The sequence below is a fragment of the uncultured Winogradskyella sp. genome (genome assembly GCF_947496485.1).
Lineage (GTDB): Bacteria > Bacteroidota > Bacteroidia > Flavobacteriales > Flavobacteriaceae > Winogradskyella.
Window position 1 is genome coordinate 1 of record NZ_CANMCZ010000009.1, and the last position, 56508, is coordinate 56508.

The following is a 56508-nucleotide window of genomic DNA, read 5'->3' on the forward strand; positions in this document are numbered from 1 at the left end:
TAATAAAGAATAGAAATAATAGCGATTTATTCAAATTATTCTTTGTTTTGAATTGGTTTCTCATCTTGTTGCCAACGGTCTCGGCTATGGTTTCGTTGCGCGAAACGTAGCCGTAAGTTTTGTTAAAGGACTAAGATAGCAAAAAGGTGAGGAATTTTCCAGCGGAAAATTCCAGCGCAATGAATTATAGCCATTGTTGGCAGAAGTGTTTTATTTACAGCGTTCTGCATTGCACGCTCTGCTTTTCAGTCCGACGTTGTGGAGCAGGCGAGCGACGCAGATCACAACAGTACAAAATTTGGCTGACAGTAAACAAATCCGACGTTGCGCTTTGCTTATAAATTTTTTAAGCAGCAGAGTAAAAGGTTCAGCTTTTCAGTCCGACGTCAAACGTAGTTTTTAGAAGTCGAGTTTTCCAGTCTTATCTGGCTTAAAAATCTAAAAAAATCTCCGAGAAATAAACTAGGCAAAAATGTAGCGGTTACATTGCTACCAACGTTGTTGTGTATGGTTAGTTGCGTGGTTAAGCAACTAATTTAGTAAACTAATACGTACCAGAGAAAATTCCGAAGGAATTTTCCAAATAAGCACTTGCCAAAGCAATTAATTATACACAGTGTTGCCAGTAGTATTTTATTTACAGACATTTTTTCTTCCAACTTTCACAATTTCTTCAATTCCGAATTTGTCAAATTTCTCAAGTAAATCAGTTGCACTATTTTGTTTTTTAAATTCCAGTTCTTCTTTGTAAAGAGGAATTAAAGTATAAATGTCAATAGTTTTATCGTTTTTAAGTTCGATTTCAGTAAAATCAGCTGATAATTCCATTGATCTAGCTAACATTACTGAATTAAATCCAATTCCTTCTGCAAGTTCATCATCATCTTCGTGTCCAAAAGTATGTCCAAAACCTAACCAAGTTTTATTTGGATGTGGTAACATCATTAATTCCTTCATTATTCTAATTGGCCAATAATTACGTTCGTCGCTAAAAGACTGATTGTTTAAATTCCATTCTTTTGGTAACAAAATCATAACTTCTGCAAATTCAGATGATTCTATGTCTTCAGGAACTTTCATTGGTAAAGCACTCATTCCACAACTCAACAAAATATGATATGGTCTATCTTCTGTTGCTTTGATGAAAAAAATGTCTCTGTGAATTATTTCAGATTCTATTTCATCAAATACAACAATGTCTGCATCTTCATCAAAGAATTGGTCTAAATGACTGTCAATAATTTCAACACTATTAGGTACTTTATTGCTCATATTTTTTTCGACATTTTGGGAATACGCAATTGTTGAAACAAAAATCAGAAAGATAGTTTTATAGTACATTATATTCATTTGATTTCGGTTTCGTATAACCGTCAGTTACGGTTTTATATGTTTTAATTTTCGGTTTGGCACAGACGTTAGCAATTCCCAGTGGATTCGGACGTAGTCGAATCCGCCGTAATTGCGGTTATACATTGTTGTACTGCGTTATTTTTTTTCAAATATTTTATTCAGTTTTCCGTATTCCTCTTTATATAATTCGAGTCCATTAATCATTTTTTGATTTTCTAAATTGTCAATAACAATTTGAGGATCAAATTTGTCATCATTTAGTTTCACACAAATATCCAACGAATTTGGGTTTTTATTTATATCATTTTTAGTCCATATAAATTCAAAATCATATTCAATTTCATTTCGTAAAATTGGCTCAATAATGAAATACGCTATATTATCATCAATAGTTACATCAAGATTGTCAATTCCATCATATTCATAAAGGATTTTCAAAGGAAAGATGAAATGATACTTTTTTTCATTTGGAATGTAATGTGATTTTAATGTCGTATAATCTTGTCTTTCCATTTGAGTGAATTAATGCAGTACAACGGTTTTTTGTATGGTTAGTTGCGTGTTTCAGCAACTAAATTAGCAAATACAAACCAGATAGAAAATCCGCGAGGATTTTCGTAAGTAGGCTAGAACTAGCAATCAATTATACACGGTGTTGAGGTGTCGTACTTTTTGTTCATTTATTCTTTCCGTTATTATTTTACCAAAGTCAGTTCCTAAATTGTCTAATTGTCCAGAATAGTGACAGTAATAAATTGTTCCACTCTTATCTTCTTCTTTGATAGCTAATATTCCATCATCAAATTCCGCTAAATGGAGGTAATTTCCATCGTCAAGACCTGTTGAGTGTATTTCGGATATTCCAAGTATGCAACAACCTTCAAAATCAACTCCTTCTGATTGTTTAATAATATTGAGATATTCTATTGGTAACTTTGAGTCAATTCTCTTAATGTAATTCTCTAAAAATTCAGCTCCAATTGGTTGAAAGACTTGAATTATAGATTCAATATTATTTAGCTTTCCAAGAAGTCCATAAAATTTAGGAATCGATTTTAGTTTTTCTTTTTTGAAAGTGCTTTGAGCAAAACTATTTGGGTCATTATTAATCTTCTTGCTTGTAACGTTTATTGTTGATTTTTTCATAATCGACTTTGGGTTTGGTCTGATTTTCCAGCCCCAAATTCGTCCATCATAATTGTCAAATTCTATATGATATTTGTGGTCATCAACTTTAAATCTTATTGTTGCTAGTTTACTTTCATCTTTTCTTTTGTATCGTATGCTGTCCGAAAGTGGGTTTTCGTTGTCTCCGTAAAGTTCCATTGACATACTTTTTTCCCAATACTGTCTCCATTTTCTTTTTGGTTCAAAATATTCAATTTGAGCTTTTAATTTAGTTTGTGTTTTGGAATCAAAAAGTTCATAAAGTTCAGTAAGAAGATTCTTTTCCAAATTCGTAAATCCCTTATTATTAAATTTCGGTCGTCTTCGATATGAAGCAATAACTAGAGCAAGAAAAATCAGTCCGATTATTCCAATTAAAACCCCTAATATTATCAATATGCTCTTCATTCAGGTATGCACCACAACGTGTTCTTGTATGGTTTCGTTACGTAGAGACTAAGATAGCAAAAAGGCGGTAATCCATTGTTCAGTAGCTAGGAAATTCCGATTAGGACACTAGCGAAGCGAACTGGCGCAGCAATTTTCGTAAGTCGGCAGTGAACTATCAATTAATTATGCATGTTGTTACCACCAGCTATTATTTCAGCGATACTTCAATTCGATTGTTTTCAGGTTCAATTTTAATCCAATTTTTATATTCTCCTTCAGGAATACATTCTATCAAACTCAATCCTTTTTTATAATTCTCAATTGCCTGTTTACCAAACTTTATTTTCATTTCGTAAATTCCTTGTCCACCTTTTCCAATCCAAGCTCGTGTTACAATTGATTTGTTCTGTTCAATATTCTCTTTAGACAAACTTTTTAAGTCATTCGGAAAGCAATCAACACCATCGCACCAAAATCCTTTAGCGTTCACAATGCCTAAATCGTCAAAATCAAGTTTCCATTCCAAATGCGAACAAAATTCGCTGTTAAAAACTGGCTCTTTAAAATTATAGTTAAATGCTCCACATTTTTGACATTCAGTATTTTCAGAGTCTAATTCATCATTATTACAACGATTACATTTTCCGTATTCACTATTTATATGTGCAACAATAGTTTTCGCCTCTTTATGACTAAATCCAAAATCATCAATAATTTTTTTAATAGCAAAGAGTTTTAAATCCTGCTTAACCATTCCCCAAATTTCAAACTTATGTTCTTCTGTTAAATTCAGTTCGTTTATTTCATTTCCGCATTTTTTGCAGTTCAGTCTCATTTGAGTGGTCTAATTGGTGGTAACGGTTTTGTATATGATTTGTTGCGTGGTTGAGCACCTAATTTATCAAATAAAAACCGAACAGAAAATCCGCGAGGATTTTCGTAAGTAGACTAGAACTAGCAATAAATTATATACGGTGTTGGCATTTCGCTGTTTATATTCCGAAAATTAATTATTCAGTTGAATTTTTTTTTTGAAAGGAATCCATTTTAATATAAGTCCTAAACCAATTGCACACAAAGCACCTGATGTTGTTTGGATTATGCTATTTTCAAATAATAAATAAGCAATAATTCCAACGATTATAATTCCAATTCCTATTGTCTGTGATTTATTCATAAAATAAATATTTGTTAGTATAATATATTTTTTAATTCCGATTGAGTGAGCAATTCCGAAACTTGCTAAATTCCAAATTCAGTTTAGTTTTTATTTTTCAAATTCAGTTTCAGATTCCGCAAACTCACTAAGATTCCAATTTAGTAAAGATTAGTTTCAGAATCTTTCTTTTCCTTTTTAAAGGATTCTGTCAAACTTTTTAGTTCAGAAACTTTCTCTTTTTCAGTCAAAATTTTATTTCCATTAATTTTCTCTTTTAGAGAATTATATTTTTTCTTTAGAGATTCGATATGGTCATTTTGTCCAAAAGAATGTAATTTTAATTCTTCCATAATTTTCGTAAGTCGGCAGTGACCAAGCAATTAATTATACACGGTGTTGTGCATAGTTTTTTATCCAAACTCAAACCAAACAGTTTCTGAACCACGTTCAGTTGCTAATTTAAGAAAGCGTTTAAGATTTCTCAAATCTTGTCCAAAATTATTTCCGATATATCCTTTTCCTTTATCTTTTTTAAAATCAGAAAAATAGTATGTAGAGTTTAGTGAATCAAAATCGGTTATAATTAATCTTTGATAAAGGTCATTTACGTTTTCCAGCTTAGAAATTAGATTTACAACCAATAGACTCAATTGTTTAATGTTCCCATTTACTTTTTGCTTTCTTTTTTCAAAGTCAGATTTTAGACGCTCTCTTTCAGTGTTGTTTTTAGCGAATTCTATCATATCCAAAACTTCTTCTTCACTTGGATATTCGGTCATTTTGTAGAAAAGAGATATCTCGGTATTTGTAATTTCACCGATTTGGTCAAGTTCAGGTTTATGTTCAATTACATCTGGTCTGCAAATCAGATTACAAAATTCTCTACTTAAAGAATAGAGATGACTATTTTCAAAGTATTCAAGTGCTATTTCTTCACTGTTATTTACTCTTAAATGTATGTCTAATCCCATTTTTAAATTATGCACAACGTGTTCGTGTATGATTTGTGCGGAATCAGACGTTAGTCAGATTCAGCTGCAAATCAGATGTTGGTTTAAAGATATAATTTTTCAGTGAAGTTCATGAGTAGCATGAATTATACACGTTGTTGTGCAACGTTATTTTGTTATTTCTTTATCAATCAATTCGGTTAATTCATTTATGTAAACTACCAAATCTTTGTGCATTCCTGCTAAAAATCCGTTATTCATTTGAGCAAGTCTTAGTCCATTTTTAAATACTTCGTTGTTGTGTTGCCATTTTGCGTCATCAATCATTTTTTTGTGTATTTCATTCGGTATTTTTTCTGGTGTTAATCTATCAGGAAATCCATATGATGGTTTAGTTAAATCAAAAAAACCAAGTGCCATAACATTATTTACATGTGGGTCATAGAGATACGTTTCGTACTCTCTGCGCATATGATGTTCTCCTGTAGATATTCCAGCGTAAAGTTTTTCAAGTTCCAACAACTTATTCTTTATCGAGTCGTTTTTGATCAGACTAAGATTTCCAGAACTCAGTAATTCTTTAAATGTGTTATTGTTAGGAACATATTGGTTCCAAACAAATACCGTTTCATATATGTCGGTGTAATTTTGAACTTCCTCAACAGTATTGGGTTCATTACCATTTAGAAGAGAGGAACAAGCTTTGGCTTTCTCGAAACGATAGGTAGCAAAATTTTCATTATTCTGAATTTCGCTGACTAAATCAGCTTTGAGGTTTTCCAGATAATTGACTTCTCGGTCTCTACTTTTACTTTTCTCATTGACGTTGTTTATCTGTAGAGCTATCAAAATTCCAATTACAACTAAGACAATTTCGCCAATTGCATAAATTAAGTATTTACTGAATTTATTTTCAGACAGCAATTTGTGACGAATTTTTCTAAAGAATTTTATCATTTCTCAATGGTTGGTCATATACTGTTGCACAACGGTTTTGGCTATGGTTTCGTTACGGAATGGCACGCAGTGTTATTCCGACGTAAACCAAGCCTTTGATACAAGATAGGAATTTTCGGTAGAAAATTCCGCCGTAATGAACTATAGCCGTTGTTGTGTTTAGTTTTTTATACTGTCCAGTTCGATTTTATATTTTTCTATTCGGTTTTTCATTTCATTCTGCAATTTTTGGTCTTTCGGAACATATGTTGTGTCGACTTTTCCGTTTTCATTAGTTTTTATTTCTCTAATGTATTCCAATTCAAAATTCATTCGGCTATGTTCAGGGTTTTTATCTGAGAATTCCACTTTATAAAAATTCCCATTTTCAACATTTTCGGAATTATAAGCCGTCGAAGTTCCAGTATATTTTTTTCCCTTGTAATAGAATTCATATTTGTAATTCCGCTTACTGTATTGCTTATAAATCGGTCTTGAGCCATAAACCATTCCATAAGTCTTGTTTTGATTCCGATTAATGTCTTCTTTACTTTCCATTGCAAGTATAAATCCCCAAAGCAAAAATGGTATTCCAGCAATCCAATAATATTCAGAAATAAATTCTTTAATTTTTATGTATTTCTCGGTTAAATTCAATTCGTATTTTTCTGTTTTTGGTTTTTTGGGAAATTAAACACAACGTGTTTGTATATGGTTTGTTGCGTGGTTTAGCACGTAATTTAGCAAATAAAAACAGAATAGAAAATCCGCGAGGATTTTCGTAAGTAGGCGAGTACCAGCAATGAATTATACACGGTGTTGCCAGTAGTTTTTCATTCCTTTTTGTTCAGTTCAATTGGGTTCGGGCTTTCAGATAATCCGATTAACTTGTCATCATAAAAGTACATTTCTTGGATTTCTCCATTCCACCATTTCAACACAATACTATCTCCTCTTTTTTCATTCATTCCCATTTCAATTATTTTCAGGGAATCCACAGGGTTTGGGTTTAATTCATAAATCCCATATGTGTTTGGGTTTTCGGAAATTCTTAATTGAATATTTCTGTTCTCAATTTTAAAATCATATCTAGTTTGCGAGTAAGGATTATTTTCCAAATAGGAATTCCAGAAAAATGAGAATATCCAATAACAGACTATTGTGTTAACAAAGAATAAAATCGAAAGTCTTTTTTTGATGAAGAAAACAATAATTCCAATCAGAATATTCACTCCAAATATTTCAAGTCTGTGCGATTCAACTCCGACAGACATAAATGGGTCAGGTTTAATATTACTAACCCAATATTTCATAAGTAAAATATCGATTAGCAAAATCAGAATTCCAATTCCGACTAATAATTTCGTTTCTGATTTCGTCATTCTCAAATTACTGGCAATGTTGCTGTGTATGGTTAGTTGCGTGTCTCAGCAACTAATTTAGCAAATAAATCACAGATAGAATATTCCGCAGTTGTATTGATTGGTATTACCGTAAAAAGGAGTAAGACGTTTTAATTTTTCTGTTTCAGGGCCTCTAAAGGAAAAATAGATATACTACCGTTTGTTTAAATTACCGTTTGCGGTATAGATTTTTGGTTTTGAAAAAAATCGTTTCTCTGACAAATCGTATGCACTATCGTATTCTCTTTTGTATGCAAAAGCAAGAATTTCTTTATATGTAAACATAAAAAAACGGTTTAGTGAAAATCTAAACCGTTTGAAATCTGCATTTTATGTTTTGTAGCGAGAACGAGAATTGAACTCGTGACCTCCGGGTTATGAATCCGACGCTCTAACCGACTGAGCTACCTCGCCATAATTGCGGCTGCAAATATAAAAACAAATTCTACGACAACAAACATAACATTCTAAAAAAAATAAATTTAGTTTATAGTTTTGATTTGACCCATAATTGTATATATTGAGCATATAATATAATACACTAATGGACGATAAAGAAAAATATGAAATGGAGTTTGTTATTCAGGCTTCTCCCTCGCTAATATATACCTATATATCAACACCTTCAGGCTTATCAGAGTGGTTTGCAGATAACGTAAATTCTCGTGGTGAGTTATTTACATTTATATGGGATGGCTCAGAAGAACAAGCTAAACTTCTTAGTAAAAAAAGCGGTGAACGCGTAAAATTTAGATGGCTTGCAGATGATGAAGACGGAGCATCTTACTATTTCGAAATTCGTATTCAAGTTGATGAAATTACAAAAGATGTCTCTTTAATGGTTACCGACTTTGCTGAAGATGATGAAATTGAGGAAGGAAAAATGCTATGGACTAATCAAATTGCGAGCCTTAAACAAGTTTTAGGCTCAAGGTAAACGGAACTAACTTATCTATTATATCTTTGTCTCGATTTATTTTAAAACTAAATCGAGATTTTTTTATGGTGAATTTTAATGGAACACTTCTGTCTGAAAGCGATTCTAGTCTTAGTACAGAGAACAGAGGTTATAAATATGGAGATGCACTTTTTGAAACATTAAAAGTGGTTAATGGTAAAATATTCTTTTGGGAAGACCATTATTTTAGACTTATGGCTTCCATGCGTATTTTGCGTATGGAAATTCCTATGAACTTTACTATGGAATTTCTGGAAACAGAAATCTTAAAAACACTTGAAGCTAATGACTTATTGAAATCGTCGGCACGTGTACGTTTGAATATCGATAGAGGGGAAGGTGGTAAATATTTACCTTCAAATGATGCAAAAGTAAATTTTAATATTACTGCTGAATCACATAATAATCCATTTTACACTATTGTTGATCAATTAAATTATAGAGTTGATTTATACAAAGATTATTTTATGGCTCCTGGATTATTATCTGGATTAAAGTCTAATAATAAAGCAATTCAAGTCATAGGTAGTATCTACGCTAAAGAAAATGATTTAGATAACTGTTTAGTTTTAAATACAAACAAAAGTATTATAGAAGCTCTGAACGGCAACTTGTTTTTAGTTAAGGGTGATAAAATAAAAACACCTCCTCTAGAAGATGGTTGTTTAAAAGGTGTTATGAGAAAGCAAATTTTAGAATTATTAGCAAAAGATGTTAACTTGTTAGTAGAGGAAGAATCGATAAGTCCTTTTGAGTTACAGAAAGCTGATGAATTGTTTATTACTAATGTGATAAAGGGAATTGTGCCAATAACAAATTATCGCAAAAAGACTTATAAATCTGATTTTGCTAAAATGGTAGTTTCGAAGCTAAATGCGAAGTTACGATTAACTTAATTATAACTAGGATTCTCAGGTGCATTAGACCAAATACTATAGTCTCCACCTAATTCTATCATTTTTTCTCTCCAGAAAGTAGAGCAGCTTTTTGCTATGATATCGTTATCATGAATATTCTCAGAAACCAACCAGGTATTAGATTGTAGTTCAGTATCTAATTGTTGTTCGTCCCAGCCAGAGTAACCTAGAAAGAAACGAATATCATCTTTAGAGATTTTATTTTCATTGATTAAATCTAATACGACACTAAAATCTCCACCCCAAAAAATACCATTAGAGATTTCTATACTATTTGGAATTAAATCTGGTGACTTATGGATAAAATAAAGATTGTCTTGTTCTACGGGTCCACCATTATAAACAGTAAAGTCAGACTCTGTTCCTTCAATGAGATCTTTGAGATTGTAATCTAAAGGTTTGTTTAAGATAAAACCGACCGATCCTAACGCATTGTGATCCGCTAAAAGAATCACTGCACGATTAAATGATATATCACCGATTATGGATGGTTCAGCAATTAAGAGGTTACCTTTTTCGGGTTTGGTCATAGTTTTATCTCCTTAATGATAACTAAAACTAGAGTATTTTTCCCAAAAAAACAACTTAAAGCCTTTAAAATTAGAGCAAAAAAAAGCCTGCTCATTGAGCAGGCTCTGTATTTTAAACAAAAAATGTCTTAGTTTACAGCACTACTTAAGTCAGAACCTGCCTTAAATTTTACTACATTTTTAGCTTTAATTTTTATAGTCTTACCAGTTTGAGGGTTTCTTCCGTCTCTTGCAGCTCTTCTAGAAACTGACCAAGAACCAAAACCAACTAAAGATACTCTGTTACCTTTTTGTAAAGATCCTTCGATGTCAACTAATAAAGAATCTAATGCTTTTTTTGCAGCTGCTTTTGTAATTCCAGCATTCTCTGCCATCCCATTGATTAAATCTGTTTTGTTCATAAATTTTAATTTTAAATTGTTAAAAATTCGGTTTTTAAATAGTTGTTATTAAAAATCCGTACACAAAATTATTAGGAATATTAAGCTACGCAAGTAATAGCAAGGGAAAAACGACTATTTGTTGATAACTTATAGCATTTGTTAATAAAGACGATGCATTTCATCGGATTTTTATAAAACCAATGATAATAAGGGTTTACAGCAGTTTTGCCGATTTTGAAAAATGAAACCCATTTAAGAGTGATTTTACATCCATTTTTCGCTTTCCAGGAAGTTGCATTTCTTTAATATTTATGTAACCTCCAGTGCAAGCAACTTTTAATTCATCTTTAGTTGATATGAGTTGTCCATTATCAAAATTATGCTTTTCTTCAAGTTTTTCAACTCCATAAATTTTAATGCTTAATAGCTCGTCGTCTTCGTTGTCGAGATAACACCAAGCGGTAGGAAAGGGGTTTAAACCTCTAATCATATTATATATGCTATCAATAGGTTGCGACCAATCAATTTTACAATTATCTCTATTAAGTTTATAAGCGGTTTTTAAATTTTCTGACTTTGGTTGTATTGTGGTAGAAACTTCTCGGGTTTCAATTTGCTGAACAGTTCTAATAACCAGCTCACTACCAATAAGCATTAACTCATCATGAAGTTCGCCAACAGTAGTATCTTTTCCTATTTTGGTTTCCATTTTCGAAATTATTGCACCAGTATCTATTTTCTCATCAATGAAAAAGGTGGTAACACCAGTTTTTGTTTCACCATTAATGATTGCCCAATGAATTGGTGCAGCACCTCTATATTGAGGTAATAAGGATGCATGAAGGTTAAATGTTCCGTATTCTGGCATTTGCCAAACGACCTTTGGTAACATTCTAAAGGCAACAATGATTTGTAAATTAGCATTAAGTGCTTTTAGTTCTTCAATAAATGTTTCAGCTTTTAAATTTTTTGGCTGTAATATCTTTAAATCTTGCTCTAAAGCAAATTGTTTTACGGCTGAGGCTCTCAATTTCTGGCCACGACCAGCTGGTCGATCTGGAGCAGTAATGACTCCAACAACATTATAATTGTGGTTTAAAAGTGCTTTTAATGTGGCTACTGCAAAATCTGGAGTACCCATAAAAACAATTCTTAAGTTGCGATTTGTTGTCATATAATAGTGTAGGTATTTGCGTTTGTTATTTTAATCTTTTTTGTTTCCATCAATTCTGAAAGTGTCAGTAATAACTCGTGTTCAGAACATTTAATTGTATGTAATAGTTGTCGAGATGATAAAGCTTTGACTTTTAAAGTATTTAAAATATCATCAGAAAGACTCGCTTTTGAACTACTATTAATTTCAGATGTTTTTAATTTACAAACTGAACATTTGCCACAGACTTTATTGCCTTTTTCACCAAAGTAAGCAAGTAACTGCTGACTCTTGCAAATCTTATCATTTTGAATATAAGTTAGTACAGATTCAATTTGCTGATGTTTTAGGGTATGTTGTTGCTCTATGGTTTTTGCTATTGGGTTTATGGTTATATCATCCTCACGAGGCTGCAGAAAGGTGATTTCAGAATCTGTATTTGCCATTTGCAGACTGATGACTCCATCCTTTTCTAAACGTTTTAACTGTTCAATGACCAGTTTTTCTGTAAGATTAGATTTCTGAATAATTAAACTAAGATTCACTTTAGTTTCATAATCAAAAATACCACCATAAGTTCTAAGAAGTACTTTAACTAAAATATTGAGATCTAAATGAGTTTCTAAATATTGAAATAGTACAGTATTGGGTGTTATAAACTGAATTTTAGTTCTAAAGTTAAAATGCTGTGTTAAGGTGATAATCGCATTTCTATCAAGTAATAATAATGCATTGTAAGTAATGCTAGCACTTAACTTATAGGCACTACAAAAAGACTTAAAATCGAATTGATGCAAACTATTTTCTCCTTCCCCATATGAGATTTGAAAATAATTGCACAACTTATTATATACAGTTTTTACAAAGTCTACTGAAGGTAGTGTACTTAAAAATTGATTGCGAAGGTGATCTTCATCCACATGCTGTTTTAGAATAATAGCATATGCTAGTTCTCCATTACGACCAGCTCTGCCTGCTTCTTGATAATAACTTTCTAAACTTTCGGGTAAATTGAAATGAATTACGGTTTTTACATTAGCCTTATCAATTCCCATTCCAAAAGCGGTGGTAGCTACTATAATTTGTTTCTGGCCATTAGTCCATTGGTGTAAGCGTTCTTGCTTTTCTTTATTTGTTATACCTCCATGGTAAAAGGTAGAAGAGAATTTTTTCGCAATTAAGTAGTTATTTATATTGATTGTTGCTTTTCTATTTCTCACGTATATTATAGATGAACCTTGATGTGTATTCAATATATGTTCTAATTGAAATAATTTGTCATCTGTATGAATAACACTATAAGCAATATTTGGTCTTGCAAAGGATGCTTTATAAATTTTCGGACTTACAAAATCGAGATTTTCGATAATATCGTCTACGACATTGTGCTTGGCAGTAGCTGTTAAAGCAATACAATTTACGTGAGGATGTATCTGTCTCAAAATACTTATATTTTTGTAAGCTGGCCTAAAATCATTTCCCCATTGACTAATGCAGTGTGCCTCATCAACAGCAATTAAATTGACTGGCATTTGCTGAATACGCTCTTGTACTAAAGGCTGTTGTAAACGCTCAGGAGATAGGTATAGAAACTTATAGTTGCCGTAAATGCAATTATCTAATTGTGTATCTAAATCTTTATAAGATATACCAGAAGTTAATGCAATTGCTTTAATACCTTTCTGTTTAAGGGTGTTAACCTGATCTTTCATTAAAGCAATTAATGGAGAAACCACAATGCAAATACCATCTTGAATTAAAGCAGGGATTTGAAAACAAATCGATTTCCCTCCACCGGTTGGTAATAGTGCAAAAGTATCCTCATGGTTCAAAACCGAGGTGATAATCTCTTCTTGTAGAGGTCTAAAGGATGTATGATTCCAGTGACGTTCTAAAACTTCAATAGGATGCATTACTGCAAATTTAAGGAGTCTAGAACAAAATCTGTCCGAGTTTTTATACTTCCGAAGGGAACATCGATTAAATTATAGCCAAAACGCTTATAAGTATCTAATAAATGATGATGAATTTCTATGGCTTGTTCAAAGTTTTCGTAACGTTCACTATCACTTGTGAAAATTTCCTGCCAAGGAGATAAAACGAAAATATTATCGTATGTGTAGGTTTCGCATGCTTTCACAAAATATTCAGGATAAGTGTCACCAACATAGTCCATGTATGCTAGTATATCTGGCAATCCTCTATCTAAGAAAACAACACTTTCTAATTCTTTTTCAGCATCAAAAAATTGCTGCTTTCTACCATCAAGAAGTTTTTCACTGAACAATAATGGCTCTGTTAAAAATAATTGTTCTATACCTTCTTTTCTAGCTTGCAGTGTTATTTGCCTAGAAATTTCATCATAGCAAAGAAAACCACCTTTTACAAGGTGATTGATGATTGACGTTTTTCCGGTTCCTGGTCCACCAGTAATGACGATTTTCTTTGGATTCAAATTGGCAATATTTTTGCTATAAAAATAAAAGATAAAAATGTAAAGTTAAACGTATCTTTGCAACTGAAAAATTTTACCATGAATAGTTCTAAAAAAACAGACGAGTTTTACGAAAAACTAAAGTCACAATTATACGACACAGCGCTTTGGCCAGCAGAATATTTATATAAATTTATTGTACTTTCCAACGGTACAGGGATAAAGGATATTGAAGATCTTTTTAACGATTTAGGTGCAGTTATTACGACTAATGAATCTAAAAAAGGAAAGTATACAAGTGTTTCTATAAACGTTAGGATGAAAAATCCTGAAGCTGTTATAGCTAAATACAAGGAGGTAGCCGAAAATGTTGAAGGTGTAATTTCTCTGTAAAATTTATTATACCCTTCGTATTTTTTTGTACTTTGCAACAAAACCTAAAGACTACAGGTTTTATTATTATTTACTACACACTTTACAATTTTGATTGACGATTTAGAATATAACACAGAACGCGAGCATTTAATAATTCCAGAATACGGACGTCATCTGCAGAAGATGATTAATTATGCTAAGTCTCGCGAGACCAAAGAAGAACGAAATAAAGTCTCAAAGGCGATTATCTCAGTAATGGGTAACTTACAGCCACATTTAAGAGATGTGCCAGATTTTCAGCACAAATTATGGGATCAGTTATTTATTATGGCTGATTTTGATTTAGATGTTGACTCTCCTTTCGGTATGCCTTCAAAAGAAGAAATAGAAGCAAGACCAGAACCTTTAAAATATCCACAAAATCATCCAAAATATCGTTTCTATGGAAATAATATAAAAACGATGATTGATGTTGCCGTAAGTTGGGAAGAAGGTGAACTTAAAGAAGCTTTAACGTATACAATTGCTAACCACATGAAAAAGTGTTTCCTTAACTGGAACAAAGACACTGTAGAAGATGATGTGATTTTTGATCATTTGTTTGAGCTTTCAGGAGGCAAAATTAACTTAAAGAATAGTGATGAAGATTTAAGTGATTCTTCTAGCTTAATGCGCACTAAATCTAAGTATGGAGGAAAAGGTAGCTCGAATAAAAAGAATTCTTCAAACAAGAAAAAATATTCCAATAACAGAAAACGTTACTAATCACGAATGAGTACATTTAAAATTGAAGGCGGCCACCAACTTAAAGGTAAAATTCAGCCTCAAGGAGCAAAAAATGAAGCTTTACAAATCCTATGTGCAGTACTTTTAACTGCTGAAGAGGTTAAGATAAATAACATACCAGATATTATTGATGTAAATAAACTGATTGCTTTATTAAAAAAGTTAGGAGTAAAAATTAAGAAAGTTGGTAAAGGCTCTTTTACATTTAAGTCAGACGAAATCAACTTAAAATACTTAGAATCGGCTGAATTTAAAGAAGATGGAAAAGGGTTGAGAGGTTCTATAATGATAGTTGGTCCTTTGCTTGGGCGTTTTGGAAAAGGTTATATTCCGAAACCAGGTGGCGACAAAATAGGACGTCGTCGTTTAGATACGCATTTTGAAGGTTTTATAAACCTTGGTGCTAAATTTCGTTATAACAGAGATGACTTATTTTATGGTGTAGAAGCGAAAAAACTAAAAGGCGCATACATGCTTTTAGATGAAGCCTCTGTAACAGGAACGGCAAATATCGTAATGGCTGCTGTTTTAGCAGAAGGTACAACAACAATATATAATGCAGCTTGCGAACCTTACTTACAGCAATTATGTAAGATGTTGAATCGTATGGGAGCAAAAATCTCTGGCGTAGGTTCTAATCTCTTAAAGATAGAGGGTGTAAAAGAACTTGGTGGAACAGAACACAGAATGTTACCAGATATGATCGAGATAGGTAGTTGGATAGGGCTAGCGGCTATGACTAAAAGTGAGCTAACAATTACTAACGTAAGTTGGGATGATTTGGGTGTAATACCAAGTGTGTTTAGAAAAATAGGTATAAATATTGAACGTCAAGGCGATGATATTCATATACCAGCACATATCAATGGTTACGAAGTCCAAAATTATATTGATGGCTCTATTTTAACAATTGCTGATGCACCTTGGCCAGGTTTTACTCCAGATTTATTGAGTATAATCCTAACGGTTTTAACACAAGCTCGTGGAAGTGCTGTAGTACATCAAAAAATGTTTGAGAGTCGCTTATTTTTCGTTGATAAATTAATAGATATGGGAGCAAAGATTATTCTTTGTGATCCTCATAGAGCTACGATTATAGGCCATGATTTTAAATCAACACTAAAAGCGACTACAATGACTTCGCCAGATATTAGAGCAGGTGTCTCATTGTTAATCGCTGCATTATCTGCAAAAGGGACTTCAATAATTCATAATATTGAGCAAATTGATAGAGGTTATGAAAATATTGATGAGCGCTTGAGAGCTATAGGTGCTAAGATTGAACGTGTAGCAGGAAATTAGAATTTAATAGATCTAAATATAAAAAGCTTCAAGAACTCACTTGAAGCTTTTTAGTTTCTTAAAAAAATACTATTCCATAGAATATAAAAACTGCTCACTTACAATTTTACCGTCTTTGACTTCAAATACTGCAAGTTCTTCCATTTGTTGTCTTCCTCTGTCTTTAAAAGTGACGTCAAAATCCATTTTCGTAGTAAAGTAATTTCCCGCCACAACAGGCTCACTGATAGAGCTGCTATGAAATTCAGTAACATTATCTAACCATTCTTTGTTTTTATTCCATACCTCTTGTTTGCCAGTTATTTTTTCTCCAGGCATTCCTGGCATTTCATTACTAGTTACGTTGTCTGCGTATAATTCGTTGATGCAATCTAAGTTTTCACCTTTATTACACATTTCTTGCCATTTTTTGGCAACATCCCAAGTGTTCATATTGTTTTTGGTTTTTAATTAGTACTCTAAATTTAACCAAAAGTCTATTGATAAATCTTAAAATAATGTTATGATTAAGTTACTGGCAAACGAAAAAAAGCTCTGATGACTAGTCAGAGCTTAAAAATTGTTTACAGAAATGGTTATTTCGATAATGACGTTACACGTCATTTGCTTTAACGTAATTTATTAGATATTATTTTATTTATATGTTAAAAATTTATATTTTTTATAATAATTATGTTAATTGATGGCAGATTTGTAAGTTTTTAAACAACGTTCCCTAGCCTCCTTATGATCAACTATCGGCTTTGGATAGGTGAGTTCTTGATAATCTGGAACCCACTTATTAATGTATTCATGATTTTTATCAAACTTCTTAATCTGAGAGGTTGGATTGAAAATTCTAAAATAAGGTGAGGCATCTACACCAGAACCAGCAACCCATTGCCAATTACCGACATTACTAGCCATTTCATAATCGTGCAGTTTTTCTGCAAAATAAGCTTCTCCCCAACGCCAATCAATTAATAAGTGTTTGCAAAGAAAACTACCAACCAACATTCGTACACGATTGTGCATAAAACCTGTTTTATTGAGTTGTCTCATACCAGCATCAACTAATGGGTAACCAGTTTTACCTTCGCACCATTTTTTGAATTCGACTTCATTATTTCTCCATTCTATTCTGTCATATTTTGCTTTAAAAGCTTTGTCTTTGGTATGTGGATAATGCCAAAGTATTTGCATAAAAAACTCACGCCAAATCAGTTCTTGCCAAAAGATTTCATTCTTTTCTGCAATTGCTTTTTTCATCATTTTCCGTATACTAACAGTTCCAAAACGTAAATGGGTACCTAATCTAGAGGTTGTGTCTTTTGCAGGATAATTTCTGGTGTCTTCGTATTGTTGAATTAAAGTTGGTGTTACTTCATATTCCGAGATGTTTTGTTGAGATGTTTCAAATCCAATATCAGATAGACTTAAATTTGGCAGTCTTGAATGTTCAACCAGATTGTTTAAATACGAATTAGTATAGAAAATCTCTAAATCAATAGTCTTAAATTTTTCTTTCCAAGTTCGCATATAAGGAGTATAAACTTTATATGGATCGCCATCTTTTTTTACCACCTCATCTTTTTCGAAAATGACTTGATCTTTGAAAGTTTTAAATTCTATATTATTTTTTTCTAAGAGTTTCCTAATCTCTTCATCACGTTCATTAGCATAAGGCTCATAATCGTGATTGGTGTATACTGTATCAATTTTGAACTCCTTTAATAACTCTTCATAAATTTCTTTTGGTTTACCATGATACATCGCAATACTACTGTCGTATTCGCTTTGTAAAGTTTGTCTCATGGTTTGGAGTGTCTGGTGTATAAAAGTGACGCGCGCATCGTTTTTAGGAAGTTTATCTAAGATTTCTGAATCAAAAATAAAAATTGGTAATACAGGATTTTCACCTCTCAGCGCTTCGTAAAAACCGATATTATCATCTAGTCTTAGGTCTCGTCTAAACCAAAAAATGTTAACCTTATAATTCATAGATTAGTATTTGCCAAAAAGTTCCTCTAATTTTTTTGTTCTATAGCTAAAAATTTCTTCAAGTTTTGGCTTTACTAATATAGGGTGAACCAGTTGTCCTAAAATTCCCATTGGTACTTTATAATCGATAATATCTTCCATTTCAACACCACCATCAATAGCTTTTATGAAATGTTTGTGATGCCATAATGCATAAGGTCCAAAACGTTGTTCGTCTACAAAATATTCTTTGTCTTTTACATGGGTAATTTCTGTTACCCATTTTGTTTTTATACCCAAAACTGGAGTTACGATATATTGTATAATTTGCCCAGAAAACATTGGTCTGTCTGCACCAGATAAAATACTAAAACCCATATAATCTGGCGTTATGGTTTTTAAGTTTTTTGGACTTGATAAGAATTCCCAAGCTTCCTCAACTGATATAGGTAAATTTTGTTTCTTGTGAAGTGTGTATATTTTCATTTCGTTTCTTTTGACGGCTAAATGTATTCTGTGAACTAGTTATTAAACGCTATATATCCGTTTAGTGAGGTTGCAATACATAACCATATAATATAAGGGAGAAGGAGGTATTTCATCTTGCTCAATTTTTCATCCCCAAAGCTTATAAAGAAATATAATATAACTAAGGTTAACGCTATAATGGTAAAAAGCGCAATATTTACTAAGTTCTGATTAAAAAAAATATAATTCCAACTTACATTTAAAAATAAAGCAATACTGTAAATGATAATAATAAATTTTGATGTTCTATAAGTAAACAGATAAGTTAAATAGATTGAAAAGCATATCATTATAAGTGTCCAAGCTACACCAAAAACCCAGCCTGGTGGTGTCCATGGAGCTTGATTGAGACTTGTGTACCAAACAGAAGTTGGTCCATCATTCATTAAATAACTACCTATAGCTAAACCTCCAAAATTGATAACAAGGAATAATATTAGAAGATAGATTTTTTTCAAAATTCTATTGTTTTAAAACCTCAATCTGTTCTATAATTTTTTGTGCTTCAGCGTATTTTTTATCACTTTCAGATCTATTTGTTGTTGAAAGTCTGTGCCAGTCTGCCATCAGCTTTTCATACTGTTTCTGAAGTTTGTCCAATTCTGAGGTTTTCTTAAATAATCCAAACATATATAATTATTTTAAATATTGAGTAATACGAGAATTAGTAGGTTTTGTGATAGAGTAGTAGTAGTCCAAAAACTCACCATTTTCATCTATTATATACTTCTGAAAGTTCCATTTAATCGTAGAGTTTTGTTTTCCATTGATTGCTTTTTTTGTCAACCACTTATATAGCGGGTGTTGCTGATCACCTTTAACATTTATCTTCTCTGTAACTAAAAAAGATACGCCATAGTTTCTCTCACAAAATTCTTGTATTTCCTCCGATTTACCTGGTTCTTGCCTGCCGAACTGATTACACGGTACACCAATTACAGCCAAATTGTTTTGATATATTTCATGCAGTTTTTGCAGCTCCCTGTATTGAGGTGTAAATCCACATTTTGATGCTACATTGACAAATAAAATTTTCTTTCCTTTAAAATTAGATAAATCTATTGGTTGTCCTTGAAGGTTGTTTATTTCTATATCATATATAGACTGTGTGGCTTTTTGAGTTACATTATTATCTGTTGTTGTAATTGTGCCAACAAAGGCTTTTAATGGATTCATATCATTATAGTTTAAAACTTACAATACCACAATCCATCTGAAAAACTTGACCGGAGAGTGATGCTGCTTTTTCTGAAAGTAAAAATGCTGCCATATCAGCTACTTCTTGCGGTTGTAAGTATTTTTTTAGTGGGTGACGATCACTCATATTCTCAATCATGCGTTCATTTCTCAATAGCTTTGATGCCAATTCGGTGTCAGTTACTGTCGGTGCAATTGCATTGACACGTACTGTAGGCGCTAACTCTGCGCCTAACGACTTCGTTAAGCCTTCTACTGCAGATTTTGATGCTGCCACGCTTGCATGAAATGGCATTCCTAACTTAGCTGCCACTGTGCTGAATAATACAATAGATGGTTTACTACCATTTTTTAAAGCTGGCAAGTATTTTTGTACCGCTTTTACCGCCCCTAAAACGTTAATCTCAAAATCATTTTTGAAATCATCAATGCTCAATCTATTTATGGGTTTTAAATTGATGCTTCCAGGACAATACACGAGTCCATCTGCGGATTCTATGTCTGGTAATTCATCATTTAAGACATCACAATCATAATGTTTTAAATTGCTCGGTATTTCTTCTGGTGCTGTTCTACTGATGTTTACCACTTCATCATAAGAAGAAAGCAAAGACCTGACAATTGCATTGCCAATACCTTTGCTTCCACCAATCACTATTAATCTGCTCATTTGGTTACAATGCTGTTAAAGGGCGACCCTTTAAACGTTTTTCAATTTTTTGTTTTATAACTGTTAAGCGTTTCATGATTTCCATGATGCTTTGATCTTTATTTTGTTTGTAAATTTCGTTGAGACCTAAAATCAAAGATTTTGCTTCTCTCGACATCTTTACGCGGTCACTAGTAGATAGTGACTTTCTTTTTTGTTGCTCAAACTCTAGAGCTCTGTTGATTAAATCCATAACAATTTATTTAGTTATTAATATAATTTTGTAGTTCTGAAATTTTCTCTGGTGTATTAAATTCACCACCGTAATATGTGGTTACTGTTGCAGAGGTATCATCTTTAACACCTCTAGAAGACACACACAAATGCTTAGCATCTATGATTACAGCAACGTCTTCTGTTTCTAAAACAGTTTTAAGTTCGTTGGCAATTTGATTTGTTAAACGCTCTTGTACCTGTGGTCGTTTAGCGTAATATTGAACTATTCGGTTTAATTTCGAAAGTCCTATAACTTTTCCTGACGATTTGTAAGCAATGTGAGCTTTGCCAATGATCGGCACAAAGTGATGCTCGCAGTTAGAATAAAATGTAATATTTTTTTCAACTAGCATCTGATTGTACTGATACTTATTATCGAATAATGCCACTTTAGGTTTATTCTTAGGATCTAGTCCTGAGAAAATTTCTTCTATGTACATTTTGGCTACACGATCTGGTGTGCCTTGTAATGAATCGTCAGTTAAATCTAAACCTAATACATCCATTATTTCTGAAAATAAGATAGATATTCGTTGTTTTTTTTCATCATTAGACATATCAAAAGCATTTGGCTTCATTGGTGTATCTAGACTTGTGAATAAATGGTCATCACCAATATCTTCATTACTAAATCCATTTAGCTGATGTCCATTTTTTTGGGAAATTGTTTCTGTTTTCATAGAATCTTTTTAATGTGCTGGCTTTAAGTACTCCAAACTTAAATCAAAGCACGTGTTAACGTTTTGAAATAGAGTTATTTGTTATTGTTCTTTGTCTAGAGCATTTAAATCTGCCTTCGTCAAACGTTCTTTTTTTACTGTGTTTTGTAGCTCTTCCTTGCACTCGTGCTCTCCATAATCTGAAGCTACTAGGTTTTAATTCTTTTCGCATTAAATTAATAACCTCTTGTTCTTTTAATCCAAATTGAAATGTAATAGCATCAAATGGTGTTCTGTCTTCCCATGCCATTTCAATAACACGATCAATGTCTCTCATTTCTAAATTCATATGTCCTGAGGCATGGCGTATTGCATGTCATATTTTACCTTTTCATCTAGTAATTTATTAAAGAACTTTTTATTCTCTTTAAAAGTTTTACTGTTTCTGAATTGTATATATTTTCCTTGAGCATGAATACTAGAACCATTAGTTTTATAGACTACCAATTGATAATAAGGTATGACCCAAGTAAAGTTTTTTAAACCTTTATTAATCATGATCAAAATCCCTTTTGGTCTCAATTCAATATTGGCATAATTTATATCAGATACCAAATTCATCATGGATTTCATATTAGGACTAACATCGTCAATTATCATACGCTTTGAGCCCACTCCTCCTAATTTCAATTTCTGTACCAAACTAAACTGATGACCAACAATGTCAGCTATAATTTGTTTGTGTTCAGGATTGTTATGTGTTGTATTTAGTATCATTACATAGTAAATGTACAAAATGTTTAACGTTTATAATTAAAACTTAAACAAAATTAACACAGAATTAAGAATGTAAGGAATTAGCTTTAAAATTCAGAAGACTATTCGTTCTTGAGCATTCGGTTTCTATCACTTAGTGTATGTCGTTCAAGTATTCTAAAACTTTCACGAACAACATCTGTATCTTTTTTCATGTTCCAAAGAATATCACTTGCACGCTTACGATTTTCTTTAATATCTACAATAGGAAAAGGATAATCGTCTCCAAGTTTAAAACTGTAGAAGTTTTGTTCCATATCTGTCATTAAGTAGGGCTCATGAATAAATGCTGTATCTAAAGTTGCAAGCTCAGGTACCCATTTCTTTATAAAAACTGCATCAGGATCATGTTTTAGACTATTAGTGGTTGGATTGTAAATTCTAAGATTATTAATCCCTGTTTCACCAGCTTGCATCTGTAATTGTGGAAAATGTATTCCAGGTTCAAAATCCAGGAATTGTTGCGATAGATGCGTCGTAGCTGATTGCCATGGTTGCCAGAGTATATGTGTGAAAAATGATGCTAACATAGCACGCATTCTAAAATTTACATAGCCAGTTTCAATAAGACAGCGCATACTTGCGTCCAATAAAGGAAATCCGGTTTGCCCTGTTTTCCATGCTTCTATATAGTCTTCAGATATACTTTTCTTTAATTTATGATAGCCCTTATTTACACTGGCATTTTCCATAGTATGTTCCATTTCAAACTTTTGAATGAAATGAGCTTGCCATCGTAATCTTGATATGAAGGCACCAATATGTCTTTTGTTTTCTGTGTTATTTTTTAATGCTTGACCTTTCTGAAATACTTGTCTAATAGATAAATTTCCCCAAGCGATATATGGCGAAATCCTACTGCAACTACTTCTTGAAGCTTCTGGTTTAGAAATATTGATCATGTAGTCTTCATGTCTGCTTTCAAAAAATGAATTAGCATATTTCCAACCTATAGTACTGCCGCCTTTTTGAAATTTTGTTTTAGATTCTGTGTCTAAAACAGTAACTGTAAATACGTTTTCTAAAGTTTCAATTTCAGTAGTACTTAATAACTGCTTCTCTTTTGGTTGAAATGTTTCAAGCTCTTGATTCATGTAAGCTTCCCAATTTTCGAACCAATTATCTCTGTTTACTAAACCGCGTTCAACACCATTATTTTTTGATTCTTCCCAGTCTATAAAGTTATTTCTGCAGTAACGCGTAAATTCTTTGTCTCTGTTGTAAGTAACTAATAATCCGGTTTCAGCATGAGAATAAATAGTACCAATTTTGTAGAATTCTTGAAGATGATTAAAAGCATTAGTAATATCGCTAGTAACTGTTAATACTTTTGAATTGTATTCTGAAAGCTGTCTATTTAAATCTCTTATCGACTCTTTTATAAAATTAAAATGACGCTCACTATAATGCTCATCATTTAAAATGATATTTTCAAAAACATATATTAATAACGTTCGCTCTACTGATTTTAAAGCATTAGAAATAGCTTCATTATCCTGAAGTCTTAAATCTCGCTTTAGCCAAACTACATTGATATGTTCTTTTGCTGACATTATAATTGCTCTAAAAAAGTTTTTGCGTTCTCAAAGTGCTTTTCCTTTGGTTCTTGTTTCATTTTATCGAATGTTCTTATAAGCATTCCTAACCGTGGATTACTTAAAAAGAACTCTCTATGCTTATCCATAAATGTCCAGAATAATCCATCCCAAATAGGCTGCCAACTTCCTTTAGAATAATTACTCATTTTCATAATATAGTTGCTGCTACTTATATAAGGCTTGGTTGACATTAAGCCACCATCGGCATATAAACTCATGCCATATACATTAGGTACCATAACCCAATCATAGGAATCAATAAATAATTCCATAAACCATTTGTAGACATCGTCTGGATCAAATTCGCACAGTACCATGAAGTTTCCTAAAATCATCAAACGTTCTATATGATGGGCATAACCTGTTTTTAAGACTTTCTTTATGACATCATCAATTGGTTTAATTCCTGTTGAACCATCGTAAAATGACTTAGGGATTTTTCTATTGAATTTCCAAAAATTCTTATTGCGTTCTTCGGTACCCTTCACTTCGTATATACCACGTATAAATTCTCGCCATCCTAATATTTGGCGAACAAAACCTTCTGTTGAATTTAATGGAATATCATTTTCTTTTGCATATGCTATAGCCTGGGATATAACGTACTTTGGTTCTAATAGTCCGACATTTATTAAAGGCGATAGTAGGCTGTGATTTAAAAAATGCTCTTCTTTTACGATAGCGTCTTCATAGACTCCAAACTCATGAAATCGAATTTCTAAGAATTGTTGGAACCACGCTTCCGAAGTTTTATAATCTATAGGGTAGATGGTGAAGTCACTTAACTCTCCATAATGATTCGCAAAATGTGCATTGACATAGCTTTCGGCTTCTTTATGATAATCAGTAGTGTCTGGAAATTGAATACTAGGAGGAATTTTCTCTTTTGGATATTTTTTTCTGTTGTCAGAATCGTAAGTCCATTTTCCACCCTCTGGTTCACCTGAAACCATTAAAACATCTCTATCTTTTCGTTGTTGTTTGTAAAATGAAGTTTGAAAGAATTTCTTTTTTGTTGGTTTAAAAAAGGTTGATAAATCTTCTTTTGAATTTATGAATAATGAATTTTCATACCACTCTATTTCTATGGATTCTGTAGTTGAATCAATATGCTTTTGAAGCCAATTGTCGGTTGGGTCTGTAATATGAAGTTTTTCAATGCCGTCTTCAATAAGTTTTGGAATAAGCTTACGCACATCACTCAGGTTATTAGTAGCGTCAACATATTTTATGGTCTTACCTTTCTTTTTCAAGTAATCTTGATATGCTTTCATTGTAGCACGATGAAAAGCAATTTTTTGTTTGTGGAATTTATAATGTTTAAAAAACAAAAATTCCTCAACTAAATAAATATCACAATCTTGTTTAAGAATTAGTGAATTCTTAAATAGTTGATGTGGGAATATTAAGACTGCTTCTTTCATTTTAAAATAGGCTAGGTTGTAACCAAAGTTTTCTAAACTTTCCATTTGTATCGTATCGTTCTGCTTGAAGTTGAACGTTAAACTTTCTGTCTCTTGGGTCATTACCAACTCCTGCAACATACATCCAATTACCATAATTACTATGAACATCATAATCGATAAGTAAAGACTCGAAATAAGCAGCTCCGATTCGCCAATCTAGTTCTAATTCTTTAGCGAAATATGAGGCCACATTTTGTCGTCCCCTATTACTCATCCAACCTGTTTCTTTTAGCTCTATCATATTAGCGTTTACGAAGTCTAAAGACGTTTCTCCACTCATCCATTTTTCAATTTTTGTTTTGGTTGAGTCCCAATCATAATTCTTTTTTAAAATACCTTCTAGCTTAAAAATCTGATTGCCATGCTTTAAAGAGACATACTTGAAGTAATCTCTCCAAATCAACTCGAAAATCAACCAATAGGTCGATTGATTTTTATAATGTAGTTCTTCAAATTTTTTAACTTTCCAATAAATGGTTCTTGCTGAGATTGATCCATTTGCTAACCAAGGAGAAAATTTTGAACTATAATCTTTACCAACTAAACCGTTTCTTGTTTTTTTGTAAAATCCTAACTTTTTGGTGTTGAAAAAATAATTTTGAAGTCGCTTTATCGCATTGGTTTCACCACCCTTAAACGGGAAAGCGGAATGTGGATGTGTTTTAAAGTCTTTAAATCCTAATATTTCGAGCGAAGGAATTTTAGTGTTATTATCAATTCTATTGTCCTCAGAAAACTTTATTATGTTTAACTCTGGACGAATTTCAACATATTTTTCAAGCTTTTTTCTAAAGACCGTAAACACGTGTGGCGTTTTAGAAATCTCGAAATTTATATCGTCAGGATGGAATAAAAATTGATTGTGAATATGATGCCATTTTACATGTTTGGTTTTCGATTTTACCAAACTTTCCGAGTCCACTTCTTCTTGTGTCCATTCCTTTTGAAGATATATGTCAGTTATTTTATTTTCATCACAAATTTTAGGAATAACAATTTCAGGACAATCATTAAAAACTAATAAATAAACATTGAGATTATTCAGTTGTTTTTTTAAATTATGAATAGTTTCAATTAAGAATTTAGCCCTATATTTTTCTGTTTTTTTAAACCCAAATTTATCAAGAGAGAAGAGGCGTGGGTCAAAACAATAAACGCCAATAAGTTGGTCGCAGTTTTTTTGAGCTTCAAATAAAACTGCGTTGTCAATAGTTCTTAAATCATTTCTAAACCAAACTAGATTTATATTATTTTTTGTCTTCTGCATCTTTCACTACAATATTTTACATTGTCCCAATCTTTTTTCCATTTTTTTCGCCATGAGAATGGTCGGTTGCAGACAAGACAAATTTTTGTTGGAAGGTTTTTCTTTTTTACGGTTTTCATTTTTTAACCAAAGCGTTTATCATTCCACTGAACACAAAGGCATGAAAAGGTAAAACCATATACCAATATAATCTGCCCCAAACCCCTTTAGGTCTGAAAACGGCACGCTGGTATAATTGATCCTTTACAATTTTGAATTCTAACCATGCTTCTCCTGGTAAACGCATTTCAGCAAACAATAAAAGTCGTTTTTCGTCTTTGCTTGCATATAAAACACGCCAAAAATCTAAAGCGTCTCCAGCTTCTAGATGCGTCTCGCTTGTTCGACCGCGTCTTAATCCAACACCTCCAAAAAGTTTATCCATATAGCCTCTAAGTTTCCATAATCCATTGAAACTGTACCAGCCATTTCTTCCACCAATACTCCAGATTTTATTTAAGGTATGAGTCTCATCGATTACCTTTCGGTGTCTTACATCTTTGAAACAACCATATTGAGGTAACTCTATATGCTTAGATAATTGGTCTTTAAATCGTCCACTACTTACTGCATCTTTCCAACTTGATATTACAGCATTTTGCTCTATTCTTTGAAACGCTAAATTCACAGCTGTTTTATAATCCATTGGTTTCACACCAATTATCTCGTTTATGTTGCTCGATTTACCAATGACTTCGACTTTCATACTATCTACTAGGGCTGAAGCTAATTGAAACGATGTAGAAGTAACGAAATACAACCAATATGAAGATAGTTTTGGTGACAATACAGGAAGCGTAACGATATAACGTTTAAACCCTCTTACTTCAGCAAATTGAAGTAGCATTTCTTTATAGGTTAAGACTTCAGGACCAAAAATATCATAGGCGTTGTTATATAATTCTTCTTTACCTAATCCACCTGACAAAAATGTAAGTACATCTCTTATTCCCAAAGGTTGCGTCTTAGTATTTAGCCACCTTGGTGTAATCATAAAAGGTAGCTTCTCTACAATGTCTCGTATAATTTCAAAGGATGCACTTCCACTGCCGACAATGATTCCAGCTCTAAATGTGGTTAAAGCATAGATATCGGATTTTAGTGTGTTTTCTACCTGTAATCTCGATTTTAAATGTTTGGATAGTGATTCATCGTTTACAATACCACTTAAATATATGACTTGTTTACAATTGGTTGCTGAAACAAGATTCTTAAAATTTTGTGCACACTGTCGCTCTAAGTCTTCAAAATCATCTGAATCTGTCGACATAGAATGAATTAAATAATAGGCAGCATCAATATTCTTTGGAATTTTGTTTGGCTCGGGATCTAAGAAATCGACTTTAATAAAAGTGCAAAGTGGATTATCTTCAATTTCATCAGGAATACGATTTAAATCACGTACACAGCAAACCAGCTCATGCTTATCTTCGAGCAGTTGAAGTGCTAGTCTTCTGGCTATATAGCCTGTTGTGCCTGTGATTAATATTCGCATTAGTCATTGTTTTTTTCAAACTGTGGTTTTGGCCTTTGATATTCTAAACGGGTTTTTAATTGAGGTACTGCATAGCCATCTAAACCATTTATTGTTGCTACTTTTCCTTTAGACAGATTAATGAAGCCATCTTTTTCTAATAGCTCATCAGGAACATACAATTTATCAATTTTTCCAATTAGTAAAATCGTATTATTAACTTTAATAGGATATTCTTCAACGTAACTCATTGCTAATTGAATTGGACAACCCTTTACAAAAGGTGCTAAGAAACCATCTTTATAATCTTCATTTAATTTTGTGGCATCAAATTCTGAAATATGTTCGGCATACTTGGCGGAAGTGTGATGCGCATCGTCTAATATTTCATCATGAATATGATTAATGGTGTATTTCCCTGTTGATTTTATATTATGATATGTATTGCGCATCACGGTAGTTGGTCTTAAAAAAAAACCTAATAAAGCAGGATTTGAGCCCAGATGGGTGATAGAACTAAACACAGCGACATTACTTATACCATCATGACTTTTAGTACCAATTAAGTTTGCAGACTTATAACCTGAACAACTATTAATTAAGTTGATTCTGTACAAATGATGCATTTGGTCTAAATCATCGCTACTAAATTCTGTCATCTATAGATTTGTAAAATTGTTGATTTTTACATGCTCAGCTTTTAAATCGAACATTAAATTATACAATCCAAAGAACGTTCTATTTATATAAATGAAATGTTTTGAACCTCGATTCCCATTCATGTTTCTAAGTTCTGTGCTTTTAGAATAGCGTTGTCCCATCTCTGTTATTTGATTGAAAAATTCTGGATTCGAAAAATCAAATTCTTCAACATGGAATGGTTTTGTGAATAAACTTAAAAGCTCATGAAACATGCCACTAAAAAATTCAATCTCTTCTTTAGAATCATCTTTACGTAGAATTTCTAATTCGTACAGTTTTTCTGAAAAAGTTTTCGAATTGTTGATACAATCCTCTTCAGCCAATTCAAAATATGGTTTATAGAATTCTTCAGGAATTGACTTCATACAGCCAAAATCTAATGCAATTAAATCACCTTCTTTAGAAATTAAAAAATTCCCAGGATGCGGATCTGCATGTACTTTTTTCAATTTGTGTATTTGGAACATATAGAAATCCCATAAAGCTTGTCCTAAACGATTAGATACTTCTTGGTCAGTGTTATGTGCTACAAATTCCGAAAGATGTTCACCTTTCATATAATCCATAGTGATAATGCGCTCTGATGAAAACTCTTCGTAATATTTTGGAAACCTTAGATTTGGGATGTGCTTACAGGCTTCAACAACCGCTTTGCTTTGCTCTATTTCTAGGATATAATTTGTTTCTTCTGTAAGTTTATTTTCAACTTCTTTGAAATATTTATCCGAATCTTTTCCTTTAATATTGAACATTTTAATAGCTATGGGCTTAACCAATGCTAAATCAGAAGCAATACTTTCCGCAACTCCAGGATATTGGATTTTCACAGCAAATTTATTCCCATCCTTTTCTGCAATATGGACTTGGCCAATACTGGCAGCATTTACTGAAGTTGCGTTGAAAGTATCAAAAATATCTTCGGGATGTTTCCCAAAATATTTTTTAAATGTTTTTATAACTAAAGGCGGAGACAAAGGCGGAACAGAAAATTGCGATAACGAAAATTTCTCTACATATGCCTGTGGCAATATGCTCTTTTCCATACTTAACATTTGTGCGACTTTAAGAGCACTACCTTTTAATTTTTTTAAGCTGTCGTAAATGTCTTCTGCATTATTTTGATTGAGGCGTTCTTTGGCATCTTCCTTAGAGTTCAGCATTTTATCACCATAATACTTCAAGTAGTTAACACCTACTTTTGCACCTGTAGTTACTAATTTACTAGCTCTAGAAATTTTTGTAATTGGTATGCTATCTATGGTGTTCATTTATGCTTTTTTTATTTAAGTATTAATTAGAGTGGATTTTTTCTTTATACAAGAATTTGCCAAAATCTATTAGACTTTTCAAAGGTGTTGTATCTATTAAATCAAAACTTGCTTGAACTGATTTTTCTATAAAAATATCTGTCTTTTCAAAAGAGGTTGAGGTATCGTCTATCCAAAATTTAATAGTAACTAATAACTGAAACCAAGCAGACTCTTTAACTCCTCTATTCTTAATCTTTACAAGTTTTTCTTGCTTAAGATCTACAGTTTTGATGTCTAATAACTCAATATAATTTGTAAAACTTTTCTTTAGATGAGATAATGTTTTTAGAGACTTCAGTTGATTTTTTTCCGAACCTAAAGCATGGATAACGTAGCTTCTATTTGCTGTTAGTACCTCAAAAAAAGTAAAATAGAAACTCAATAGTTTATTGCGAGCATCAAAAGATTGATAGTCATCGCTTTTATGAAGCACTTCTAAAGTATTATCGAAAAACACCTTAAAAATCGATTGCTCAAGTAATTCAAAAGAATTAAAAAACTCATAGAACTTTTGCTCTTCAAAATTATTGTCTTTTGCAAATGCATATACCGATTTTGGTTTGTGATTATGAGTTAAAACATAATCCATATAATATGAAATGATATCAGCCTGTCTTATATTTTTCTTTTTTGCCATTGTAATTGATTTACAGGACAAATATAAGAATTGTTTAACTATATGTAATTATAGTTAAACAAACTTTAACACCAAATTCAGAAATACTTCCTTTTTACAATTCGTTTTGGGGTAAATAGTATTTTTTGCGAAGCCAAAAAGCCACTCTAACTAAGAGAATTAGTGCAGGTACTTCAACCAAAGGGCCTATAACACCAGCAAATGCTTGTCCAGAATTTAAACCAAAAACTGCTATGGCTACAGCAATTGCCAACTCAAAGTTATTGCCAGCTGCGGTAAAAGCTATAGCTGCATTTTTATCATAAGTTGCGCCCATGGCCTTGCTAACAAAGAAGCCAATAACAAACATTATAGCAAAATAAATTAATAGTGGAACAGCTATGATGAGGACATCCATTGGTATTTCCACGATAAGTTCACCTTTTAAAGAAAACATAACAACAATTGTAAACAATAGAGCAATTAAGGTTAAAGGCGATATCATGGGAATAAACTTTTTTGTGTACCAGTCTTCACCTTTTAGTTTTACCAAAATTAAACGCGATAAAATGCCAAGTAAGAAAGGTATACCTAAATAAATAGCAACACTTTCTGCAATAGTAGCAATTGATATATCTACAATAGCTCCTTCAAATCCAAAATAGGGTGGAAGCACGGTAATAAACAAATAAGCATAAAAACTATAAGCAAATACCTGAAAAATACTATTTAAAGCTACAAGTCCTGCTCCATATTCGCTACTACCTTCCGCTAAATCGTTCCAAACTAAAACCATTGCAATACAACGTGCTAAACCAATGAGAATTAGACCAACCATATATTCTGGGTAATCTTGTAGAAAGGTTATTGCTAAAATGAACATTAAAACAGGACCAATAATCCAGTTTAAAACTAAAGATATAGACAAGATTTTGGTGTCCTTAAAAACCTTAGGTAACAATGCATAATTGACTTTTGCTAATGGTGGATACATCATTAAAATTAAGCCAATAGCAATAGGAATATTAGTTGTGCCACTACTATATGAATCTAAGAATTTTGGAAAGGAAGGTATAAAATAGCCAATGCCAACTCCAATAGCCATGGCTATAAATATCCATAAAGTGAGGTAACTGTCTAAAAAACTGAGCTTCTTCTTAACTTTTGTCATTACAATTATTTATTAAGACTAGAAAAAACATACTTTAATTCAGTAGCAATTTGTAGGCTACGTTCTTTGTATTTCTCTGCTTGTTGCGGAGTATTATCAAAAGCTTTTGGATCTTCAAAAGTCACTGGAATTCGTTGTTCTGCACCAGCAATAAATGGACAACCTTTATCTGCGCTAGAGCAGGTCATGATGGCTGCGAAATTCGACGCTGGATTAAATTCGGCATCAAAAGTTTTTGAAAAACCAATAATGGGATGATCAGTTTCTGAATACTTTATAGCGTAAACAGGATTAGATTCAGTTGATAATTTCTTAATTTTAAATCCAGAGTTTTCTAAAGCTTCAGCTGCAGATGGAAACAGGGCAGTTGCTTCGGTTCCGCCAGAATAACAAAACACATTTTTTATGCTAAAATAACTAGCCATTGTCTGTGCCCAAACCTGAGATAAATGGCTTCTTCGCGAATTGTGGGTACAAATAAAATTGAGATTTATGATTTGATCTTGCTCTGTTTTTTCTTTAACAAAATCGATTAAGGGTTCAAGAATAGTTTTGCGTTCGTCTGAAATTAAATTGATATCTAAATCTTTGATTTGAGATACTATTTGAGGATATATCATAAATTTACTTTGTTTTATTAAGGTTAACAACAACCAGAGTCTGGTGTGCAGCAAGATGCATTTTGAAGTTCCGAAAGTTTAACTCTAGGTTTTTCTTGTGGTACACCACAATTATCTTTGGCTAAACAATCGGTTTGTTTTATTGTTAGTAGAAAGTTGGTGCCATCAAAATCTAACCCAAACTTGCCAATGGTATCACTTTGATATTCCACTTCAATCTCTAAATCTCCGATGTTTAGTACCTTTTCAGATAATTCGATAATGCTTAGTAGTTTTTCAGGATGTAGCCTGTGATCATAATCATTTGCTTCCCAAAGTTGAAAATTAGCAACTTCTTCTTGTCTTATCGTTCCGCCACAATCGATAAAGTGTTTTGAGATTTTCCCAACTTCTGTAACATGGAAGTGATTAGGCACTAAAGTTCCATTTGGTAATTGAAACGCTATGGTTTTTAACTGATTTAATTTTGTTTTAATTTCTGAAAGTTTCATATGTTTTTATTTTTTAACAACATGTTATTTTTATTCGATTACTACTCCATAGTTGTTTTCCGACTTCGAAATTTAATAGGAGATGAATCAGTCCCAATATAATTCCACCAGGCAATATATTTATAGCAATTAGCTGAACGGTTTCAAAATTGCTACGTATCATAAAATCAGTAGAGTAGAAGATACCATTGTTTGTTATTTCTATTCTTGCTGCAACTATTAAAATGATGGCAGCAAAATGAAAACTATTGGCAAAGATATGTAGGATGTATTCCCATTGAGGTAAACCATTCATAAAGCTTCTGCTTTCTTTTTCTGAATAGGCGTCTATTCCCAAGACTATAAGGTCGGATAATACAAGTACAAGACCTATCCAGAATCCAATAATACTTGTGTCTACGAATAATAAATAGACTATAATAGGAAATAATAATGCTCTTACTGTATGAGTTTTGTGCTCAAACAAGCTTTCGTCTCTATTAAAAAGTTCGTATTTCCATAAGTGTAAATATGCACCATCGTAAGTTGCCAATATCATAAAGACCATAAGGCAGATTATTGATAAGAAGAATAAAATTTCCATAGTTTTATTTTATTTGTAGTTATAGTTATTCTTTTTCTAGCAACAGTTCATATTTATATCCTGATCTAGAAATTCCGATATTACTATTTTCATTTTAGTCCAGTTGACTTCATCAATACAATAGCAAACACTAGTACCTTCAATATTTCCTTTTATGAGACCTATGTTTTTTAGTTCTTTTAGATGTTGAGAAATTGTGGGTTGAGCTAAACCAATTTTGTCCACTAGATCACCACAAATACAAGAATTTGTCTTAAATAAATATTGAAGTATCGCAACTCTTGCAGGATGTCCAAACACTTTTGCAATGTTAGAAATCTCATTTTGTTGATCTGTAAATATTTCACTCTTAGTTAATCCCATTGCTTATATATCATTATATTGCAATATTACGATTAATAGTTGAATTCAGCTTATTATTTTCTCATAAATTTCTGTTTTCTTCTTTTAAGGATTCCTTAACATATATGACTTTTGTTAAATTGTAACTTTACGACACTTTAAAAACAATCACTAACACCATACAAAATGAAGAAATTAGTACTTTTTGCGTTCGCGTTAACATTAATGTTTTCTGTAAATGCCCAATTAGAAACACCACAACCTAGTCCATTTAGTAAAGTGGAGCAGAAGGTAGGTTTAACAGATGTTACTATCGAATATTCTCGACCTGGAGTAAAAGGAAGAAAGATATTTGGTGAATTAGAACCATATGGAACGGTTTGGAGAACTGGAGCAAATGCTAACACGACAATAGAATTTAGTGACGACATTGTTATTGCTAATGATACTCTAAAAGCAGGTAAATATGCAATGTTTACCAAGTTAGAAGAGAAAACTTGGGAAGTAATGTTCTATACAGATACCAATAATTGGGGAACGCCTAGAGAGTGGGATGACAGCAAAGTTGCGGCGTCTATAAAAGTTGATGTGATGGAAATTCCATTTAGTGTAGAGACTTTTACTATAGACATTAATAACATTACTAATAATGGTGGAACTATTGACATGATATGGGAAAAAAGTTATGTAGCGATTCCATTTTCTGTTCCTACCGATGCTAAAGTATCTGCAGATATTGATAAAATGATGGCTGGTCCTGGCGCTAATGATTATTACTCTGCAGCTGTATATTATTTATCGGCAAATAAAGAATTAGATAAAGCCATGAAATGGATTGATAAGGCTGTTGAGATGACTAAAGAGCAACCGCGTTTTTGGTATTTAAGACAACAATCCTTAATCCATGCTGCTAATGGTGACAAGAAAGGTGCTATTGCTGCTGCAAAGAAATCTTTGGAAGGTGCTAAGAAAGCTAAAAATAATGGTTATATAAAAATGAATGAAGATTCTTTAAAAGAATGGGGAGCTATGTAAATTATAGAAGAGATTCTAAATAATAGAAATTAGATAAAGCGCAACTCATTGAGTTGCGCTTTCTTGTTATAAATTGAAATCTAGTTGTGAGTAGAGCACCTCAACCTGTCTATTGGTTTTAATTTTACTTTGAGAGATTGCTCAATACTAATTATTGTTTTTTGGTGATCGTGAATGTTAAGCATTTGCAACGTCTTGCTGCCTAGGAATAACATTGCGACTTATGTGTATTGTAAACCAATTAGTTCTCTAACTTGATCTAATTTGGATATCAATTCTCTACTGCGCTCAAAAGTCATAAGATCACTTTCTGTCTTGCCATTTCTAATTAATTGATTAAAATGTTCAATCTCGTAATTGTAGCCAATGGTTTTATAATCGAAAGTTTTTAATTCTGAATGACCATGTTTATCAATTAGTGTAACTGTTGAGGGTTCGTGAAAACGACCATTGATTTTGATTGTACCTTTTTCGCAAGTGAAGACAGCTTCGGTTTTTGTTTCTTTTAAAAGCGTGCTTTTTAAAACAGCTTGACAACAATCATAATGGAATATCATTTTACATTCTGAATCCGCTCCAGTGTCAAAAAAACGAGCGTTAGCTTCAATAGAATTGGGTTGTCCTAAAGTCCATAAAGCTGCAAATATCGGGTAAATTCCAATATCTAATAAACTGCCTCCGCCAACGGATTTGTCAAATAACCTAGAATTCTGGTCGTATTGAGGATGAAAACCAAAATCAGCTTCAAGTTTTAAAACATTTCCGAAATGGCTTTGATCAATTAAATCTTGTACATATTGAAAATGAGGTAAAAAAGCAGTCCAAAGGGCTTCCATCAAAAGCGTGTTGTTTTGTTTTGAGCTTTCAATCATTTCATTCACCTCTCCTAAATTCATAGCGAATGGCTTTTCGCATAGAACAGGTTTTTTATGGTTTAAGCATAATAATGTATGCGTTTTATGAAAACTGTGAGGAGTAGCAATATAAATAGCATCAATATTTGGGTCATCTACAAGTTCTTCATAATTACCATAAGCTACATTGGTATGAAATTGTAACCCAAATTCTTTTGCTTTATCTAAATCTCTGGAGGCAATAGCATATAGTTTTGCATCAGCCATTTCATTTAAATCTGTAGCGAAAGTAGCTGCGATTTTACCAGCGCCAATAATTCCCCAATTAATAATTTTAGAATTCACTACACTATCTTTTTAGGTAATAAGAATTGTAGAACATGCGCGATAAATATTACGACAACACAACCGAAAAGGTTTAGCCATAAATATGGCATCCAATCAAACCACCAGCCAACAACTACAATGGCTTGTGTGATGAGTGCTCCTACAAATACAGCATTACCTTTAATATATTTAAAGAAGAAGGCTAATAAAAATATGCCTAATACATTGCCATAAAATATTGAACCAATAATGTTTACTAACTGAATAAGATTCTCTGCTAAATCTGCAAAACAAGCAATGATGATAGCTACAATTCCCCAACCAAATGTAAACCATTTAGTCATTTTTACCATATGCGCTTCGCCTTTGTCTTCTTTAAGATTTCTGCCATATAAATCAATTGATGTAATGGTTGCTAAAGCATTTATCTCGGAAGCTGTTGAAGACATGGCAGCCGAAAGTATCACAGCCAAAAGTAAACCTATTAGTCCAGTAGGTAAGTGGTTTAGTATAAATCGAATGAACATATAATCTCTGTCATTGGTCTGCGTGTCTTTTGCTGAATCTTTATAAAGTGCAGTTAATTCCGCTGACTTTGCGATATAAGCTTCACTTTTTATATTGGACTTTAAAGCTTCTAGTTCTTTTTGAAGTGAATTGTATTCTGAAGTATATTCAGCATCTACTGCTTTTTTAATTAAGAATTTTGATTCTAATCGATATGATTTTTCAATGCTATCTAATACGAAAAGTTGTTGTTTAGTAGTTGGATTTTCATTCTTAGAATAGGCTAAACTATAGGTCTGTTTATCTGAAAATAAAGCCTTTTGTTTTTCTTGAAGCGCTCTATAATCATCACCATATTCTGAAGCTAAAACGGTTTGTGTTGAAGCATCAATAAAATTTAGTGGAGCCGGATTAAATTGATAAAACACAAACACCATTACACCAACAAGTAAAATGAAGAACTGCATTGGCACTTTTAATAAACCATTAAAAAGCAAACCCATTTGCATTTCTTTCATGGATTTACCAGAAAGGTAACGTTGCACCTGGCTTTGATCAGTGCCGAAATACGATAGCATTAAAAATGTACCGCCAATAAGCCCAGTCCAAACAGTATATCTATTTTCTAAGTCGAAGGAGAAATCTAAGACTTCCATTTTGCCAGTTGCACCAGCAATATCTATGGCATCCTTAAAAGAAACTTCATCCGGAATTAAATTAATAATGATAAATAAGGCAGCCAGCATACCAGCGAAAATCACAAACATCTGCTGTTTCTGAGTTACAGTAACAGCTTTAGTTCCGCCAGAAACGGTGTAGATAATGACTAAGACTCCAATGACAATATTGAGCGTTACAATATTCCAGCCTAAGACAACCGAAAGAATAATAGCTGGAGCAAAAATGGTAATTCCTGCTGCTAATCCACGTTGAATTAAAAAGAGAATGGCTGTTAGACTTCGTGTTTTAAGATCGAAACGATTTTCTAAAAATTCGTATGCTGTATAAACCTTAAGCCGATGATATAGCGGAATAAATACCAAACATATTATCACCATCGCAATTGGAAGTCCAAAATAAAATTGAACAAATCCCATGCCATCGGAAAATGCTTGGCCAGTTGTAGAAAGGAAAGTGATTGCACTGGCTTGGGTTGCCATTACAGATAGACCTATCGTCCACCATTTTGAAGTATTACCTCCTTTTATGTAATCTTGCGCATTCTTTTGACCTCTGGTTTTCCAAGTTCCATAGCCTACAATTGTGGCTAAGGTGACTATTAAAACGGTCCAGTCAATCCAATCTAATGTTTGCATGTATTTATGCGAATGATGCGGTTATAAAGTAGAATAAAACAATATAAAGTGCATTAGCTATTAAAACTGCAGTGTACATTTTACTCCATTTTTGTTTTGGCTGAGGCTGATTTTGGTCATTCATAATTTAAATTAGTTGTTAGTTGTTAGTTGTTAGTTGTTAGTTGTTAGTTGTTAGTTGTTAGTTGTTAGTTGTATTGGATGTGATTTTTGGTTGCTAGGCATCAATTTTTTAGTGGTATTTTATCTTCTTTGCCTGCCGAAAGCAAGTTAGCAAAGAGTCTGTAAGCACCAGAAACTCCTGCCGGAAATTCTCTAAAAAAACTGAGGCCTGTGTAAATATAGTTGCCTTTCCCGTATTTTGCAACTAGCAAGGCACCTTCTTTTGAACTTTCTCCTTTGTCGTTAGAAGCGAGTAGTGGTGTAAACTCATCTGACCATTGATTTGGAAAGTACAAACCACGTTCTTGTACCCAACCTTCAAAATCTTGGATGGTGATTTTATTCGGGAAATTAAGAATTGGATGATTTGGTTCTAAAATCCTGACTAAAGCGTTTTCATCTGTGACTCTATCTCGAGATAATTGCAAATCGTAAGGTGCTAAATTATCCACTTTTAAGCGTCTACTTGTATTATATTGAATCACTAAATTCCCACCTTCTTTGACATAATCTAATAAGAATTTTTGTTTGAATTTTAATTCATCAACAATATTATATGCTCTAATCCCAACGACTATGGCATCGAAATTTGATAAATTTTCAGGTGAAATTTGTTCGGGTTTAATGATGGTGACGTTATAACCTATTTGACGCAAACTTTCAGGAACCACATCTCCAGCTCCTTCAACATAACCTATATTATTTCCACGCTTTTCAATATCTAACCGTACCACTTTGCTTACACTTGGCATTAAAACCGTTTGAAACGGAATGTGTGTATAATCAATTTCAATCAACTCATCCGTGTAAAACTCTCCATTTACATTTACCATTGGAGTAATGAGACCTTCACTTTTACCTATTGGTGGAATCACAGTAAAAACTACTTTTTGAATGTCTCCTTTGTTGGCAATTTCAATTTTTTGTTTTTGAGGAAAGACCTTCCAATCGTTAGGATAAGCCATTTGAACAAAGCCGTCAATATCATCACGCCCAGCTTTTACTGTAATCTCAATTTCTTTTTGGTGATTGTTTTCAAATATGAAAACCTTATCACTTATACTTGCTGAAACTTCAGGAATAATTTCAAACGGTCTGTATAATTCACCTTTATCTGGTTTAGAATAGCGATAGATAACAGGCTTAGTGATAGTTATTGGTGTGTCTTCAATCATTAAATTAAAATCTACAAAAACAGCTCTTGGTGTTTCAGGTAAACCTATAAGCTCTTTTTCTTCAACATGGTACATGCCAAGTGTGCTTTTGGTATTTAGCCAATATGGAGCCGTGTATGCCATATTATTTGGAATAGAAATGCCTTCCTCAAAATTCAAACGTTGATTTTCTGGCAATTCCATTAGCTTTGAAATACCATTTTGAAGTGTAGATAAGTTATAAGATACCAAACTCATTTTGGCATTACTACGATTTAAAACTTCCATTTGAAGTGACACATCCGAATTTGGAGAAGCATTAGGGCTACTTGCTGAAACTTCTAAATATAAACCAGCACAAGCTTCGATGATGACTTTTAATTCTTTGGTTTTTATAACTTTCCAATGTTTATCTTTTATATTTTGAAGCAATCTATAGGCCTCTAAAAGTTTTGGTAAATGTGAAACAGGATTAACAAAATTAAAATTGCTTTCAATTGTATTAAGAATATTTCCAATACCTTCTCCACCTTCAATGCGATTCCAAGAGGTGTCAATTCCTGCGAATACGTCGTTACTCTCATCTAAAGGTTCACCTTTTAAAAATTCAATATATTCTTGTTGATTGCCGCGAGTAGATTGACGACCAAATCCTTGAGATAAATGCTGACTACTAGCTAATGATGCAATTTCATTGTTAGACATGCCCTTATTTGGATAGTAGACTCCAATATCAAAACTGAGCATATTACTCTTGTCTAATTTATCAAATTCTTCTCTACTTCCATAGCGCCACCATGAGGTATTGTAGAATAAACGTTTTGGTTGCCAAGTCTCAGTTAGCTCTAATTGCGAAGGATATTTTGAAGCATCATTTGCGATATCAAAAGCTTCCATGCTCAGCATTGCTGAACTTGTATGGTGACCATGTGTGCGACCAGCTCTTCTGTGGTCGAAACGGTTAATAATAATGTCTGGTTTAAATTCTCGGATAGCCCAAACAACATCAGAAAGGACTTCGTCTTTATTCCAGATTTCTAAGGTTTCGTCTGGATGCTTTGAATACCCAAAATCATTGGCTCTAGTAAATCGTTGTTCACCACCATCAATGCGTCTTGCTGCTAATAACTCTTGGGTTCTAATAATTCCCAGAAGCTCTCTTATTTCTGGACCAATTAGATTCTGTCCTCCATCTCCACGTGTTAATGATAAGTAAGCTGTACGCGCTTTAACTTCATTAGACATGTAAGAGATTAATCGCGTATTCTCATCATCTGGATGTGCAGCAATATACAGTACAGAGCCTAAAACATTTAGTTTTTGAATGGCTTCGTGAATTTCGGACGAATTAAATTTTTTGGGTTGTTGTGCTTGTAGGGAAACCAAGGTGCTTATAAAAAGCAAAAGGCAGATTCTAATCTGGTGCATGTGGTTATTAGTTAGTTGCTTTCCAAATATAAGAAAGTTACTAAGTAAAGCCTTTGGTTTTAGATTTATTTAACTGTTTATTAAGCTCTATTGTTCGTTTTCTAATTCGTACAAATCTTTCTTAGTAAATTGTCTGAAAGAAAATTTATAACCTTCATATGCAGCAATAGCATAAAAAATTAAATCCATAGGACTTGCTATTTCAGACATAATGCTAAAAATCTGAGAATAGTCGAATCTAAATAAGGTTTCAAAATAATTTAATTGTGCTTCATTAGCTATGAATCCGATAATACTTAATGCATCACCAAGGACACAACTAATGATTGCTATTATTGCTCCGCAAACTCCATATACCGGGTCGATTCCTTTACCGAAAAAGCGCATTCCCAAACCAACTGCAGCTCCAATAGCAATAGCAACTAATCCTATTTTCATATTTGTAGCAACTGTAATTGCTGCCCAAGCCATAGCAGCCAAAATACCAATACACATCCCAGCAAAAATTGCAGCTGGCAAACTTTGTTCTGATTTTAGTTTTTCTAGTGTTTCATTAGAAATTTGAGCTGTTATTTCTGAGCCTTCCATTTCAATATCATCATCCATTTTTGCTACTGCAACTTCATCTAATTTAAAGGATTCACATTCTCCTTCAAAATCGGCAATTCTGCCTGTCAGCTTACAAACAAGACCTACTTTTAAGTCCATATCTCTGTTAGTACATGTTTTGCAGAATTTAAGATGTTCTTGTCTAGTCATAGGGAAATATTGATTCAATTGGCAAGTATAAGAATTTACAATCGAAAATAGAATTTTATAATGAAGTTCATTAAAAACACTTATCAATAGTTTTTGATATTGTTGAGTAAGAATTTATTGAGAATTAATCTGACTTATTTTTAGAAGGTTGGTTAGTTTTATAAGTTTTTTTAACGCCCTTGTTATTTAATCCACAACTTCAATGCTATCGCAAGTTTCTAAAAACAGGAATCCTTTATCCGTTTTCTTAAAGCATTTGTCAAAGGGTTTATCTTCAAACCAGTCTTTGCTGCAACTTTGGGTATGTAAATGATTTCCGTTTAAATCCCTACTCTCTTTTTGACGTTCATAATGCTTAAAAATTGGAATTAGGCCATTTTCTAAACGTTGCACTACAGAACGATGAATTTTATATTTTCCTTTGTTATATTGTGATATATATTTGTAGTATTTATAGATATGACGATTACGTCTCTTAAATGCTGGCCCATAATCAATTTCTGCATCGTGAATTTTGCCGTTAGTATTGGTTTCATCAACGATTAGATCATTATTAAATAGATTATATTTTAATAAGTTAGTCATCATCCACTTTAATGGAATTTTAGCTAAATCGTCATCCATTTCACCTGTTTCATTTTTATAGCCACCTCCTACATCGGAGTGCGCTCCAGCAAACCAAACTTCATTAACAAAATCGTCTAAAGTTCTATCCTTACAATCTGATATGCACGAACATGATGCTAGTACAGGCGTGAAGATCCGTGCTCTATTATCATCGATAGAGACAGCATGATTCACTTTTTTGACATTACAAAATTGCTCTAAATGGTTTTTGTTTGGACAACAAGGATTAAAGCTATTATCTGGTGCACCGAGCGCTTCAACAGTATCAAAAAGATTTAAGGTTTCTATTTGAATATTAAAACGACGCTTAATTTTAATATTTAGTTTCTTTTCCCATTTAGCAATAATGATATCAATATCTTGTTTGCGCTCCTTAGCGGTTCTTTTACTGAGATACGTTTTGTATAGCTTCCTTACGAGTTTACGCTGTAGTTTTTCATTTTTAATATTATCCAAATCTAAAAGTCCTGCTGTGTAAATAAGATTTGTTAAAATCTTACAGGTATATGCTCCACGACTAAATCCAAAAAGATGAATTCGGTCATTACGAGTTTTACTGTAATTCTGACAAATAAAACGATATGTATGTTGTACGTCTTTAGAGAGGCCAACTCCTAAAAACTGCCCAAAACTTTTAGCATCTGGACCAGCTCCAACTCCAACAGTATAAAACGATAATAGATTTTTTCGCTGTTTTAGATTTTGATTGAGCTTATATATATTGCTACTATCTGAAGGTTTAAAGGCTGTTCCATCTATAAAAATGGCTATATCTTTTGCTTCTTTATAAGGATCTGGAATATTGATTTCTGGTGGAATAGCTTTACATGAGGATAGTAAAACTAATATGCATATTATACCAAACTTTATTTTCAGTTTTTTTACAACCACTTCTTACGCTTAAAATAAAATAGTAAACCGACAAAAATAATAACCATAACTCCAAGAAGCACAAAATAACCATAGCGATATTTTAACTCTGGGATGTATTCAAAATTCATTCCGTAGATGCCAGCGAGAAAGGTTAGAGGTATAAAAATGGAAGCCATAATGGTGAGAACTTTCATCACTTCGTTCATCTTATTGCTGATAGTTGTCATGTACATATCCATTAAACTCCAGATCATTTCACGATAAATATCTATATTTTCTGACACTTGAATTAAGTGATCGTAAATATCTCTATAATAGGTTATTGTGCGTTTGTAAATTAGCGGATGCTCACCTTTTTCTATACGATTAATAATCTCACGAAGCGGGAAAATAGCACGACGAACTTTTAAGATTTCACGTTTTAATTGTTGCACTTCCACATTAATATTTTCTCTGGCATGTCCTTCAAATAACTCGGTTTCTAAATCCTCAATTTTATTGCCTAAGATTTCAATAATGCTAAAGTAATTATCTACAACAGCGTCAATGAGTGCATACATTAAGTAGTCGGATTTGAGACCTCTAATTCTGCCATTTGCCAATCGAAGACGCTCTCTTATTGTGCCAAAAACATCACCTTCGGACTCTTGAAATGTGATTACATAATTTTTACCTAAAACAAAACTAACTTGTTCAATAACTATATTTTCATCATTATCGTAGTATAGCATTTTTAGTACTACAAAAAGATAATCTTCATACTCATCAATTTTTGGTCGCTGTGTGGTATTAACTATATCTTCTAATACTAATGGATGGAGATTATATTGCTTTCCAATATTTTCTATTTGGTCAGTATACTTTAGACCATCAACATTAATCCATGTTACTGAGTCTGTCTCTTTGTAGTTAGCAGTGTCTTCTATATTTAAGATAACCGATTCCTCTATATTGTCTTTAGTATAGTCAAAACATTCAACGTGAAAATCTTTATCAGACTTTTTCCCAGTGTATATTAGAGCACCAGGGATTTGACCTATTTGTTTCTTATAATCTTCGGTACGCTTTTTTGCTCTTTTTTTTACCATAACTTATAGAATACTACTATCATCTAAAGCATCTTTCTCCATTAAAGTTACAGCTTTTTGTAAAATTAGATTATTGGGATATGTAACTAAATCACCACTGTCTTCTCTTAAAATAAGTTGAAATGCTCTGATATCTTCTATAATGGCTTCTACGGGATAATCCTTATCATGAATCTTAATTTTATCACCTACTTTATATGGAAATGAAAAGAACATTATAACACCAGAAGTTACATTACTTAGAATTGACCAAATAGCAAATAGGGCAATTCCGATAACGGCAAAAACAGACGAAAAGACTACTGTAATATCAGAAGGTTGTGCACCAAGAATAAAAGCTTCGATAAGCAGCGCGATTAGAACTAAAGTTACTGTGACATAACGTCCAATGAGGCTTGCTCTAGCCTCAGTAGTTCCACTTTTTTTGCCTATTTTTTTTACAGAAACTACTATGATTGCTCTAATGATTCCTAATACGAATAATAAAACAGCACTATAAATAATTTCTTCTTTATATAAATAATAAAACTCACTCATGCTAAGTCGATTAATGCTTAACAAATATAGTTTAGATTCTTTTAAGTCTATTGTAATTTTAAAGTTTCTCGTAGACCTTCATCTGTATTATTATTTTTACTCCAATATGCAGATTTAATAGACTCTAGTTTAGTTGCTTTAGTAGTAAGTGTTTTAGTAGAGGCTCCAAAACCACTTGGAGTAATTTCTTCCCAACCTAAAATATCAAAAGGAAAATTTGGGTTAAAATTAATTTTTAATGTTCGGTTGAGCTCCGGATAAAATAGGGTATATACATCATTTTTTAGAGAGGCATCGGCATTAAATGCCTTAGCAGGTTGGTGTCTAAGCCTTAGGAATTCTAGTGATGGAATAATTTTTATTGATCCAACAGGAAGACTTTTTGGATCTACACGTAGTTTTACCCAAAGTTCGTTTTCAGTCCAGTTTTTTTCAAGCTTGAAAGATTGATCTGCTTCACTCTGAAAATAAGAATGTGACATGATTTCAAATTCAGCTCGATTATTAAGTTGTGTGTAAACATGTCCACACCATTCTTGTATAGAAGCAGAAATTTTTATGGCGTGTTTATTATTAGAAACAGGATAAAACGTACTTTGCATTATCGAATATGGATAGATACCAGTATTAAAATTCTTGGTAGCATTTAGTTTTAAAATAGGTGTATTCTTTTTACTATAATTATCTGCTTTAACCTGAATTTTTGGTAAAAAATCTTCAGTCACAAAAACTAAAACCGCCTTACCATCTCGTATTTCACCATAACGCGCTTGTTCTAATTTGTATGAAGTGATTTCGGCTTCTCCATTATACCAATAATCATTAAATTCTTTTGATAATATAGTTTTTGGTGCTAAAACTTCAGTTTCTGGTTCTGATATAGCTAGAGTTTTTAAGGTTCTTATTTTATTGTCTTTACAGGAATTTAAGACTAAAACTAATATTACTAATGTGAGAAATTGTGTTGACTTCATAAATTAAATTTTAATATTCTGAAATATTGGAACTAGCTACGCAAAAGGAAGTTCAGAATAAACAAAACTACAATTCTATGCAGTTTCAGCAATGGTATTTAACGTTTCGTAAAGTAGGTGAGTAGGTAAGCCGACAACGTTATTGTAGGAGCCTTCAATATTTGTAATACCAATAGCACCTATCCATTCCTGGATGCCATATGCACCAGCTTTATCTAGTGGTTTATAGTTGTTAACATAATACCAGATTTCGTCATCTGTTAATGCTTTAAACGTTACTTCGGTAGTTGTATTGACAATTTTTTGTTTGCTGTTATAAGAGAGACATATTGAAGTCACTACCTGATGTGTTGTATTAGATAGGCTTTTGATCATACGGAAAGCATCATCTTCATTTTTTGGTTTACCGATGGCTTTTTCGTTATGCCAAACTATGGTGTCACTAGTTATAAGAATATCGTTATTCTGTAGAGAATTTGTGAAGGGTTCAGCTTTTAGTTTTGCCAGAAAATCTGTAATCTCACTTCCTGTTAAATGCTCTGGATATATTTCTTCAACAGGTTGAAGTTGAATTTCAAAATCAATATCCATTACGTTTAAAAACGTATGACGACGAGGTGAAGCTGAAGCTAAAATGATATTGAAACTGTTGAGTTTATCGTTTAGCATATTACTTTAAAATGAAATTATAAAGTAATAAAGATAACATACCAGTTAGCATTACGAGTTTCAGCATTAAGCTGATATGTTTGTACTGAGATTTTTGTTCTGCCGCAAACAACTTTATACTAATGTAAATTAATGGTGCAATTACCAAAACCAAAAAATACCCAACAACCAATTGTTGCTTAAATAAATAGGTGATTACATAGTAAATAATCGAAAAAACAGGAATTAAAGACAGTGCAAATACTATTTTATTTGCGCGTTCCCTACCCAATAGAATTGGAAGTGTTTGTATTTCTGCTTTATGGTCTCCATCAATATCTTCAATATCTTTTACCATTTCTCTAATGAGATTAATCATAAATGAAAAAATGGCATAATCTCTAATTATATTTAGAAAAGTAGTCTGTACTGCTTTATTGTTCATGTTCATTGCAGGTATCAATTCAAAAATACCAACAAGCAAAACACTTAAAGCCACTACAATTGAAACTATAATATTACCAACAACTGCCATTTGTTTTAGGGAAGAAGAATAAATGTAGAGTAGTGCTGAAGCAATAAAAAAGATAGCGAAAAATCCTGGTCTTCCAATTTGATATGATAAATAAAATCCCAAACCAACACCGATTATATTCAGTACCATAAATACGGTGGTCGCATTTTTTTCTGTGATGTGTTTGTCTACAATACGTTTATTTGGCTTGTTGATTTTGTCAGTTTCTATATCATAAACATCATTGATAGCATAACCACCTGCAGCAATGCAAAGTGTGGCTATGACCAAAAGGAAAAAGTTGAAGTCGCTTAAAGTGATTTGTACACCGTGGCTTTCTTGAAAAGGTACTAAAAGTGCATATCGTACTAAATATTGCATCAGAGCAATCATTAACAAATTTTTCCAACGGATTAAATTTAAAAAGTGAATCATTTTAGGGATTAGTGTGATAGGATTTGATTAATTAAGTAGTAAACAACAAGTGCAATAATAACAAAAACAATACTACTAATAATTGTTGTTTTTTTTAAAAGCTGTCGCTCTTGTCTTCTTATTTTGTCTTTTATTTTTTGTTTATCTTCTTTGGTTAGGTCTTTGTGTAGAAAATGCATTTTGTAATGCAGATGTGCTTCAAGATCTAGCTTTTCTTTGTATCTAGAAAAAGGTGTTGATGATTTCTGATTAAAAGTTGCCTGGTTATTACCAAAACCAATATACCCAAACCCTGTGCTATGTCTTCTAGTTTTGCGAGCCATTTTACTTAATCGTATTTAGCGTCAAAATTACCATTCCATTTACCTTGTACCTTCAGCACTTGCTCAATAACGTCTCTTACAGCTCCTTTTCCGCCATTTTTATGAGAAACATATTTTGAAATTGCTTTTATTTCTGCTACAGCATCTTGTGGACAACATGGTAAGCCAGCTAATTTCATGGCAGGAAAATCGGGAATATCATCTCCCATATATAACACATTAGGTTTTGTGATATTGTGTTTATTTAAGTAAGTATTCAGTTGATCGATTTTATTATGAGCTCCTAAAAAGATGTCTTTAATTCCAAGACCAGCTAAGCGTTTGCGAACACCTTCATTAGAGCCACCAGAAATAATACAGACATTAAACCCAGCATCTACAGCAGTTTTTAGAGCAAAACCATCTTTAATGTTCATGGTTCTCAGCATTTCTCCATCAGTAGTTACTGTAATTGTACCATCTGTAAGCACACCATCTACATCGAAAATAAATGTGGTGATATTGGCTAAATATTCTTTGTAACTTTTATCGTTGTCCATGTGTCTTTTTTATTGAAGACGTTAACAATTTATAAATTGCTTCGTGTTCTTCATTTTCAATCAACTTTAATTGCTTTTTGATTGTTTTTTTATCGTTTCGTTTTGCTGGTCCTGTTTGCGCCATATAAGGCGTTATAGTTTGAACCTTTTTTGCTGTTTCTGTAATTAATGGTTTTAAAAGATTAAAATTTATGCTTTTAGACTCACAAATCTCATGACCAATTCTATATAATTGATTGGTAAAGTTATTTACAAAAACAGCAGCTAAATGCAGTGTTCGTCTTTGTTCAGTTGTTATTTTATGAGATTCACAACCAACGGCTTTCGCTAAATCTTTTAAAAGTTGAAGGTTTTGTTTTTCGTATACTTCTATACAAATAGGAATATCAGTAAAATCAATATCGGCATCTTTAGAAAATGTTTGCAGAGGATAAAATACAGCAATCTGATTTTTTTTATCTAAATCGTGCATGGAAACACTGCCCGACGTATGAGCAACCAACCGATTTGTAAATGGTAAATCTTGAGATAATTTTTCGATGCTATCATCGCTAACAGCCAAAATATAAATATCCGCTTCTTTGAGTTGACTTAAATCATTGGTTATACTAACGTTATTGGCATAAGATGAAATAGAAGTAAGCGTTCTATTATACCATTGGTTTATAACAATAGTTTCTGATTTAGAAAATGCTCTATATAAATGTGTGGCAACATTACCAGCTCCAAGAAGGACTACAGATATCATGCTGTAAAAATACTAAGATTTCTTATTTTAAAATAAGAAGTTTTGGATTAAAGCAATAACTTTGGATATATGAAGAAAAAAGACATCAGTAATAGAGAAGACATCTATCTTTTGGTCTCTAAATTCTATGAAAAAGTAAGAAGAGATGAAGTGCTTGGCCCTTTTTTCAACGAAACTATTAAAGATTGGGAAGCACACCTTCAACATCTAACCACCTTTTGGGAATCGAGTCTATTTCTAAAAACAAAATATCACGGCAATCCTTTAGAAGCTCATGTAAAAGTTGATGCAGCGCACAATAATAGTATAACAGAATTGCACTTTGGCTTATGGTTAAACTTATGGTTTCAAACTATAGACGAATTATTTGAAGGTGACTATGCCGAAAACGCCAAGCGAAGAGCTCGTAAAATGGGGACGTTTTTATATCTTAAAATTTTTGAAGCGAGAAACAACAACTAAATAATTATGACATCTATTTTAAAAAAAGTTGGTTATTACTTTTTTGGACTTCTCTGTATTGCCGTTGGTTTGTATCCAATAGTTTATTTTGTAATTGATCGTCATTTTGGATTATTAGGCTCAAAATCAACTGAATTACTCTCTAATATTATTTGGAACGTTGGCTTTTATGGACACATTATTTTTGGAGGATTGGCTTTGCTTATAGGTTGGTTGCAATTTAATAAAACACTAAGGTTAAACAAGCTGCGACTACATAAATTAATCGGTAAGATTTATATGGTTTCCGCATTAATTAGTGGTACTTGTGGATTTTATATTGCGTTTTATGCCACTGGTGGTATAATAAGTAAAATCGGTTTTATGGCGTTGGCAGTTATTTGGTTATACACTACTTTTAAAGGCTATCAGGTCATAAAAAGAGGTGAGGTTAGCAAACACCAATACTTTATGATATTTAGTTATGCGGCATGTTTCTCGGCTGTGACATTACGAATTTGGTTACCTGTTTTAAGTGCCATATTTGGAGCGTTTGTACCAGCATATAGAATTGTTGCATGGTTATGTTGGGTACCAAATATTTGTGTAGCATATTTTATTGTTAAGAATTTGAAGAAGAAGAACCTATCTTTTTAACTTTGCGTCTTTATTGAATCTAAAATTGTAAAGACGAATGAAACTACTTAATGAATTTAAAGAATTTGCGGTAAAAGGTAATATGATGGATATGGCCATTGGTATTATTATTGGCGCTGCATTTAATAAGGTGATTGATGTATTAGCAAAACAAGTTATTTTACCACCATTGTCCTTATTATCTGATGGAGTTAATTTCGAAAACAAAAAGTTTGTCTTAAGAGATGCTATCACAGATACTTCCGGAACAGTGACTACCACAGAAGTTGCTATAGCTTATGGTAAGCTATTCGAAGTTTTTTTAGACTTTATGATTATCGGTTTCACTGTTTTTATTGTTGTAAAAGCTATGAATAGATTACGAAACAAAGCACAAGATTCAAAAGATAAAACCGTTGTAACGCCCAAAGATATAGAGCTCTTATCTGATCTTAAAGATTTAATGGAAGAGCAAAACAAATTGCTTAAAACTAACATATCGAAGTAAGCTTATTATTTGATATAATTTTAACATCTTTTGGAGATAATGAATGCTTATCTAAATCACCAAAAAGCCTTATCTTTGCACGAGCTTAAAATAAGCCTATAGCTATGCAAAAGAAAATCGCTAATTTCCTATTTTCCACCAGACTTACTGCCGTTTTATTTATTGTTTTTGCCGTTGCCATGGCAACAGGAACTCTCCTAGACAGAAACATGGATACTTCACCAACTCCATATACGCGGACACTAATTTATAATGCCTGGTGGTTTGAAACTATCATGGTTATGTTTGTTATCAATTTTATTGGAAACATTGGAAGATACCGTCTGTGGCGAAAAGAAAAATGGGCGACACTTATTCTCCATTTAGCGTGGATATTAATAATTGTTGGTGCTAGTATTACAAGATATATTGGCTATGAAGGCAAGATGTCTATTCCAGAAGGTGAAACCGCAAGTGAGTTTAGATCTCTCAAAACCTATATTAGTGGTCGAATTCTTGGAGACTATGAAATTGGTGGACAACTACAGCAATTTAATATTATGGAGGAGGTTGATTTTTCACCTCGTTTAAATAATGATTTTGACGAAACCTATAAGTATGGTAACTCAATTGTCAATATTAGGCTAAAAAAATTCATTAAAGGAGCAGAGAAGGATATTGTACCTAATGAAAATGGAGAACGTTATTTAAAGCTAGTTGAAGCTGGTAGTGGAACTTCACATAACCACTTTCTAAGAGAAGGACAGGTTTCTAACTTACATAATGTTCTTATTTCTCTAAACAAGTATCAAAAAGGGGCTATAAATATTACGGATACCAATGAAGGACTATTTATAAATTCGCCTTACGAAGGAGAATACATGACGATGGCAACCAGAGCCACAGGTAAAGTAGTAAAAGATAGCTTACAACCTTTAGCTTTACGTTCGCAATATAAAATTGGAAATATGGTATTAGTATTTCCTAAGCCTGTGGTCAAAGGTGTGTTTGATGTTGTGAAAAAACCAAAAATTTTAAAAACTAATGAAGATGGAATTGTCTTAGACATTACTGTAAATGGCGAAACCAAAAGTATGAATATCATTGGTGGTCCAGGTACGCACAACAGAATGGAAGAAATAAATGTTGGTGGTATAGATGTAGCCTTGCAGTATGGTTCAAGATTAGAAAAATTACCATTTGCTGTAAAACTCAATGATTTTATTGGTGAAAAATATCCAGGAACAGAAAACTCATTTTCTTCTTTTGAAAGTAAGGTGACTATTTTAGATAAAGAGACAGGCGATTTTGATTATCGTATTTACATGAACCATGTCCTAGATCATAAAGGTTACCGTTTTTTCCAAGCGAGTTACCATCCGGATGAAAAGGGAACTATTCTTTCGGTAAACCACGACCGCTGGGGAACTTACATCACCTACGCTGGTTATATGCTTTTATATTTTGGTTTAATGGCTATTCTGTTTGCTAAACATACACGTTTTGATGATATACGTAGTCGACTTAATAAACTAAAAAAGAAGAAAGCAAAATTAATGACCATGATTTTGCTTTTAGTGAGTTTTTCAGGATTTTCACAACAACATTCAGTAAACGATGGACACGATCATGCAAATGAATTAAGCAGACCAACTAAAGCACAAATTGATTCTATTCTGAGAGTACATATAACTCCTAAAGAGCACGCTGCCAAGTTTTCAGAAATGGTCATTCAAGATTATGATGGACGTATGAAGCCTATGCATACGTATGCATCTGAAATGCTTCGTAAATTGAGTAAAAGTGATGTTTATGAAGAGTTTAATGCAGCACAGGTTTTTCTGTCAATCCAAGAAAGTCCGTTGCTTTGGTATAACGTACCAATTATCTACTTAAGGAAAAGAAAGGCAGATTCAATAAGAACTATTATTGGAGTAGAGTATGGTGAGGAATATAGTAGGCTTGTAGATTATTTTACACCAAATGGTACATATAAGCTTGCACCATACTTAGAGGAAGCTTACAGAGCAGAGGTGCCTACTGGTTTTCAAAAGGAAGTGAAAGAAGCAGACTCACGTGTTAATTTGCTTTATAATGCTACAGAAGGACGTTCTGTTAAGATTTTTCCTGTTCCAGAGGATGAAAACAATAAATGGATTTCTTCCTTAGAATTTAGAGAAGAAAAATATCGAGATAAGATTAAAGATTCGCTTTATAGTAATTTTATCAATAATGGTTTTACGGCATATTTGGTAACTCTCAATAATGCGAAAGAAACAGGAGACTTTTCAAAAGCAGAAGAATTGTTGTCTGGTATAAAAAAGACACAGCAGAAATTTGGAAGTGAGGTAATGCTTTCTGATGAAAAAATTGAAACAGAAATTCTATACAACGAGTATGATATTTTTAAGCGTTTGTTTAGTTGGTATATGTATGTTGCAACAATCTTATTTGTTTTAATTATTGTCCAGATTTTTAAATATAGAAGTAAAGGACTTAAGACTGCAATAAATATTTTTATCGGGATTATTGTGCTTTTATTTGTGATGCATGTTGCTGGTTTAATTTGGCGTTGGTACCTATCAGGTCATGCACCATGGAGTGATGCCTACGAATCTATGATTTACGTCGCATGGTCTGTGATGTTATTTGGATTATTATTTGGTAGAAAAAGTAATTTAACAATTGCGGCATCTGCGTTTGTTTGTTCAATGATTCTGATGGTTGCGCATTGGAATTGGATGGATCCTGCGATAGGAAATCTTCAGCCCGTGCTCCAGGGCTATTGGTTAATGATTCATGTTTCAGTAATTGTAGCAAGTTATGGACCTTTTGCTATAGGAATGATACTTGGTGTTGTAGCCTTATTATTAATGATTCTGACCAACAAGGAAAATAGAGAACGAATGCTTATTAACATTAAGGAATTAACTATTATTAATGAAATGGCATTGACTGTTGGTTTAGTAATGCTAACCATTGGTAATTTTCTTGGTGGTATGTGGGCAAACGAAAGTTGGGGAAGATATTGGGGTTGGGACCCAAAAGAAACTTGGGCATTAATTAGTATTATGATTTATGCCTTTGTTATTCACATGCGATTAATACCAGGACTTCGAGGACGTTGGTTGTACAATTTTCTGTCTATCATCGCTTTTGGGAGTATATTAATGACTTATTTTGGTGTGAATTTCTATTTATCAGGCTTACATGCTTATGCTAGTGGAGACCAAATATTAAGCTTTCAATTCATAGCAGGTACTTTGGTTGTAGTCGCTCTTTTAGGATTCTTTGCTTACAGAAAGTATAAAGTATATTACAAAAAATAAGTTTTTGCTAATTTAGAATAATACCAAAAAGTATTTTTATTAACTTGAGGCTTTAAACCAATCCTCAAAATGAATTACTTCAAAAAATTAGGAACTGCAAACTTATTGATGTTGATATTGTGTGCAGCTATAATTATTGTCGCAGAGTACTTATTTCTAACCGGAAATCAAGAGCATGGAATATTTGTTGGCCTATGGGCTCCGACATTACTTGGTGTTATGATTTACTTAAAACTTGTAGATCATGGAAGCAAATGATATAGTACTTTGGTTTTCTATAATAGTCATAAGTTTAGTTACACTTTGGGCTATACTTATGATTCGAGCCTACAATCGTGCTGGTAAAAACGAATGATTGATTCATATATCTTGACTTCTTACAAAATAATGCGCATATTTGTGGTATTATGATTGTATAATATACCTACTTCGGAAAAAATTGTCGCTATACATAGTGATGTAAAATGTTAAGTAATTCAATTGCTTAGCTAAGTCATATCTTTTAATTTTCGAGATTATGCAATCCAACAAAATTTCAATAAAACAATTTCTTAGATATTTTAAAATCGCAGTCTCTGGTAAGGAGCAAGACTTTACATCTGGAAGTATACGTCGAGCTGTTTTTATGCTCTCAATTCCGATGATTTTAGAAATGCTCATGGAATCTGTTTTTGCCATAGTAGATATTTTCTATGTTTCTAGAGTGAGTGTAAATGCTGTTGCTACAATCGGTCTCACAGAATCTGTAATAACATTAGTCTACGCTGTAGCTATTGGTTTAAGTATGGCAGCGACAGCTATAGTCGCAAGACGAATAGGTGAAAAAGATAGAGAGGGAGCTTCGCAAGCTGCGGTTCAGGTCATTGGGCTTGGTATATTTATAGCAGCTATGATAAGTGTCATAGGTATTTTATATCCCAAAGAGATATTACAACTAATGGGAGGTGAGTCTGATTTAATTGCTGAGGGCTATGGATATACGCAAGTTCTACTTGGTGGAAATGTTACCATAATGCTGTTGTTCTTAATTAATGCTATTTATAGAGGAGCTGGTGATGCATCTATTGCCATGTGGGCTTTAGTATTATCTAATGGTCTAAATATTGTTTTAGACCCAATGTTTATTTTTGGATTTGGACCAATTCCTGCTTATGGTGTAAAAGGTGCTGCAATTGCCACTACAATTGGAAGAGGCATAGCAGTAGTTTTTCAATTAGCAATTCTTTTCTATGGATGGAGCAAAATTAAAATTGCTTTTAAGGACTTAGTACTCCGAGTTGCAGTAATGATTAATTTAATCAAAGTTTCTCTTGGAGGTATAGGTCAATTTTTAATCGGTACTTCATCTTGGGTATTTTTAATGCGAATTATGAGTGAATTTGGAAGTGAAGTATTGGCTGGATATACCATCGCCATTCGCGTTATTATGTTTACCATGATGCCAGCTTGGGGAATGAGTAACGCTGCTGCTACATTAGTTGGTCAAAATCTAGGGGCACAAGAACCTCAAAGGGCTGAAGATTCTGTCTGGAAGACAGGAAAATATAGTGCAGTTTTTATGGGAATTGTATCTATATTGTATTTGATATTTGCGACACAAATTATTTCATGGTTTACATCTGAATCTGAAGTCATTAAAAATGGAGCTTTATGCCTAAGAATAATAGCTGCAGGTTACATTTTCTACGGTTACGGAATGGTGATTATCAATGCTTTTAATGGTGCAGGTGATACCAAAACACCAACGTATATTAACTTTATTTGCTTCTGGTTATTTCAGCTGCCATTTGCTTACCTGTTGGCATTGACTTTTAATTTTGGACCAATAGGAGTATTTCTTGCCATAACACTTGCTGAGGTGTTAATTACGGTCATTGGAATTATATGGTTTAAAAAGGGGTATTGGAAATCTGTTAAGGTATAATTTATTAGACTTTTCATGATACAATTGAAATCGTATTTTTTAAAGCTAATTTCTGATAATCAACGCTTAAAGAATTTATATGCCGTTTGCCGATGATATGTATAAATTGTTAAAAGTATATGTAAATTAGATTACCCCTTAAAGTTTATTGATTAATAGCAAAATATCTTAATTACCTGAGTTTTGATGAACCTATGTTTTGTCAAGCACATTTTTTGTGTTTAAAGGTTAGGTATAATTGCTGTAAATATGAAATATCTTTATGCTTATTTAATAATATTTGCCACATTATTCAGTGTGCAAAAAACTTCTGCTCAATCAGGGATTTTTGAGAGCTATGCCATATTAGATTCTGGATCAGGTAATGTCTATTATGACCTTCAAGCAACAACAGGAAATATAGATTTTGATAGTGCTAATTTGGGTAATTTTGAATGTGATGGCTCTTTAGTTTTAAATGGTGCTCAAAATAAAATCTACAAATGTGATACAGATAATATCCTAAACGGATTTCTAAATTATCGTATCTATTTAACAACAGATACACCTCCTGCTTTTACAGGAAGTGTTTCTCTGCCTTTTTTAAGTAATGATCCTGCTAGTGGACAATGTAGTCCAGGTGAAACAAATCAAACTTGGGAAGAAGCCTCTGCTAATATTAATGTCATCAGCGGATTACCTTTGGGTACTTATTATATTGAAGTGTACACAACTGCAGATTATGTGTTTACTTCAGGAGGGGGAGGATCTGGAACACATTTTGCTCATAACGGAACTTTAAATTATAAAGCTACATTTTCAGTGGTTGATACCACAGCACCAGTAATTACTTTAACAGGTGCAAACCCACAAGTCTTAGAATCCTGTGGAACATATACAGAATT

The 56508-nt window shown here is 32.7% G+C and carries 65 protein-coding genes and 1 tRNA gene; 13 read left to right on the forward strand and 53 right to left on the reverse strand.

All coding sequences use genetic code 11. The features are described from left to right. Nucleotides 1–633: 633 nt before the first annotated feature. From Q0822_RS17730 to Q0822_RS17780, 11 genes are all read right to left on the reverse strand, one after another. Nucleotides 634–1272, reverse strand: coding sequence for a suppressor of fused domain protein (locus Q0822_RS17730; protein ID WP_299126276.1), 639 nt, complete (start codon nucleotides 1270–1272; stop codon nucleotides 634–636). 216 nt (nucleotides 1273–1488) lie between these two features. Further along, nucleotides 1489–1866: a hypothetical protein gene (locus Q0822_RS17735; protein ID WP_299126278.1), complete on the reverse strand. Its 378-nt coding sequence runs from the start codon at nucleotides 1864–1866 to the stop codon at nucleotides 1489–1491. A 126-nt stretch (nucleotides 1867–1992) separates the two neighbouring features. Beyond that, the gene (locus tag Q0822_RS17740) at nucleotides 1993–2928 is read right to left on the reverse strand and encodes a hypothetical protein (protein ID WP_299126280.1); all 936 of its coding nucleotides are present in this window, start codon (nucleotides 2926–2928) and stop codon (nucleotides 1993–1995) included. A 190-nt stretch (nucleotides 2929–3118) separates the two neighbouring features. Further along, a complete protein-coding gene (locus Q0822_RS17745) occupies nucleotides 3119–3745 on the reverse strand; it encodes a hypothetical protein (protein WP_299126282.1) in 627 nt (208 codons plus the stop codon). 171 nt (nucleotides 3746–3916) lie between these two features. Continuing rightward, a complete protein-coding gene (locus tag Q0822_RS17750; RefSeq protein ID WP_299126284.1) occupies nucleotides 3917–4087 on the reverse strand; it encodes a hypothetical protein in 171 nt (56 codons plus the stop codon). Between the two features lie 140 nt (nucleotides 4088–4227). Then, nucleotides 4228–4419 (reverse strand): hypothetical protein, encoded by a 192-nt coding sequence (locus Q0822_RS17755; RefSeq protein WP_299126286.1) that lies wholly within the window; start codon nucleotides 4417–4419, stop codon nucleotides 4228–4230. Nucleotides 4420–4479: 60 nt separating this feature from the next. After that, nucleotides 4480–5040 (reverse strand): hypothetical protein, encoded by a 561-nt coding sequence (locus Q0822_RS17760; protein ID WP_299126288.1) that lies wholly within the window; start codon nucleotides 5038–5040, stop codon nucleotides 4480–4482. 147 nt (nucleotides 5041–5187) lie between these two features. Beyond that, complete coding sequence (locus tag Q0822_RS17765) at nucleotides 5188–5976, reverse strand: DUF6090 family protein (RefSeq protein WP_299126290.1); 789 nt, start codon at nucleotides 5974–5976, stop codon at nucleotides 5188–5190. Nucleotides 5977–6135: 159 nt separating this feature from the next. Next, nucleotides 6136–6612, reverse strand: coding sequence for a hypothetical protein (locus tag Q0822_RS17770; protein WP_299126292.1), 477 nt, complete (start codon nucleotides 6610–6612; stop codon nucleotides 6136–6138). A 176-nt stretch (nucleotides 6613–6788) separates the two neighbouring features. Next, nucleotides 6789–7337 carry a hypothetical protein gene (locus Q0822_RS17775; RefSeq protein ID WP_299126293.1) on the reverse strand — a complete coding sequence of 183 codons (549 nt, stop codon included), beginning with the start codon at nucleotides 7335–7337 and terminating at the stop codon, nucleotides 6789–6791. Nucleotides 7338–7698: 361 nt separating this feature from the next. Further along, nucleotides 7699–7772: transfer RNA gene (locus Q0822_RS17780), tRNA-Met, on the reverse strand. A gap of 130 nt (nucleotides 7773–7902) precedes the next feature. On the opposite strand from Q0822_RS17780, the gene Q0822_RS17785 reads away from it, so the two are divergent. Together Q0822_RS17785 and Q0822_RS17790 are read left to right on the forward strand one after the other, a co-directional pair. Beyond that, nucleotides 7903–8295: an START-like domain-containing protein gene (locus Q0822_RS17785; protein ID WP_299126295.1), complete on the forward strand. Its 393-nt coding sequence runs from the start codon at nucleotides 7903–7905 to the stop codon at nucleotides 8293–8295. 65 nt (nucleotides 8296–8360) lie between these two features. Beyond that, the gene (locus Q0822_RS17790; RefSeq protein ID WP_299126296.1) at nucleotides 8361–9212 is read left to right on the forward strand and encodes an aminotransferase class IV; all 852 of its coding nucleotides are present in this window, start codon (nucleotides 8361–8363) and stop codon (nucleotides 9210–9212) included. Here Q0822_RS17790 and Q0822_RS17795 read toward each other — a convergent pair. The 5 genes from Q0822_RS17795 to Q0822_RS17815 all read right to left on the reverse strand — a co-directional run bounded on the left by Q0822_RS17795 (nucleotide 9209) and on the right by Q0822_RS17815 (nucleotide 13754). After that, nucleotides 9209–9763, reverse strand: a complete 555-nt coding sequence (locus tag Q0822_RS17795) for a YqgE/AlgH family protein (RefSeq protein ID WP_299126297.1) — start codon at nucleotides 9761–9763, stop codon at nucleotides 9209–9211. The two genes, Q0822_RS17790 and Q0822_RS17795, sit on opposite strands and share 4 nt — an antisense overlap. Before the next feature lie 128 nt (nucleotides 9764–9891). Next, nucleotides 9892–10164, reverse strand: a complete 273-nt coding sequence (locus Q0822_RS17800) for an HU family DNA-binding protein (protein WP_008271173.1) — start codon at nucleotides 10162–10164, stop codon at nucleotides 9892–9894. 196 nt (nucleotides 10165–10360) lie between these two features. After that, nucleotides 10361–11320, reverse strand: coding sequence for a methionyl-tRNA formyltransferase (gene fmt, locus Q0822_RS17805; protein WP_299126298.1), 960 nt, complete (start codon nucleotides 11318–11320; stop codon nucleotides 10361–10363). Beyond that, nucleotides 11317–13212 carry a RecQ family ATP-dependent DNA helicase gene (locus Q0822_RS17810; RefSeq protein WP_299126299.1) on the reverse strand — a complete coding sequence of 632 codons (1896 nt, stop codon included), beginning with the start codon at nucleotides 13210–13212 and terminating at the stop codon, nucleotides 11317–11319. Before Q0822_RS17810 ends, fmt begins: the two co-directional genes overlap by 4 nt. Further along, complete coding sequence (locus Q0822_RS17815; RefSeq protein ID WP_299126300.1) at nucleotides 13212–13754, reverse strand: ATP-binding protein; 543 nt, start codon at nucleotides 13752–13754, stop codon at nucleotides 13212–13214. The genes Q0822_RS17810 and Q0822_RS17815 overlap by 1 nt, the downstream gene beginning before the upstream one ends. A gap of 78 nt (nucleotides 13755–13832) precedes the next feature. On the opposite strand from Q0822_RS17815, the gene Q0822_RS17820 reads away from it, so the two are divergent. The 3 genes from Q0822_RS17820 (at nucleotide 13833) to murA (ending at nucleotide 16196) form a co-directional block, all read left to right on the forward strand. Further along, nucleotides 13833–14126: a DUF493 family protein gene (locus Q0822_RS17820; RefSeq protein ID WP_299126301.1), complete on the forward strand. Its 294-nt coding sequence runs from the start codon at nucleotides 13833–13835 to the stop codon at nucleotides 14124–14126. Nucleotides 14127–14216: 90 nt separating this feature from the next. After that, nucleotides 14217–14873, forward strand: coding sequence for a DUF4290 domain-containing protein (locus tag Q0822_RS17825; protein WP_299126302.1), 657 nt, complete (start codon nucleotides 14217–14219; stop codon nucleotides 14871–14873). 6 nt (nucleotides 14874–14879) lie between these two features. Further along, nucleotides 14880–16196, forward strand: a complete 1317-nt coding sequence (murA, locus tag Q0822_RS17830; protein WP_299126304.1) for a UDP-N-acetylglucosamine 1-carboxyvinyltransferase — start codon at nucleotides 14880–14882, stop codon at nucleotides 16194–16196. A 69-nt stretch (nucleotides 16197–16265) separates the two neighbouring features. Here murA and Q0822_RS17835 read toward each other — a convergent pair whose 3' ends face one another. From Q0822_RS17835 to Q0822_RS17950, 24 genes are all read right to left on the reverse strand, one after another. Continuing rightward, the gene (locus tag Q0822_RS17835; RefSeq protein ID WP_299126306.1) at nucleotides 16266–16628 is read right to left on the reverse strand and encodes a nuclear transport factor 2 family protein; all 363 of its coding nucleotides are present in this window, start codon (nucleotides 16626–16628) and stop codon (nucleotides 16266–16268) included. A 243-nt stretch (nucleotides 16629–16871) separates the two neighbouring features. Continuing rightward, the gene (locus Q0822_RS17840; RefSeq protein WP_299126308.1) at nucleotides 16872–18176 is read right to left on the reverse strand and encodes a deoxyribodipyrimidine photo-lyase; all 1305 of its coding nucleotides are present in this window, start codon (nucleotides 18174–18176) and stop codon (nucleotides 16872–16874) included. 3 nt (nucleotides 18177–18179) lie between these two features. Continuing rightward, a complete protein-coding gene (locus Q0822_RS17845) occupies nucleotides 18180–18641 on the reverse strand; it encodes an SRPBCC family protein (protein WP_299126310.1) in 462 nt (153 codons plus the stop codon). 35 nt (nucleotides 18642–18676) lie between these two features. After that, entirely contained in the window at nucleotides 18677–19141 is a 465-nt protein-coding gene (locus Q0822_RS17850) for a TspO/MBR family protein (protein ID WP_299126312.1), read from the reverse strand. A gap of 4 nt (nucleotides 19142–19145) precedes the next feature. After that, nucleotides 19146–19313, reverse strand: coding sequence for a Lacal_2735 family protein (locus Q0822_RS17855; RefSeq protein ID WP_299126313.1), 168 nt, complete (start codon nucleotides 19311–19313; stop codon nucleotides 19146–19148). Nucleotides 19314–19319: 6 nt separating this feature from the next. Then, nucleotides 19320–19859 carry a glutathione peroxidase gene (locus Q0822_RS17860; RefSeq protein WP_299126314.1) on the reverse strand — a complete coding sequence of 180 codons (540 nt, stop codon included), beginning with the start codon at nucleotides 19857–19859 and terminating at the stop codon, nucleotides 19320–19322. Between the two features lie 4 nt (nucleotides 19860–19863). Beyond that, nucleotides 19864–20550, reverse strand: a complete 687-nt coding sequence (locus Q0822_RS17865) for an SDR family oxidoreductase (RefSeq protein WP_299126315.1) — start codon at nucleotides 20548–20550, stop codon at nucleotides 19864–19866. Between the two features lie 4 nt (nucleotides 20551–20554). Continuing rightward, a complete protein-coding gene (locus tag Q0822_RS17870) occupies nucleotides 20555–20782 on the reverse strand; it encodes a hypothetical protein (protein ID WP_299126316.1) in 228 nt (75 codons plus the stop codon). A gap of 10 nt (nucleotides 20783–20792) precedes the next feature. Continuing rightward, a complete protein-coding gene (gene folE, locus Q0822_RS17875) occupies nucleotides 20793–21485 on the reverse strand; it encodes a GTP cyclohydrolase I FolE (RefSeq protein ID WP_299126318.1) in 693 nt (230 codons plus the stop codon). A 55-nt stretch (nucleotides 21486–21540) separates the two neighbouring features. Continuing rightward, the gene (locus tag Q0822_RS17880) at nucleotides 21541–21813 is read right to left on the reverse strand and encodes a TIGR03643 family protein (protein WP_299126320.1); all 273 of its coding nucleotides are present in this window, start codon (nucleotides 21811–21813) and stop codon (nucleotides 21541–21543) included. Then, nucleotides 21810–22241 carry a hypothetical protein gene (locus Q0822_RS17885; protein ID WP_299126321.1) on the reverse strand — a complete coding sequence of 144 codons (432 nt, stop codon included), beginning with the start codon at nucleotides 22239–22241 and terminating at the stop codon, nucleotides 21810–21812. The genes Q0822_RS17880 and Q0822_RS17885 overlap by 4 nt, the downstream gene beginning before the upstream one ends. Nucleotides 22242–22342: 101 nt before the next feature. Then, on the reverse strand, nucleotides 22343–23833 hold the full coding sequence (locus Q0822_RS17890) for an FAD-binding domain-containing protein (RefSeq protein WP_299126323.1): 1491 nt from the start codon (nucleotides 23831–23833) through the stop codon (nucleotides 22343–22345). Next, complete coding sequence (locus Q0822_RS17895; RefSeq protein WP_299126325.1) at nucleotides 23833–25302, reverse strand: cryptochrome/photolyase family protein; 1470 nt, start codon at nucleotides 25300–25302, stop codon at nucleotides 23833–23835. Before Q0822_RS17895 ends, Q0822_RS17890 begins: the two co-directional genes overlap by 1 nt. Nucleotide 25303: 1 nt before the next feature. Continuing rightward, nucleotides 25304–26611: a DASH family cryptochrome gene (locus Q0822_RS17900; protein ID WP_299126328.1), complete on the reverse strand. Its 1308-nt coding sequence runs from the start codon at nucleotides 26609–26611 to the stop codon at nucleotides 25304–25306. After that, nucleotides 26587–26730, reverse strand: a complete 144-nt coding sequence (locus Q0822_RS17905; RefSeq protein ID WP_299126329.1) for a DUF2256 domain-containing protein — start codon at nucleotides 26728–26730, stop codon at nucleotides 26587–26589. Before Q0822_RS17905 ends, Q0822_RS17900 begins: the two co-directional genes overlap by 25 nt. Further along, the gene (locus Q0822_RS17910) at nucleotides 26727–28145 is read right to left on the reverse strand and encodes an SDR family oxidoreductase (protein ID WP_299126331.1); all 1419 of its coding nucleotides are present in this window, start codon (nucleotides 28143–28145) and stop codon (nucleotides 26727–26729) included. The genes Q0822_RS17905 and Q0822_RS17910 overlap by 4 nt, the downstream gene beginning before the upstream one ends. Beyond that, a complete protein-coding gene (locus tag Q0822_RS17915; RefSeq protein WP_299126332.1) occupies nucleotides 28145–28783 on the reverse strand; it encodes a flavin reductase in 639 nt (212 codons plus the stop codon). The genes Q0822_RS17910 and Q0822_RS17915 overlap by 1 nt, the downstream gene beginning before the upstream one ends. Further along, nucleotides 28784–30094, reverse strand: coding sequence for an AarF/UbiB family protein (locus Q0822_RS17920; protein WP_299126334.1), 1311 nt, complete (start codon nucleotides 30092–30094; stop codon nucleotides 28784–28786). A 22-nt stretch (nucleotides 30095–30116) separates the two neighbouring features. Continuing rightward, complete coding sequence (locus Q0822_RS17925) at nucleotides 30117–30773, reverse strand: TetR family transcriptional regulator C-terminal domain-containing protein (RefSeq protein WP_299126336.1); 657 nt, start codon at nucleotides 30771–30773, stop codon at nucleotides 30117–30119. Between the two features lie 94 nt (nucleotides 30774–30867). Next, complete coding sequence (arsB, locus tag Q0822_RS17930; protein ID WP_299126338.1) at nucleotides 30868–31923, reverse strand: ACR3 family arsenite efflux transporter; 1056 nt, start codon at nucleotides 31921–31923, stop codon at nucleotides 30868–30870. 5 nt (nucleotides 31924–31928) lie between these two features. Continuing rightward, nucleotides 31929–32543 (reverse strand): protein-tyrosine-phosphatase, encoded by a 615-nt coding sequence (locus Q0822_RS17935; RefSeq protein ID WP_299126339.1) that lies wholly within the window; start codon nucleotides 32541–32543, stop codon nucleotides 31929–31931. 23 nt (nucleotides 32544–32566) lie between these two features. After that, the gene (locus Q0822_RS17940) at nucleotides 32567–33034 is read right to left on the reverse strand and encodes a DUF6428 family protein (protein ID WP_299126341.1); all 468 of its coding nucleotides are present in this window, start codon (nucleotides 33032–33034) and stop codon (nucleotides 32567–32569) included. A gap of 13 nt (nucleotides 33035–33047) precedes the next feature. Then, entirely contained in the window at nucleotides 33048–33617 is a 570-nt protein-coding gene (locus Q0822_RS17945; protein WP_299126342.1) for a hypothetical protein, read from the reverse strand. 36 nt (nucleotides 33618–33653) lie between these two features. Beyond that, nucleotides 33654–33980: a metalloregulator ArsR/SmtB family transcription factor gene (locus tag Q0822_RS17950; RefSeq protein WP_299126344.1), complete on the reverse strand. Its 327-nt coding sequence runs from the start codon at nucleotides 33978–33980 to the stop codon at nucleotides 33654–33656. Between the two features lie 165 nt (nucleotides 33981–34145). On the opposite strand from Q0822_RS17950, the gene Q0822_RS17955 reads away from it, so the two are divergent. Continuing rightward, a complete protein-coding gene (locus Q0822_RS17955; RefSeq protein WP_299126346.1) occupies nucleotides 34146–34994 on the forward strand; it encodes a DUF2911 domain-containing protein in 849 nt (282 codons plus the stop codon). 221 nt (nucleotides 34995–35215) lie between these two features. Here Q0822_RS17955 and Q0822_RS17960 read toward each other — a convergent pair whose 3' ends face one another. From Q0822_RS17960 to Q0822_RS18020, 13 genes are all read right to left on the reverse strand, one after another. Next, nucleotides 35216–36193 (reverse strand): Gfo/Idh/MocA family oxidoreductase, encoded by a 978-nt coding sequence (locus Q0822_RS17960; protein WP_299126348.1) that lies wholly within the window; start codon nucleotides 36191–36193, stop codon nucleotides 35216–35218. After that, nucleotides 36193–37998, reverse strand: a complete 1806-nt coding sequence (locus Q0822_RS17965; protein WP_299126349.1) for a sodium:solute symporter — start codon at nucleotides 37996–37998, stop codon at nucleotides 36193–36195. The genes Q0822_RS17960 and Q0822_RS17965 overlap by 1 nt, the downstream gene beginning before the upstream one ends. Nucleotides 37999–38222: 224 nt before the next feature. Beyond that, nucleotides 38223–40742, reverse strand: coding sequence for a PIG-L family deacetylase (locus Q0822_RS17970; protein ID WP_299126351.1), 2520 nt, complete (start codon nucleotides 40740–40742; stop codon nucleotides 38223–38225). Nucleotides 40743–40829: 87 nt separating this feature from the next. Beyond that, nucleotides 40830–41501: a hypothetical protein gene (locus Q0822_RS17975; protein ID WP_299126353.1), complete on the reverse strand. Its 672-nt coding sequence runs from the start codon at nucleotides 41499–41501 to the stop codon at nucleotides 40830–40832. A gap of 186 nt (nucleotides 41502–41687) precedes the next feature. Further along, entirely contained in the window at nucleotides 41688–43019 is a 1332-nt protein-coding gene (locus tag Q0822_RS17980; protein ID WP_299126354.1) for a DUF2235 domain-containing protein, read from the reverse strand. Further along, nucleotides 43010–44089, reverse strand: coding sequence for a magnesium/cobalt transporter CorA (gene corA, locus Q0822_RS17985; protein ID WP_299126355.1), 1080 nt, complete (start codon nucleotides 44087–44089; stop codon nucleotides 43010–43012). Before corA ends, Q0822_RS17980 begins: the two co-directional genes overlap by 10 nt. A gap of 3 nt (nucleotides 44090–44092) precedes the next feature. After that, entirely contained in the window at nucleotides 44093–44626 is a 534-nt protein-coding gene (locus Q0822_RS17990) for a mechanosensitive ion channel domain-containing protein (RefSeq protein WP_299126356.1), read from the reverse strand. A 47-nt stretch (nucleotides 44627–44673) separates the two neighbouring features. Next, a complete protein-coding gene (locus Q0822_RS17995) occupies nucleotides 44674–45600 on the reverse strand; it encodes a septum formation inhibitor Maf (protein ID WP_299126357.1) in 927 nt (308 codons plus the stop codon). A gap of 75 nt (nucleotides 45601–45675) precedes the next feature. Then, nucleotides 45676–46269: a Maf-like protein gene (locus tag Q0822_RS18000; protein ID WP_299126358.1), complete on the reverse strand. Its 594-nt coding sequence runs from the start codon at nucleotides 46267–46269 to the stop codon at nucleotides 45676–45678. Nucleotide 46270: 1 nt separating this feature from the next. Continuing rightward, nucleotides 46271–47197, reverse strand: coding sequence for a geranylgeranylglycerol-phosphate geranylgeranyltransferase (locus Q0822_RS18005; RefSeq protein WP_299126359.1), 927 nt, complete (start codon nucleotides 47195–47197; stop codon nucleotides 46271–46273). Nucleotides 47198–47205: 8 nt separating this feature from the next. Continuing rightward, on the reverse strand, nucleotides 47206–47520 hold the full coding sequence (locus tag Q0822_RS18010) for a hypothetical protein (protein ID WP_299126360.1): 315 nt from the start codon (nucleotides 47518–47520) through the stop codon (nucleotides 47206–47208). Between the two features lie 5 nt (nucleotides 47521–47525). Continuing rightward, nucleotides 47526–48059 carry an HAD-IIIA family hydrolase gene (locus tag Q0822_RS18015; RefSeq protein WP_299126361.1) on the reverse strand — a complete coding sequence of 178 codons (534 nt, stop codon included), beginning with the start codon at nucleotides 48057–48059 and terminating at the stop codon, nucleotides 47526–47528. Next, nucleotides 48046–48807: a DUF2520 domain-containing protein gene (locus Q0822_RS18020; protein ID WP_299126362.1), complete on the reverse strand. Its 762-nt coding sequence runs from the start codon at nucleotides 48805–48807 to the stop codon at nucleotides 48046–48048. The genes Q0822_RS18015 and Q0822_RS18020 overlap by 14 nt, the downstream gene beginning before the upstream one ends. A 69-nt stretch (nucleotides 48808–48876) precedes the next feature. Here Q0822_RS18020 and Q0822_RS18025 point away from each other — a divergent pair, with 69 nt between their 5' ends. From Q0822_RS18025 to Q0822_RS18055, 7 genes are all read left to right on the forward strand, one after another. Next, nucleotides 48877–49269 (forward strand): group III truncated hemoglobin, encoded by a 393-nt coding sequence (locus tag Q0822_RS18025; protein ID WP_299126363.1) that lies wholly within the window; start codon nucleotides 48877–48879, stop codon nucleotides 49267–49269. 6 nt (nucleotides 49270–49275) lie between these two features. Beyond that, nucleotides 49276–49905, forward strand: coding sequence for a DUF2306 domain-containing protein (locus Q0822_RS18030; protein ID WP_299126364.1), 630 nt, complete (start codon nucleotides 49276–49278; stop codon nucleotides 49903–49905). Between the two features lie 37 nt (nucleotides 49906–49942). Further along, nucleotides 49943–50392, forward strand: a complete 450-nt coding sequence (gene mscL, locus Q0822_RS18035) for a large conductance mechanosensitive channel protein MscL (protein ID WP_299126365.1) — start codon at nucleotides 49943–49945, stop codon at nucleotides 50390–50392. A gap of 104 nt (nucleotides 50393–50496) precedes the next feature. Then, nucleotides 50497–53700, forward strand: a complete 3204-nt coding sequence (gene ccsA, locus Q0822_RS18040; protein ID WP_299126366.1) for a cytochrome c biogenesis protein CcsA — start codon at nucleotides 50497–50499, stop codon at nucleotides 53698–53700. Nucleotides 53701–53769: 69 nt separating this feature from the next. Then, entirely contained in the window at nucleotides 53770–53958 is a 189-nt protein-coding gene (locus Q0822_RS18045) for a hypothetical protein (protein WP_299126367.1), read from the forward strand. Nucleotides 53959–54217: 259 nt separating this feature from the next. Further along, nucleotides 54218–55624 (forward strand): MATE family efflux transporter, encoded by a 1407-nt coding sequence (locus tag Q0822_RS18050; protein WP_299126368.1) that lies wholly within the window; start codon nucleotides 54218–54220, stop codon nucleotides 55622–55624. Between the two features lie 249 nt (nucleotides 55625–55873). Beyond that, a partial coding sequence (locus Q0822_RS18055; RefSeq protein WP_299126369.1) for a hypothetical protein occupies nucleotides 55874–56508 on the forward strand: 635 nt, incomplete at its 3' end.

What these genes read in the sequence shown, in the direction of transcription:
- Q0822_RS17730 (WP_299126276.1), bottom strand. Translation starts at nt 1,272, where the DNA reads ATGAGCAATAAAGTACCTAATAGTGTTGAAATTATTGACAGTCATTTA.
- Q0822_RS17735 (WP_299126278.1), bottom strand. Translation starts at nt 1,866, where the DNA reads ATGGAAAGACAAGATTATACGACATTAAAATCACATTACATTCCAAAT.
- Q0822_RS17740 (WP_299126280.1), bottom strand. Translation starts at nt 2,928, where the DNA reads ATGAAGAGCATATTGATAATATTAGGGGTTTTAATTGGAATAATCGGA.
- Q0822_RS17745 (WP_299126282.1), bottom strand. Translation starts at nt 3,745, where the DNA reads ATGAGACTGAACTGCAAAAAATGCGGAAATGAAATAAACGAACTGAAT.
- Q0822_RS17750 (WP_299126284.1), bottom strand. Translation starts at nt 4,087, where the DNA reads ATGAATAAATCACAGACAATAGGAATTGGAATTATAATCGTTGGAATT.
- Q0822_RS17755 (WP_299126286.1), bottom strand. Translation starts at nt 4,419, where the DNA reads ATGGAAGAATTAAAATTACATTCTTTTGGACAAAATGACCATATCGAA.
- Q0822_RS17760 (WP_299126288.1), bottom strand. Translation starts at nt 5,040, where the DNA reads ATGGGATTAGACATACATTTAAGAGTAAATAACAGTGAAGAAATAGCA.
- Q0822_RS17765 (WP_299126290.1), bottom strand. Translation starts at nt 5,976, where the DNA reads ATGATAAAATTCTTTAGAAAAATTCGTCACAAATTGCTGTCTGAAAAT.
- Q0822_RS17775 (WP_299126293.1), bottom strand. Translation starts at nt 7,337, where the DNA reads ATGACGAAATCAGAAACGAAATTATTAGTCGGAATTGGAATTCTGATT.
- Q0822_RS17785 (WP_299126295.1), top strand. Translation starts at nt 7,903, where the DNA reads ATGGACGATAAAGAAAAATATGAAATGGAGTTTGTTATTCAGGCTTCT.
- Q0822_RS17790 (WP_299126296.1), top strand. Translation starts at nt 8,361, where the DNA reads ATGGTGAATTTTAATGGAACACTTCTGTCTGAAAGCGATTCTAGTCTT.
- Q0822_RS17795 (WP_299126297.1), bottom strand. Translation starts at nt 9,763, where the DNA reads ATGACCAAACCCGAAAAAGGTAACCTCTTAATTGCTGAACCATCCATA.
- Q0822_RS17800 (WP_008271173.1), bottom strand. Translation starts at nt 10,164, where the DNA reads ATGAACAAAACAGATTTAATCAATGGGATGGCAGAGAATGCTGGAATT.
- fmt (WP_299126298.1), bottom strand. Translation starts at nt 11,320, where the DNA reads ATGACAACAAATCGCAACTTAAGAATTGTTTTTATGGGTACTCCAGAT.
- Q0822_RS17810 (WP_299126299.1), bottom strand. Translation starts at nt 13,212, where the DNA reads ATGCATCCTATTGAAGTTTTAGAACGTCACTGGAATCATACATCCTTT.
- Q0822_RS17820 (WP_299126301.1), top strand. Translation starts at nt 13,833, where the DNA reads ATGAATAGTTCTAAAAAAACAGACGAGTTTTACGAAAAACTAAAGTCA.
- murA (WP_299126304.1), top strand. Translation starts at nt 14,880, where the DNA reads ATGAGTACATTTAAAATTGAAGGCGGCCACCAACTTAAAGGTAAAATT.
- Q0822_RS17835 (WP_299126306.1), bottom strand. Translation starts at nt 16,628, where the DNA reads ATGAACACTTGGGATGTTGCCAAAAAATGGCAAGAAATGTGTAATAAA.
- Q0822_RS17840 (WP_299126308.1), bottom strand. Translation starts at nt 18,176, where the DNA reads ATGAATTATAAGGTTAACATTTTTTGGTTTAGACGAGACCTAAGACTA.
- Q0822_RS17845 (WP_299126310.1), bottom strand. Translation starts at nt 18,641, where the DNA reads ATGAAAATATACACACTTCACAAGAAACAAAATTTACCTATATCAGTT.
- Q0822_RS17855 (WP_299126313.1), bottom strand. Translation starts at nt 19,313, where the DNA reads ATGTTTGGATTATTTAAGAAAACCTCAGAATTGGACAAACTTCAGAAA.
- Q0822_RS17860 (WP_299126314.1), bottom strand. Translation starts at nt 19,859, where the DNA reads ATGAATCCATTAAAAGCCTTTGTTGGCACAATTACAACAACAGATAAT.
- Q0822_RS17865 (WP_299126315.1), bottom strand. Translation starts at nt 20,550, where the DNA reads ATGAGCAGATTAATAGTGATTGGTGGAAGCAAAGGTATTGGCAATGCA.
- Q0822_RS17870 (WP_299126316.1), bottom strand. Translation starts at nt 20,782, where the DNA reads ATGGATTTAATCAACAGAGCTCTAGAGTTTGAGCAACAAAAAAGAAAG.
- folE (WP_299126318.1), bottom strand. Translation starts at nt 21,485, where the DNA reads ATGAAAACAGAAACAATTTCCCAAAAAAATGGACATCAGCTAAATGGA.
- Q0822_RS17880 (WP_299126320.1), bottom strand. Translation starts at nt 21,813, where the DNA reads ATGAATTTAGAAATGAGAGACATTGATCGTGTTATTGAAATGGCATGG.
- Q0822_RS17885 (WP_299126321.1), bottom strand. Translation starts at nt 22,241, where the DNA reads ATGATACTAAATACAACACATAACAATCCTGAACACAAACAAATTATA.
- Q0822_RS17890 (WP_299126323.1), bottom strand. Translation starts at nt 23,833, where the DNA reads ATGTCAGCAAAAGAACATATCAATGTAGTTTGGCTAAAGCGAGATTTA.
- Q0822_RS17895 (WP_299126325.1), bottom strand. Translation starts at nt 25,302, where the DNA reads ATGAAAGAAGCAGTCTTAATATTCCCACATCAACTATTTAAGAATTCA.
- Q0822_RS17900 (WP_299126328.1), bottom strand. Translation starts at nt 26,611, where the DNA reads ATGCAGAAGACAAAAAATAATATAAATCTAGTTTGGTTTAGAAATGAT.
- Q0822_RS17905 (WP_299126329.1), bottom strand. Translation starts at nt 26,730, where the DNA reads ATGAAAACCGTAAAAAAGAAAAACCTTCCAACAAAAATTTGTCTTGTC.
- Q0822_RS17910 (WP_299126331.1), bottom strand. Translation starts at nt 28,145, where the DNA reads ATGCGAATATTAATCACAGGCACAACAGGCTATATAGCCAGAAGACTA.
- Q0822_RS17915 (WP_299126332.1), bottom strand. Translation starts at nt 28,783, where the DNA reads ATGACAGAATTTAGTAGCGATGATTTAGACCAAATGCATCATTTGTAC.
- Q0822_RS17920 (WP_299126334.1), bottom strand. Translation starts at nt 30,094, where the DNA reads ATGAACACCATAGATAGCATACCAATTACAAAAATTTCTAGAGCTAGT.
- Q0822_RS17925 (WP_299126336.1), bottom strand. Translation starts at nt 30,773, where the DNA reads ATGGCAAAAAAGAAAAATATAAGACAGGCTGATATCATTTCATATTAT.
- arsB (WP_299126338.1), bottom strand. Translation starts at nt 31,923, where the DNA reads ATGACAAAAGTTAAGAAGAAGCTCAGTTTTTTAGACAGTTACCTCACT.
- Q0822_RS17935 (WP_299126339.1), bottom strand. Translation starts at nt 32,543, where the DNA reads ATGATATATCCTCAAATAGTATCTCAAATCAAAGATTTAGATATCAAT.
- Q0822_RS17940 (WP_299126341.1), bottom strand. Translation starts at nt 33,034, where the DNA reads ATGAAACTTTCAGAAATTAAAACAAAATTAAATCAGTTAAAAACCATA.
- Q0822_RS17945 (WP_299126342.1), bottom strand. Translation starts at nt 33,617, where the DNA reads ATGGAAATTTTATTCTTCTTATCAATAATCTGCCTTATGGTCTTTATG.
- Q0822_RS17950 (WP_299126344.1), bottom strand. Translation starts at nt 33,980, where the DNA reads ATGGGATTAACTAAGAGTGAAATATTTACAGATCAACAAAATGAGATT.
- Q0822_RS17955 (WP_299126346.1), top strand. Translation starts at nt 34,146, where the DNA reads ATGAAGAAATTAGTACTTTTTGCGTTCGCGTTAACATTAATGTTTTCT.
- Q0822_RS17965 (WP_299126349.1), bottom strand. Translation starts at nt 37,998, where the DNA reads ATGCAAACATTAGATTGGATTGACTGGACCGTTTTAATAGTCACCTTA.
- Q0822_RS17970 (WP_299126351.1), bottom strand. Translation starts at nt 40,742, where the DNA reads ATGCACCAGATTAGAATCTGCCTTTTGCTTTTTATAAGCACCTTGGTT.
- Q0822_RS17975 (WP_299126353.1), bottom strand. Translation starts at nt 41,501, where the DNA reads ATGACTAGACAAGAACATCTTAAATTCTGCAAAACATGTACTAACAGA.
- corA (WP_299126355.1), bottom strand. Translation starts at nt 44,089, where the DNA reads ATGGTAAAAAAAAGAGCAAAAAAGCGTACCGAAGATTATAAGAAACAA.
- Q0822_RS17990 (WP_299126356.1), bottom strand. Translation starts at nt 44,626, where the DNA reads ATGAGTGAGTTTTATTATTTATATAAAGAAGAAATTATTTATAGTGCT.
- Q0822_RS17995 (WP_299126357.1), bottom strand. Translation starts at nt 45,600, where the DNA reads ATGAAGTCAACACAATTTCTCACATTAGTAATATTAGTTTTAGTCTTA.
- Q0822_RS18000 (WP_299126358.1), bottom strand. Translation starts at nt 46,269, where the DNA reads ATGCTAAACGATAAACTCAACAGTTTCAATATCATTTTAGCTTCAGCT.
- Q0822_RS18005 (WP_299126359.1), bottom strand. Translation starts at nt 47,197, where the DNA reads ATGATTCACTTTTTAAATTTAATCCGTTGGAAAAATTTGTTAATGATT.
- Q0822_RS18010 (WP_299126360.1), bottom strand. Translation starts at nt 47,520, where the DNA reads ATGGCTCGCAAAACTAGAAGACATAGCACAGGGTTTGGGTATATTGGT.
- Q0822_RS18015 (WP_299126361.1), bottom strand. Translation starts at nt 48,059, where the DNA reads ATGGACAACGATAAAAGTTACAAAGAATATTTAGCCAATATCACCACA.
- Q0822_RS18020 (WP_299126362.1), bottom strand. Translation starts at nt 48,807, where the DNA reads ATGATATCTGTAGTCCTTCTTGGAGCTGGTAATGTTGCCACACATTTA.
- Q0822_RS18025 (WP_299126363.1), top strand. Translation starts at nt 48,877, where the DNA reads ATGAAGAAAAAAGACATCAGTAATAGAGAAGACATCTATCTTTTGGTC.
- Q0822_RS18030 (WP_299126364.1), top strand. Translation starts at nt 49,276, where the DNA reads ATGACATCTATTTTAAAAAAAGTTGGTTATTACTTTTTTGGACTTCTC.
- mscL (WP_299126365.1), top strand. Translation starts at nt 49,943, where the DNA reads ATGAAACTACTTAATGAATTTAAAGAATTTGCGGTAAAAGGTAATATG.
- ccsA (WP_299126366.1), top strand. Translation starts at nt 50,497, where the DNA reads ATGCAAAAGAAAATCGCTAATTTCCTATTTTCCACCAGACTTACTGCC.
- Q0822_RS18045 (WP_299126367.1), top strand. Translation starts at nt 53,770, where the DNA reads ATGAATTACTTCAAAAAATTAGGAACTGCAAACTTATTGATGTTGATA.
- Q0822_RS18050 (WP_299126368.1), top strand. Translation starts at nt 54,218, where the DNA reads ATGCAATCCAACAAAATTTCAATAAAACAATTTCTTAGATATTTTAAA.